The following is a 45,881-nucleotide window of genomic DNA, read 5'->3' as shown; positions in this document are numbered from 1 at the left end:
CCACCGACTACACCGGCATAACACCGGGGGCCCGTTGTACGACGACTAGATGCGTGCGAGCCCGGCGCACGCACACGGACGCGGCCCCTGACCGTCTTGTGTGGTCAGGGGCCGCTTCACGGTGCGGTGGGTGTGGGATTTGAACCCACGGTGACTTGCGCCACGACGGTTTTCAAGACCGTTCCCTTAGGCCGCTCGGGCAACCCACCCTCGCCCCGCCTCACCTGCTGCGGAGCGGGCTACAGACTACCGGCTGGACGCTTTCGGCGGGGATGGCCGACCGGATGATGACCATGGAGTGGTCCGGAGGGCGTCCGGAGGGCGTCCGCAGTGCGCCGCCGCGGCCAACCGCGGGCCCTCCCCGAAGCGTTACGTTCCCTCGGCTTCGCCGTGTCCTGCGTCGGCTAGGTTCGCCGGCAGCCGAGGAGACACTCACCAGGGAGCAGCACATGCGCCGTCGCCGCGCGTTCGTCACCGGCATGGCAGGCGCCGCTCTCCTGGCGGCCGCGTGTACGGGCTGCGGTCCCGACTCCGGTTCCGGCCCAGGTACGCGGACCATGCCGGCCACAGCCCCCGTGGCCTCCACGGCCTCCACCCCCAGCCTCAGCGCCACGCCCACGGCGAGTCCCTCGCCCACCCCGTCGACGCCTGCTCCCCGTCTGCGGCCGACCCGGTCGCGCACCGCACCGGCGCCGTCGAAGCCCAAGGCCGAGCCGCCGGCTCCGACGTACCTCGCGATGCACGCCGCCACGGCCGGCGGGCGGCTCACCCTGCAGGCCGGCGGGGCCGCACAGGAGTTCACCGTCACCCTCCGCAACGGCAATACCCGCGCCTACCGGCATCTCCTGATCGCGTTCCAGATGGAGATCATGCCGGGCGGCTCGGGCGGTCCCGGATACGCCTTGGAGCGCTGGGACGGCGCGGCCGGGACCTGGCGTTCGGCCACACTGCGCCTCGCCAATGACGCGTATCCCTATGCGATGCACACGGGCGGTACGCCTCTGTCCAGGGACGAGGCGTCCACCCGCCGCTACCGTCTCCGCGCCCTCACCGGCGCTGCGCCCGGACCCAACCCGGTCATGATCAGTCTGATCGACACGGACGCCGACACCCGCGCGTCCTACGTCTCTCTGCCCCAGACCACCCTCGGCCGGTAGTGCGCGCCGGTCAGTTGTCGCCCGTGCGCTCGCCGAGGGTGATCGTGACCGTGCTCGGCTTGCCGTCGCGTTCGTAGGTGAGCTTGACCTGGTCGCCCGGCTTGTGGGTCCAGATCTCCGAGATCAGCGTCGGGCCGCTGTCGATCTGCTTGCCGCCGAACTCCGTGATCACGTCGCCCGGACGCAGCCCGGCCTTCGCCGCCGGCCCGTTCGCGGTGACCGCCGGGGTGCCGCCCGCGCCCTCCTCGGCGATGGCCGCGCCCTCGCCCTTGTCCGTCATGTTCACCGTCGCGCCGATCACCGGATACACCGGCTGACCGCTCTTGATCAGCTGCTCCGCGACGTTCTTCGCCTGGTTGATCGGGATCGCGAAGCCGAGTCCGATCGAGCCCGCCTGCGACTGGCCCATGCCGTTACCGGCCGACTGGATCGCCGAGTTGATGCCGATCACCGCACCGCTCGCGTCCAGCAGCGGACCGCCGGAGTTGCCCGGGTTGATCGACGCGTCCGTCTGCAGCGCGCTCATGTACGAGTTGCCGCCGCCCGAACCGTCGCCCGAGGCCACCGGACGGTTCTTCGCGCTGATGATGCCCGTGGTGACCGTGTTCGACAGGCCGAACGGCGCGCCGATCGCGATCGTCGAGTCGCCGACCGCGACCTTGTCCGAGTTGCCCAGCGGCAGCGGCTCCAGTCCCTCCGGCGCCTTCTTCAGCTTCAGGACCGCCACGTCGTAGCCCTGCGCCCGGCCGACGACCTCGGCGTCGTACGTCTTGCCGTCCGAGAACGTCGCCGACAGCGTGCCGCCGTCCGCCGCGGAGGCCACCACGTGGTTGTTCGTGAGGATGTGGCCTTCCTTGTCGTACACGAAGCCCGTGCCCGTGCCGCCCTCGCCTTCCGGGCCCCCGGCCTTCGCCTGGATCGTGACCACGCTCGGCAGTGCCTTGCCCGCCACCGCCGCGACCGTGCCGGGCGCGCGCTTGAAGTCCGCCGGGGAGTTGCCCGAGGAGACCGTGGTCGAGCTGACCCCGTCGTCGTTGCGCTCGGCCGCCCAGTACCCGATGCCGCCGCCGACGCCGCCCGCGAGGAGCGCCGCCGCGAGCACCGCGGCCACCATGCCGCCCGTCCGCCGGCGCGGGGACTGCGGCCCGGGGGCCGCCGGCGTGGGCGCGCCCCAGACCGGGCCACCGCCGCCGGCCGCCCCGTACGCGGGGGTGGCCGGCGGGGGCGGCGGCCATCCCGACTCCTGGTACGCGGAGCCCGCGGCCGGAGCGGGAGCGGAGGCCGGTGCTCCTGCCGGGGCCGGGGCCTGCGTCGGTGCGGGCGGGATCGGCGGCAGCGGCGCCGTGGCGGGCTCGGGCCGGGGGGAGTGCCCGGGCTCGCTCGTCGGCTCCGCCGCCGTCGGAGCAGCGGCGTCCGGCGTCGGTGGAACGGGAGGTGCAGGAGGTGCGGACGGGGCGCTCGAATCCGCCGATACCTTGGCGCCCTCGTTCTCGGTGCTCACAGCTCACTCCTCAGTCACTACACCGGTCGTCGTCTGTCCATGCGCAAGCTTTTCCCACCGGCCGTCAGGCCACTGTAAGCGGGACCTGTGCGTTCACCCAGGATCCTTTATCCCGGGCATAACGGACAGTCGACGGACGGTCGGCAGACAGTCGACGGACAGTCGACGGGCGATCGGAAGAACGGCCGGGCGGACAACCCGCCCCAGCCCACCCCTTGTCGCTCAGCACCCCCTCGCCCATGGGCCTCCCGCCCCGTGGATGACACCATGTCGCGGTGACCCACGCACGGCAGCACACGATCCAGGTCGTCGCCCACCGCGGCGCCTCCGAGGACGCCCCCGAGCACACCCTCGCGGCCTATGTGAAGGCCATCGAGGACGGCGCCGACGCGCTCGAATGCGATGTCCGGCTCACCGCCGACGGCCACCTCGTCTGCGTCCACGACCGCCGCGTCGACCGCACCTCCAACGGCCGCGGCGCCGTCTCCGCGCTCGAGCTCGCCGACCTCGCCGCCCTCGACTTCGGCACCTGGAAGGGCCGCGAAGAGGCGACCGAGAGCCCCGACTGGGGGGACCGCGAGTACACCTCCGTCCTCACGCTCGAGCGGCTGCTCGAACTCGTCGCGGACGCCGGCCGCCGCATCGAGCTGGCCATCGAGACCAAGCACCCCACCCGCTACGCCGGGCAGGTGGAGGACAAGCTCCTCCAGCTCCTGCGGCGGTTCGACCTCGCCGACCCCGAGCCGGACGACTCGCCCGTACGGGTCATGAGCTTCTCCGCGCGCTCCCTGCAGCGGATCGAGCGGGCCGCGCCGACCCTCCCGACCGTCTATCTCACGCAGTGGCTCACCCCGCGCCTCAAGGACGGCCGGCTGCCGGGCACCACCCGCATCGCCGGTCCCTCGATCCGTATCGTGCGCCACCACCCCACCGTGGTGCTCCGGCTCCAGCAGGCCGGACATCAGGTGCACGTGTGGACCGTGGACGAGCCCGAGGACGTCGAACTCTGCGCCCGGCTCGGCGTCGAGGCGATCATCACGAACCGGCCGAAGCAGGTACTGGCTCACCTCGGACGCGCCTGAGCCCGGAGCCCCCGAGCCCCCTGAGTCACGGTCACCTCTCACGTCACATCCCTCACAGGGAGTGCTCCGGCGCGTTCGCAACGTGATCGTTCGTCACGAATGCGTCACCGGAGCCTTACTCACCGGTTTCCGGTACAGGCCCCAGGGGCATTGACACCGTGGCGTGGGGTGAAGGAGGTCTCGGGGGTGGCGTTGGTGGTGGCACAGGAGGTGCCCACGTCGTCGAGCATGGCCGTACCTCATGGCCCTGCGGGCGTGGGGAATGCGCGGCACCGGATGCGGGAGCAGTTGCACCGCAGCGGAGTGGCCGAATCGGTCGTCGACGACGCGGTACTGATCCTTTCCGAACTGCTCAGCAATGCCTGCCGGCACGGCAGACCGCTGGGACATGCCGAGATCGGCGACGGCGATGTGCGTGCGGCCTGGCGGCTGGACGCGGCGGGCGGGCTGACGGTCGAAGTGACGGACGGCGGTGGTCCGACCCGCCCGGTTCCGGCCACGCCCTCGGTCACCGCACGCGGCGGCCGCGGGCTGAACATCATCAGCGCGCTGGCCCAGGACTGGGGCGTACGGGACAGCGCGACCGGCGAGGTGACGGTCTGGGTGCTCGTCGCCGCCGGCCATCGCCGCGAGGACTTCGCGTCGAGCGTCGCCGGCCCGGGCTACGAACTCCTCGACGCGTACGAGGACCTGGACTGAGGACTGACGGGCTGACGGGCTGACGGGCTGAAGGGCTGAGGGGCTGACGAGCCGCGGCCGCTCGCCGCGGGCCGTGCGGCTTCCGCAGGGCCCGCGGACGGCGGGGCCTCGGGCGGGGGCCGGTTCGGGCGGGTGGGGCGACGACGCGGCCTCCGCGCCCGTACACAATCCCTGACCGCGTCCGTACACAATCCTCGACCGCGTCCGCCACCGCCGACGTCGCCCCCGCGCGGGCCCCGGGGGACTAGGCTCGCGGCGGAGAACGCACCGCCGCTATCGGGAGAAAGCCACACCATGGCCAAGAAGCGCCCCCAGACGAAGGCCGTCACGCCGCAGCCGACCGACGGAGAGATCCCCGTCGTCGGGGCACGTGAGCCCTGCCCGTGCGGTTCGGGTCGCCGCTACAAGGCGTGTCACGGGCGGGCGGCCGCGCAGGCCGCCACCCAGCACGTCCAGCGCCCCTTCGAGGGGCTGAACGGCGAGTGCGACTGGGTCGCCCTGCGCGAGCTGGTGCCCGCCGCCACCACGCCGCTCGCCCTGAAGGGCGGACTGCCCGAGGGCGTCCCGTCCGTGACGCTCGCGACCGTGCTGCCCATGGCCTGGCCGGCGTTGCGCCGCGACGACGGCTCGATCCTCCTCGCGCTGCAGAACGAGTCCTCCTCCGGCGACCTCGCCCGCGATCTCGCCGACACCCTCCAGCGCGCCCTGGAGACCGAGCCCGGCACCCCGGTGCCCGCCCGCCGCGTGCCGGCCGAGGGCCCGCGCCTGCAGGATCTGCTCGACGCGGACGTCGATTTTGCGCCGGAGGTGCACGAGGGCTTCGAGTTCTGGGTCCCGGAGTCCGGCGAGAACGCCTCTCCCGAGGTCACCGCCTCCCTGGAGCGCGCCAACGCCGCCGCGATCCCGACGGTCCGGCTGAACGGCGTCGACGCCGCGTACTGGTGCGAGACCCCGGAGAAGAACCACCTGCGCTGGGTCATGCCGCACGCCGAGGAGAAGCTGCTCGACGCGCTGGCCAGGCTGCACGCGGCCGGGACCTCCTCGCTGGGCGAGGGCACCCGCCTCGTCGGCTCCTTCCGGGCGCACGGCCTGATGGTCCCGGTCTGGGATCTGCCCAGCGAGATGGGCGCGGAGGAGTGCGAGAAGCCGGCGGCCGAGCTCGCCGAGCGGCTGGCCTCGGCGCTCGCCGAGGACGCCCCGCTGACCGCGGAGCAGCGGCGCGCCCGCGGCGGCCTCACGAACCGTCAGGTCACGCTGAGCTGAGCCGCCCGGCGGCGGGCGGGACTGACAGACCGACCAGTCGGTGACCTCCGCCACAACACGCCGCCCCGGCTCGGCGAATACCTGACTGAATTACCGAGATCGAATTTGCGAACGGCAGATCTCTTGTTACCGTTCTGGAAGCCCGGTCGCTGGTGCATCCCCCGTCGCCAGCGATCGGGCCTTCTCATGCCCGCGATCGGCCGTACCGGCCCCCGGGCGATCAACTCCCCTACGCCGCAGGCGCGTTGCTTCCCGACCGCAACAGCAGCGGAGTCGTGTCACCCTCACCCGCGCCGGCGAACTCCGCCACCGCGCTGTACTCCGAAACCGGCTCTCTCGTGCGTTCTCGCGGAGTTTCACAGGCGCCCGGCTCGTCGGCCGCGGAAACCGCGCAATGCATCTGCACGGTCCGCCCTCCGGGGGACATCAAAGTGAGCACCGCGGCCAGCTCCTGGCCGGATGCGTTGCGGTAGTACGTGCGCCCCCAGGTCTCCGCGCCCTCCCTCAGGACGCAGGTCTGCGCCTCGATCCCGTCGGGGGAGGTGAGTTCCGGGCCGCAGACGGAGTTACGGGGCGGGGGAGCGGCGGAGGCCGGCGAGGTGGCCGGGGCGGGGGCCGGTGGCTCCGACGCCGGTGGTTCGGACGCCGGTGTCCCCGCGCCCTCGCCCTTCCCTGCGCCTTTCCCCACGACCGACAGGAGTCCCGCCCGCTCGCTGCCGCTCTCCCCCGCGAACGCCACCAGCGGCACCAGTACCGCGCACGCCACGGCGGCTCCGAGTCCGATCACCCGCAGATTCATGGCCCCACCTGTGCCGTCGCGACGCTGCCGCCCCGACGATAGCCACGGGCTGCGCCGCCCCGGGCCGCCGTGCGCCCGATTCCCGTACAACTCGGCCCCGCTCACACCCGTACGGGTGACGGGGCCGCATCCCTGGGCGAGACGCCGCCCCGGACGCCCGCGCCGGACACCGGGGCACCCCGGCAGCCCCGCTCAGTACGCCAGCCGGCTCCCGCCGCCCGGCGCGCTCGCGCTCGCGTCGACCAGGGCGTCCACGACCGCCTCCACGCCCGGCAGCCACGGCCGCGCGGAACCGGGCAGCGGGGCCCGCTCCCAGCGCACCTGCCCGGACCCGACCATCGACGGCGGCAGCATCAGATAGCCGCCCTCGCCGTGGAATCTCAGCGAGCTGGGCACGGAGTCCTTCGCGTACAGCAGCTCACCGAGCTGCTCCATCCCGTACGGCGCGACCAGCAGCGCCAGCCGCGTCGGCGTGGCCACCACCGGGCCGAGCCGCATGCCCCAGCCGTCGAGCACGCTCAGCGCCCGCGCGCCGGCGACCGCCGGCAGGCTCACCGCGCAGGGCGCGCGGCCGCCGGTGGCGAGCACCACCGGGGCGTCCGGGCGGTTGGTCCACCACCAGCGCACCATGCGCTCGTCGGTGGAGGCCGCGAGCAGCCCGGGGTCGAAGGGGTGCGCGCCGGGGACGACGCACTCGGGGTCGGGGCAGGCGCAGCCGCGCCCACGGTCACCGCGGCTCCCGGCCGCCTTGAGTCCCACGCCCGGGAGCACGGGCCACTGCCAGTCGACAGCGCAGGTCAGCGCCGTCCGAAGCTGCTCGGTCCTTCCCGTGCGCCGGAACCGGAGCCTGCGTCGCCTTCCGAGGATCTCGCGCATGAGCGCTCGTTCCTTTCCGTTGAACGCCGAGGTCCACATCACACCACGTGCGGATCTGTTCACTGTGCGTATCAGCGCTTCGCCACCCCTGGAAACCGGGGCCGAGTCGGGCTCGTCGTTCATCTGACGCGTGGCGAGGCTGCGCAAGATCTGCGCCCGCTCTCGCCTGTGGCGGCAAGGGCCATCACCGTGTACGTACCCGACACGGCTTCGACTCAACGCTCTTTCAAACGACGTCAGTCGACCGCAAAAGGTGCGCAGCGGGGTTAATTTTCGGCCAAGTTAGCCCCGAGATCAACACTCACGGACACCACAAGTCCCGCGTGGACAATGCTGGACATCCCTCATCGGGTGCGTGTACATGTGGATGCATTGCTGGCGGCGCAGATTGACATGGGGGTTTGCGATGCTCAGGCACGAAACGCACCCGTCGGAAAGTCGGCGGCCATGAGCGCCCCCCGCCTGCCGAAAGTGGCCGGAATCGACTCCACGGTCCCCGGCCCGGCTCACACTGCGGGCCCCCTTCCCGACGACGTCGTCGCCCCTTCGCCGCCCGGGGCCCTGATCCAGGACCGGCTCGCCGGCTGGGTCTCCGACCTCACCACCCTCCACGAACTCATCGACCGCCTGGTCAGGACCGCCACCCTCGACGACGCCCTCGCCGAGCTGCTGCGCGCCGGCTCCGCGCTCGTCGGCGCCCGCCGCGGCATGGCCGTCCTCGAACCCGCGGACGGACTCGGCCCCGCCACCACCGTCGGCCTCGGCCTCGCCCACGCCGACCTCGGCAGCATCGAGACCGTGCCGCGCAGCGCCACCTCGTACGGGCGCATCCTCGACGGACTGCCGGACCCCGGCGCCCACCCCGACCTGCTCGCCGAGGCCGGGCTCGACCCGCGCCACCGCGAGGTCGCCGCCCGGCTCGGCTACGCGGCCAGCTACGCCCTGCCGCTGGACGGGCAGGGGTCCGCGGCCACGGGGGAGTCCGGTACGGCCGGCCGGCTCGGCGCGGTCGTCTGGCTGTACGACGAGCCCGCCGAACCGGACGAACGCCGGCGCCACCTCATCGGCCACTACGTCACCTACGCCGCCGCCCACCTCGCCCGCCTCGTCGAGCTCCAGCGCGCCCGCGCCCAGATCGCCACCGTCACCGAGGAGCTGCTGCCCAGCCGCCTCCCCCGGGTCCCCGGCGTGCAGCTGGCCGCCCGGCACCGCACCCATCCGCGCGGCGGCGGCGACTGGTACGACGCGCTGCCGCTGCCCGAGGGCGCGCTCGGCCTGGCCGTCGGCTCCGTCTCCGGCAGCGGCCCCAGCGCGCTCGCCGCCATGGGCCGGCTGCGCGCCTCCCTGCGGGCGTACGCGGTCATGGAGGGCGAGGACCCGGTCGCCGTCCTGTCCGACCTGGAGCTGCTGCTCCGGCTCACCGAGCCGGCCCGCACCGCGACCGCGCTCTTCGCCTATGCCGAGCCGGGCCTGCGCAAACTCGTACTGGCCGGAGCCGGACACACCCCGCCGCTGATCGTCGGCGAGCGCCGCACCGAGTACGTGGAGACCTCGCTGTCCGCGCCGCTCGGGATGCTCTCCTGCTGGGAGGCGCCGAGCGTGGAGTTCGCGCCCGAGCCCGGAGAAACGGTGCTGCTCTACACCGACGGGCTGCTCCGCCGTACCGGCGACCCCATGGACCGGGCCTTCGCCCGGCTGCACGCCGCCGCCGCGAGCGTCCCGAAGGCCGACCGCGAGGACCCCGGGGCGGTCGCCGACCACGTGCTGCGGACGATGCTGCCGGAGGAGCTCGACCGGCCGGTGGAGGGCGAGGACGTGGTCCTGCTCGCGGCCCGCTTCGACTGAGCCGGCAGCCGCGCCGGGTGGACCTGCCCAGCCGCGCCGGGTGGGCCGGGCGGCCCGTCGGGTGACAGGCGACTCGTCGGTAACAGGTCCAACGACCCTGGGCCCCCTTCCGCACGACCGTACGATGGGGTTGGTTCAGTGTCGTACCAAAGGAGGCGGACCGTGGCCGAAGAGCTCACCCCGGAGACCCCGGACGAGGCCGAGGAGCCGATCAAGCAGCGCAAGAACGGTCTCTACCAGGGCGTGTCCGACGAGCTGGCCGAGAACATGAAGTCCGGCTGGGCCGACACGGAACTGCACGGCCTGGAGCCGATCCCGCAGGCCGCGCACACCGCCGCCCGCCGTGCCGCGCTCTCCGCGCGCTTCCCCGGCGAGCGTCTGGTGATCCCGGCGGGCAACCTGAAGACCCGGTCCAACGACACCGAGTACTCCTTCCGCGCCTCCACCGAGTACGCGTACCTCACCGGCGACCAGACGCACGACGGCGTCCTCGTCCTCGAGCCCACGGCCGACGGCCACAAGGCGACGGTCTACCTGCTGCCGCGCTCCGACCGCGAGAACGGCGAGTTCTGGCTCGACGGCATGGGCGAGCTGTGGGTCGGCCGCCGGCACTCCCTCACCGAGGCCGAGCAGCTGCTCGGCATCCCGGCGAAGGACGTCCGCGAGCTGGCCGAGGCGCTCAAGGAGGCCACCGGCCCGGTCCGCGCCGTGCGCGGCCACGACGCCGGCATCGAGGCGGCCCTGACCGACAAGGTCACCGCCGAGCGCGACGAGGAGCTGCGGATCTTCCTGTCCGAGGCCCGCCTGGTCAAGGACGCGTTCGAGATCGCCGAACTGCAGAAGGCCTGCGACTCCACCGCCCGCGGCTTCGAGGACGTCGTCAAGGTCCTCGACAAGGCCGAGGCCACCAGCGAGCGCTACATCGAAGGAACCTTCTTCCTGCGCGCCCGCGTCGAGGGCAACGACGTCGGCTACGGCTCCATCTGCGCCGCCGGCCCGCACGCCACCACCCTGCACTGGGTCCGCAACGACGGCGCGGTCCGCTCCGGCGAGCTGCTGCTGCTCGACGCCGGCGTGGAGACCACCGAGCTGTACACCGCCGACGTCACCCGCACCCTGCCGATCAACGGCCGGTACTCGGAGATCCAGCGCAAGATCTACGACGCCGTGTTCGAGGCGCAGGAGGCCGGCATCGCCGCGGTGAAGCCCGGCGCCGCCTACCGTGACTTCCACGACGCCGCGCAGCGCGTGCTCGCCGAGAAGCTCGTCGAGTGGGGCCTCGTCGAGGGCCCGGCCGAGCGCGTCCTGGAGCTCGGTCTGCAGCGCCGCTGGACCCTGCACGGCACCGGCCACATGCTCGGCATGGACGTCCACGACTGCGCCGCCGCGCGCGTCGAGGCGTACGTCGACACGACGCTGGAGCCGGGCATGTGCCTGACCGTCGAGCCGGGCCTGTACTTCCAGGCCGACGACCTGACGGTGCCGGAGGAGTACCGGGGCATCGGCGTCCGGATCGAGGACGACATCCTCGTGACCGAGGACGGCAACCGGAACCTGTCCGCCGCGCTGCCGCGCCGGTCGGACGAGGTCGAGGCGTGGATGGCGGAGCTGAAGGGCTGACGTCTCCGTACGGTCATGAGCCCCTGCCGACTGCGGTCGGCGGGGGCTCTGCCGTAGGACGGCTCAGGTCAGTGCCAAGGGGGCGTCCGCGCGCCACTTGACGATCTTGTCGAAACTGACCAGCGCCCCGCCCCGGCCCGTACGGCCGAAGTGCACGTGGTCGGCGAGCTCCTCGATCAGCCGGAGCCCCCGGCCGTGTTCGGCGTCCGAGGGGGCGGGAGCGAACCGCTCCGGCGGCGCGTCCATGGAGAACCCCGGACCGGAATCGGCCACTTCGATACGGCAGGTCTCGCCGTCGAGATACGCGGTGACCCGGTACGCCTCCGAGCCCCGGCCCCGTCCTTCGGCGCCGCCGTGCTCCACCGCGTTGGCGCAGGCCTCGGTCAATGCGACCGACAGTTCGTAGGACACGTCCGGGTCGACGCCCGCCGTCTCCATCGTGCCGAGCAGGAGTCTCCTGGCCAGCGGCACGCTCGCAGCCTCGCGCCGCAGATGGAGAGACCACCAGATGCTCATGCTCCACCCTCCCGGCCGCGGCTCGACGTACCCCTACGTATTGCCCCCCGCCACGCTTCGTAAGCCCCACCGGTCCGTGAGAGCGCTCATACGGCGGATACCCAGGCCCCCGCACACGGGTGTATGTCGGACCGGTGGCGGCAAAACATGATCTTCCGGACCTGCTGTGAGCGCCGGGGGAGGGGGGTGGAATGATGAGCCCCGCCATGTCTGCCTCCACGCCGGCCGCACACACCGGAGCCGCCCCACGGCTCCTGAGGGCCGCGGTGTTCACCGCGGTCTGCGTCGTGCTGTCCGCGCTGGGCCACGCGCTGGCCGCCTGCGCGGGCATCGCGCTGTGGACCGTCGCCGCCGGCATGCTCGGCGTCTTCGTGCTGATCCTGCCGTTCGCCGGCCGGGAACGCTCGCTGCCCGCGGTCGCGGGGGCGCTGGCGACCGGTCAGCTCGCACTGCACGCCCTGTTCGGGCTCGGTCAGCTCGCGCAGCAACGGCTGGCCGCAGGGGCGGAGTCCGAGGCCGCGCTGATCCGCATGGCCGCCCGGCTCGCCTGCGGGGCGGGCCCGTCCGTGGCCCTCAGCCCCGCCGACGCGGCCCGGATCGTCACCGCGGCCGGGCTCGACCCGGCACGCGTGGCGGCCGGCGGGACCGTCGGCCTGTCCGGCAGCGGGGCCGGGGGCTGGGCCGGAGGCGGGGCCGGCGGTGCGGGGCATCTGCACCACGGGCTCGGCGCGATCGGTGCCACGGGCGCGGACGGCGCCGCCGGCGCGCTGACGGGCGCCGAACTCGTACCGTCCCTGCCGATGCTGCTGGGCCACCTGCTGGCCGCGCTGGCCACGGGCTGGCTGCTGCGCCACGGCGACCTGGCGCTCGGACGGCTCGGCCGCCTCGGACGGCTCTCCGCCGAGGGGGCGACGGGGCTCGCCGAAGCCGCGTTCGTCCGCCACCTGCGGGCCGCGCTGACCCTCGTACGGTCCCTCCTCGCCGGCCTGCCCGGACTGCCGGCCTCCGGGCCCGGCGGCCCCGCGCGCACCGCCGACGACTCCTCGCCGCCGACGACGGCCGAGGCACTCCAGCACACCGTGATCCGGCGCGGCCCGCCGGCCGGCGCCTGCGTTCTCGCGGCCTGACGCGGTCCACCCGACAGAAGGGGGGCCGCGGCGTCCGCGCGCTGCCCCGTGTCCGCGCGCCGGACCTCATCACCGACCGTCGACTTGGAGTGTCACCGTCATGAAGCGTTCCTCGTACCTCTCCCGCGCCGCCCTCGCCGGCGGGCTCGCCCTCACCTCCTCCGTCCTGCTCTCCGGCACGGCCTTCGCGCACGTCGGCGTGCAGCCGCAGGGCGAGGCCGCCAAGGGCGGCTACGCCACCGTCAACGTCAAGGTCCCCAACGAGCGGGACAACGCGTCCACGGTGAAGGTCGAGGTCAACTTCCCCGCCGACCACCCGCTGGCCTCCGTGATGCCGCAGCCGGTGCCCGGCTGGAAGGCCGAGGTCACCCGGACCAAGCTCGCCAAGCCGCTGGACCTGCACGGCAAGAAGATCACCGAGGCCGTCTCCAAGGTCACCTGGACCGCCTCCGGCGACGCGAAGATCGGCCCCGGCCAGTTCCAGCAGTTCCCGCTGTCGCTCGGACGGCTGCCCGAGAACACCGACCGGCTCGTCGTCAAGGCCCTGCAGACGTACGACAACAACGAGGTCGTGCGCTGGATCGAGGAGCCCAAGGAGGGCGCCGCCGAGCCGCAGTACCCCGCGCCGGTGCTGAAGCTGAGCGCCGCCACCGAGGACCACCACGGCGGCGGCGTGGCCAAGGGCGACGGCAAGACCGCCGGCCACTCCGAGACCGCCGACAAGGGCCACAAGGCCGGTGCCGCCGCGCACGCCGAGGCCGCCGACTCCACCGACAACACCGCCCGCGTGCTCGGCGTCGTCGGCATCCTCGTCGGTGCCGCCGGTGTCGCCTTCGGCGTGCTGGCCCGCCGCCGGCCGACCGCCTGACGACCGGACCTCTCACCGAGCCATCCGAAAGAGAACCCGTTACATGAACCAGCACCACCGCGCCGTCGCCGGCACCCGCCCGGCCCGCCGCCGCGGCACCGCCCTGGCCGCCGCCGCCCTCGCGGCGACGGCCGCGCTCACCCTCACCGCCTGCGGCGGCGGGGACGACAAGGGCGCCGGCAGCTCCGTCGCCGAGGTCTCCGGCACCGCCGACAGCGCCAAGGCGGCCACCGTCCTCGACCGGCCGTTCGCCAAGCCCGACCTCGTCCTCACGGACACCAAGGGCAAGCCGTACGACCTCAAGGCCATGACCAAGGGCAAGCCGACGCTCATCTACTTCGGCTACACCCACTGCCCCGACGTCTGCCCCCTGACGATGAGCAACATCGCCATCGCCAAGAAGAAGCTCCCCCAGGCCGACCAGGACAAGCTCCAGGTCGTCTTCGTCACCACCGACCCCGAGCGGGACACCTCCGCCGAACTCGCCAAGTGGCTGCCCGCCGCCGGCGACCCCTCCTTCACCGGCCTCACCGGCGAGTTCGCCGCCATCCAGGCCGGCGCCCGCCAGCTCGGCATCGGCATCGACCCGCCGAAGAAGGAGAAGAACGGCTCGGTCGTCTCCATGCACGGAGCGCAGGTCATCGCCTTCTCGCCCAAGACCGACCAGGGCTACGTCCTGTACGGCGAGGACACCACGGCCGACCAGTACCTCGCCGACCTGCCGAAGCTCATCAAGGGGGAGAACCCGTGACCCGCCGCACCACCGCCCTGTCCGCCGTCGCCCTCGCCGCCGCGCTCGCCCTGTCCGGCTGCTCGACCTCCTCCGCCGACGACGGCCCGAAGCTCGACGTCAGCGGCGCGTTCATGCCCCAGCCCGTGATGAACATGGCCGGCGGCTTCCTGACCATCAAGAACACCGGCGGCGCCGCCGACAAGCTCACCTCCGTCACCAGCCCGCTCTCCGACGACGTCCAGATCCACGAGACGAAGAACCAGAAGATGCAGCAGGTGAAGTCCTTCGACATCCCTGCGAACGGCGAGCTGAACCTCGAACGGGGCGGCAACCACATCATGTTCATGAACATCAAGCAGAAGCCCGTGCAGGGCGACAAGGTGAGCATCCAGCTCCACTTCGAGAAGTCCGAGCCGATCACGGTCGAACTCCCCGTCGAAGCGCCCAACCACAACCCGCAGAAGCACTGAGCTGACTGAGGGACTCACACCATGACGACCACCGCCCCGCGCCTCGGAGCCGCCCTCGCCCGGCTGCTCCTCGTCGCCGCCGCCCTCCTCGGCGCGCTGCTGGCCAGCGCCGCGCCGGCGAGCGCGCACGCCGCTCTGACCGGCAGCGATCCCAAGGACGGGGCGGTGGTCGCCGCCGCCCCCAAGGAGGTCAACCTCACCTTCTCCGAGCAGGTCGCCATGGGCGACGACTCCATCCGCGTCCTCGACCCCTCGGGCAAGCGGATCGACACCGGCGAGATCCGCGACCTGTGCAGCGGCGCCCTCGTCCGGTACGGCGTCGGCCTGCGCGCCGGTCTGCCCGACGGCACGTACACCGTCGCCTGGCACACCGTCTCCGCCGACAGCCATCCCATCTCCGGCGCGTTCACCTTCTCCATCGGCGCCCCCTCCCAGACGTCCGTCTCCCTTCCCGACCGCGAGGCCGGCGGCGGCCCGGTCGGCGTCCTCTACGGCATCGCCCGCTATCTCGCCTACGCCGGCTTCGTCGTCCTCGCCGGCGGCGCGGCCTTCGTCCTGGCCTGCTGGCCCCGCGGCGCGAGCGTCCGCCCCGTCCAGCGGCTCGTCGTCCGGGGCTGGCTGACTCTGACCGCGGCCACGCTGGCGATGCTGCTGCTGCGCGGGCCCTACACCGGCTCCGGCGAACTCGCCGACGTCTTCGACCTCGGTGGTCTCAAGGCCGTCCTGGAGACCAAGACCGGCGCGGCCCTGATCTCCCGGCTGATGCTGCTCGGCGCCGCCGCGCTCTTCGTCGCCGTGCTGTTCGGTGCGTACACCAAGCGCACCGACGAGAAGGAACGCAAGGACCTCACCTTCGGGCTGGCCCTCGGCGGCACCGTCGTCGCCGCCGGCATCGCGGGCACCTGGGCCCTCGCCGAACACGCCTCCACCGGACTCCAGCCGGGCATCGCCATGCCCGTCGACATCCTGCACCTCCTCGCCGTCGCCGCCTGGCTCGGCGGACTCACCGCCCTCCTCGTCGCCCTCTACCGCTCCCCCGACATCGAGCACACCTCCGTCCGGCGCTTCTCCCGCATCGCCTTCGGCTCCGTCGTCGTCCTCGCCGCGACCGGGCTCTACCAGTCCTGGCGTCAGGTCGGCTCCTGGTCCGCCCTGACCGGCACCTCCTACGGCCGGCTGCTGCTGCTCAAGATCGGCCTGGTCGCCCTCCTCGTCGCCGTCGCCTGGCTCTCCCGCAAATGGACCGCCAAGCTCACGCCCCCGACGCCGAGCCAGGAGGAGCCCGTGGACTCCGCGGACTCCGATGAGCCCGCAGAGTCCGAAGAGCCGGCAGAGTCCGAAGAGCCGGCAGAGTCCGCCGACCCCGACTCGGATGTCGACCCCGATCGCGACCCCGACCCCGCCCCCGAGCGCGACCCCGAGCGCGCCGCGCAGCTCGCTCGGCAGCGGGCGGCTGTCGCCACTGCTCGCAAGAAGCGGATCCGGGACGCCGACCCCGTACGGAGCGGGCTGCGGCGCTCCGTGCTCACCGAGGCCGCCGTCGCCGTCGTGCTCCTCGCCGTCACCACCGTGCTCACCTCCACCGAGCCCGCCCGCACCGAGCAGGAGGCCGGCCGCGCGGCGTCCACGTCCGGCTCCACCGCCGTGCCCGACCGGCCGCTCGACGTCCGGCTGCCGTTCGACACCGGTGGCCCCGACGGCAAGGGCACCGTCCGGCTCACCCTCGACCCCGGCCGCTCCGGGGCCAATGCCCTCCATCTCTTCGTCGACCGCCCCGACGGACGGCCGCTCGACGTCCCCGAGATCAAGGTCGCCTTCACCTTGAAGGAAAAGGAGATCGGCCCCCTGCCCATCACCCCGGACCGGGTCCAGACCGGACACTGGAGCGCCGGCAGCGTCCAGATCCCGATGCCCGGCGAGTGGCTGATGCAGGTGACGGTGCGCACCTCCGACATCGACCAGACCACCATCGACAAGACCGTGAAGATCGGCTGACCCGTGACTGCACAATCCGGCCCCGTGTCCCGGGCCACCGACGACAAGCCCGAGCTCTCCCGCCGCCGGCTGCTCGGCACCGCCGGCGCCGCGGGAGCGGCCGGCCTCGCCCTCGGCGCGGCCGGCGGCGCCGGGGTGTACGCGGCCGCCGCCGGCCGGGACTCCGGCTCATCGCCCGCGCTCTCCACGGTCGGCTCGACCGAGGTCGTGTTTCACGGGAAACATCAGGCGGGCATCACCACTCCTCTCCAGTCCCGCGGTCATCTGATCGCCTTCGACCTCGCCCCCGGCGCGGGCCGCAAGGAGGCCGCCGCCCTGCTGCGCCGCTGGTCCGCGACCGCCGCCGAGCTGATGGCGGGCCGCGCCCCTGCCGCCGACACCGGCATCGCCCGCGACGCCGGACCCTCCTCCCTGACCGTCACCTTCGGCTTCGGCCGTACCTTCTTCGACCGCACGGGCCTCACCGCCCGCCGGCCCGTCGAACTCGACCCGCTCCCCTCCTTCTCTTCCGACGCCCTCGACCCCAAGCGCTCCGAGGGCGATCTGTGGGTCCAGATCGGCGCAAACGACGCCCTGGTCGCCTTCCACGCCCTGCGCGCGCTCCAGAAGGACGCCGGTTCGGCGGCCCGGGTCCGCTGGCAGATGAACGGCTTCAACCGCTCCCCCGGCGCCACCGCCGGCCCGATGACCGCGCGCAACCTGATGGGCCAGGTCGACGGCACCAACAACCCCAAGCCCACCGAGCCCGACTTCGACCGGCGGATCTTCGTCCCCGCCGGCGGAGCCCAGCCCTGGATGGCCGGCGGCTCGTACGCGGTCGTCCGCCGGATCCGGATGCTGCTCGACGACTGGGAGCAGCTGCCGCTGAAGAAGCAGGAGCAGGTCATCGGCCGCCGCAAGGCTGACGGCGCCCCGCTCACCGGCGGCACCGAGACGACGAAGCTCGATCTGGACAAGTTCGGCCCCGACGGGAAGCTCGTCATCCCGGACAACGCCCATGCCCGGATCTCCGCCCCCGAACAGAACGGCGGTGCGGCAATGCTGCGGCGCCCGTTCTCCTTCCACGACGGGATCGCCGCGGACGGCGCCCCCGATGCCGGGCTCCTCTTCATCTGCTGGCAGGCCGACCCGCTGCGCGGCTTCGTTCCGGTCCAGCGGAAGCTCGACCGGGGCGACGCCCTGTCTCCTTTCATCCGTCACGAGTCGAGCGGTCTGTTCGCCGTCCCCGGTGGCCCGGACCGGGGCGAGTACGTGGGCCAGCGGCTTCTGGAGTCGTAGCGCCTCTGCCTCCGTCGCCTCCTCGCGCCCATTAGGGTGACCGGTATGTCAGCCACCCGGTTCACGTATCTCGGTCCCGAAGGCACCTTCACGGAGGCCGCGCTGCGGACGCTGCCCGAGGCGGCGACCCGCGAGCTCGTCCCGATGGTCTCCGTGCCCGCCGCGCTGGACGCCGTGCGCAACGGGGAGGCCGCCGCGGCGCTCGTGCCGATCGAGAACTCGGTGGAGGGCGGGGTGACCGCGACCCTCGACGAGCTCGCCTCCGGCCGGCCGCTGATGATCTACCGCGAAGTGGTGCTGCCGATCGCCTTCGCCCTGCTCGTCCGGCCCGGGACCAAGCTGTCCGAGGTGAAGACCGTGACCGGGCACCCGGTGGCCCAGCCGCAGGTCCGCAAGTGGCTGCGGGCGAACCTGCCGGACGCGCTGTGGGAGTCGGCGGCTTCCAACGCGGACGGGGCGCGGCTGGTCCAGGAGGGCCGGTTCGACGCCGCCTTCGCGGGCGAGTTCGCGGCGGCGACGTACGGGCTGGAGGCCCTGGTCACCGAGATCCACGACGCGGAGAACGCCGAGACCCGGTTCGTCCTGGTGGGCCGGCCCGCCCGGCCGGCGGCGCCGACGGGTGCGGACAAGACCTCGGTGGTGCTGTGGCTGGGCGACGACCACCCGGGCGCGCTGCTCGAACTGCTCCAGGAGTTCGCGGTGCGGGGCGTGAACCTGATGCTGATCCAGTCCCGCCCCACGGGCGCGGGCATCGGCAACTACTGCTTCGCGGTGGACGCCGAGGGGCATATCGCGGACCGGCGCGTCGGCGAGGCGCTCATGGGCCTGAAGCGGATCTGCCCGAACGTGCGCTTCCTCGGCTCGTACCCGCGGGCGGGGGTGGCGGTGGAAGATGTGCGGCCGCTGCGGACCGGGACGTCCGACGACGACTTCATGGCTGCCTCCGACTGGCTGGCTCGGGCCCAGGACGGGCGGGCCTGACGCTCGCTGCGTCGACCTGCCCCGATCGTGCCCCGCCGGCAGCGGTGGCGCCTCCCTTCGTCCACAGGTACGGACCACTAGTCCTACCTGCATATTTATCCACCCCGCACAAAGTTATCCACAGGCTCACTGCTCGACCTGGGGACAAGTCGATATGCGAAGCCGCCATCGTCGACAAATCACCCCAGTCACTCCACACCCGCCCACAGCACTGCACTCCGCCCGTGTCAGCCTCATTCCGTCGATCAACTCTTTAGAGCGAGCAATTCCCACTCGAAGGAGTGTCGAAATGGGGTTTGATCTACGAATTACCGGGCCTCGACGAGGAATCTTCAAGATCCGCGCAGCGATCCACAGAAGTTCCGCACAGCCTGTGGATAAGGAAGCGGGTGCCCCGCTTCCTGTGGAGAAGTGAATTGATCACCACCCCCCCCCCGCCGCTAACGGCGAATACGGAGAGTTTCCCAATAGTTGCAATTCGGGCAAAGCGACACGCAAAGCCATATCGGGTGGGGTCGGCCGATCGCGCACCGGTAGCCTGGTGGGGTGATTGACCTTCGCCTGCTCCGTGAGGACCCCGACCGTGTTCGCGCCTCCCAGCGCGCCCGTGGAGAGGACGTCGCACTCGTCGACGCCCTGCTCTCCGCCGACGAGCGGCGCAGGTCGTCCGGCGTCCGCTTCGACGAGCTCCGTTCCGAGCAGAAGTCGCTCGGCAAGCTGATCCCCAAGGCCACCCCGGAGGAGCGCGCCGAGCTCCTGCAGAAGGCCGAGCAGCTCAAGACCGACGTCAAGGCCGCCGAGGCCGAGCAGAACGACGCCGACGACGAGACCCGCCGTCTGCTGCTCCAGCTGGGCAACCTCGTCCACCCCGACGTCCCGGTCGGCGGCGAGGAGGACTTCGTCGTCCTCGAGACCCACGGCACCATCCGCGATTTCGCCGCCGAGGGCTTCGAGCCCAAGGACCACCTGGAGCTCGGCGAGGCGCTCGGTGCCATCGACGTCGAGCGCGGCGCGAAGGTCTCCGGCTCGCGCTTCTACTACCTGACCGGCGTCGGCGCGCTGCTCGAGCTCGCGCTCGTCAACGCGGCGATCGCGCAGGCCACCGAGGCCGGCTTCATCCCGATGCTCACGCCCGCGCTGGTCCGCCCGCGCGCCATGGAGGGCACCGGCTTCCTCGGCCAGGCGTCGGAGAACGTGTACCACCTGGAGAAGGACGACTACTACCTCGTCGGCACGTCCGAGGTCCCGCTCGCGGCGTACCACATGGACGAGATCGTCGACGCCGACAAGCTGCCGCTGCGGTACGCGGGCTTCTCGCCCTGCTTCCGCCGCGAGGCCGGCACGTACGGCAAGGACACCCGCGGCATCTTCCGCGTCCACCAGTTCGACAAGGTCGAGATGTTCTCGTACGTCGCGCCGGAGGACGCCGAGGCCGAGCACAAGCGGCTCCTCGACTGGGAGAAGCAGTGGCTCACGAGCCTGGAGCTGCCGTTCCAGGTCATCGACGTGGCCACCGGCGACCTGGGCGCCTCCGCCTCGCGCAAGTTCGACTGCGAGGCCTGGATCCCGACCCAGGGCAAGTACCGCGAGCTGACCTCCGCCTCGAACTGCGACGGTTTCCAGGCCCGCCGCCTGTCCGTCCGCATGCGCGAGGGCAAGAAGGTGCAGCCGCTCGCGACGCTGAACGGCACGCTGTGCGCCGTGCCGCGCACGATCGTGGCGATCCTGGAGAACCACCAGTTGGCCGACGGCTCGGTGCGCGTGCCGGAGGTCCTCCGGCCGTACCTGGGCGGCCGTGAGGTCCTGGAGCCGATCTCCAAGTGAGTGCCGGCGCCTTCCCGTACCGCCTGATCGCGACGGACCTCGACGGCACGCTGCTGCGCGCAGACGAGTCCGTCTCGGACCGTACGCGTGACGCTCTGGCCGCCGCCACGGCGGCCGGGGCGGCCCACATCGTGGTGACCGGCCGTTCCGTGCCCTGGACCCGGCACATCCTCGACGACCTCGGCTACGAGGGGCTTGCGGTGTGCGGACAGGGCGCGCAGGTCTACCACGCGGGAGAGCACCGGCTGCTGACCTCGCTGACGCTCGACCGGCAGCTGGCCGGCCTGGCGCTGTCGAAGCTGGAGGCCGAGGTCGGCCCGCTGGCGCTGGCCGCGAGCCGGGACGGGCTCGACGGCGAGGTGCTGGTCAGCGCTGACTACCGGGTGCAGGAGGGACCGCTGCCGGTGGTGCCGCTGAAGGACCCGGCGGACCTGTGGGCGGCCCCGCTGAACAAGATGTACGTGCAGCACGCCACGCTCTCCGACGACGAGCTGGCCGCGGCCGCGCGCAGGACCGTCGGCGCTCTGGTCGACGTCGTCGTGGCGGGCGCGGGGATAGTGGAGATCCTGCCGCTGGGCCTGAGCAAGGCGACCGGCCTGTCGCTGGCGGCGCGCCGGCTGGGCGTGAAGGCGGCGGAGACGATCGCCTTCGGCGACATGCCGAACGACATCCCGATGTTCGGCTGGGCGGCGCGCGGCGTGGCGATGGCCAACGCGCACGACGACCTGAAGGCGGTCGCGGACGACATCACGGCCTCCAACGAGGAGGACGGCATCGCGGTCTTCCTGGAGCCGCTGCTCTGAAGGTTTAGGGCGCTGCGCTGCGCGGAGGATGCGCGGATCGAACGCGCGCGGGGAAGACCCCGACTACGGCTTAGCAAGCCGCTGCCTTACCACTCGGCCAATCCTCCGTGAGGGCGGTCCGCGCGGTCTCGGAGAACCGCGCGCTCGAAGCGACCGCCCCGGCGGCGTTCCGAAAGCGCCGGCCTGCGTCGAGTGTGCGCCTCCCGGGTGTTCGGGTGCCAACGAATTACCCGTACAGACATGCGTAAGGGGCGGTGGACCATGTCCACCGCCCCTTACCGCTCCTGACGACGTCAGAAGTTGATCATGTGGCCGGCCAGGCCGTGGATCGCTTCCTTCACGGCCTCGCCCAGCGTCGGGTGCGCGTGCACGTTGCGGGCGACCTCGCTGACCGTCAGGTCCCACTGCTGGGCCAGGGTCAGCTCGGGCAGCAGCTCGGTGACGTCCGGGCCGATCAGGTGGGCGCCGATGATCTCGCCGTACTTCGCGTCGGCAATGATCTTCACGAAGCCGGTGGCGTCGCCCAGTCCGTGCGCCTTGCCGTTCGCGGTGAACGGGAACTTGGCGACCTTGACGTCGTAGCCCTTCTCCCGCGCCTGCGCCTCGGTCCAGCCGAAGCTGGCGATCTGCGGCTGGCAGTAGGTGGCGCGCGGGATCATCGGGTAGTCGAGCTCCATGGTCTCGGCGTTCCCGATGGTCTCGGCGGCGACGACGCCCATGGACTCGGCGGTGTGCGCGAGCATCAGCTTCGCGGTCACGTCGCCGATGGCGTAGATGTGCGGGACGTTGGTGCGGCAGCGGCCGTCCACGTCGATCGCGCCGCGCTCGGTCAGCGCGACACCGGTGTTCTCCAGGCCGTAGCCGGAGACGTTCGGCGCGAAGCCGATGGCCTGCAGGACCTTGTCGGCCTCCAGGACCTTCTGCGCGCCGTCCTTGCCGGATACGGTGACGCGGACCTGCGGGCCGGACTCGTCGATCGCGTCGACGCGGGTCGAGGTGAGGACGTCGATGCCGAGCTTGCGGTACTGCTTCGCCAGCTCCTTGGAGACCTCTTCGTCCTCCAGCGGGGCGATCCGGTCCAGGAACTCGACGATGGTGACCTTCACGCCGTAGTTGTGCAGCACGTACGCGAACTCGATGCCGATGGCGCCGGCGCCGGCGATGATGATCGACTGCGGCACGTCGTCGGCGAGGATCTGCTCCTCGTAGGTGACCACGCGCGGGCTGCGGGCGGTGCCGGGCAGCAGCTTCGGGGTGGCGCCGGTGGCGATGATGCAGTTGTCGAACGTGATCGTCTGCGTGGTGCCGTCCGAGAGGGCGAGCTGCAGGGTGTTCGCGTCGACGAAGGTGCCGCGGCCGTCGAACTCCGTGATGCCGTTCTTCTTCATCAGGTAGTGGACGCCCTTGACGCGGCCGTCCGCGACGGTGCGGCTGCGCCGGTAGGCCTCGCCGTAGTCGAAGGAGACCGTGCCGTCGACCTTGATGCCGAAGGTCTTGGCCTCGTGGTTGAAGATGTGGGCCAGCTCGGCGTTGCGCAGCAGCGCCTTGGTGGGGATGCAGCCGACGTTCAGGCAGACACCGCCCCAGTACTTCTCCTCCACGACCGCGACCCGCTTGCCGAGCTGCGCGGCGCGGATGGCGGCGACGTAGCCGCCGGGGCCTGCTCCGAGTACTACGACGTCGAAGCGGTCTGACATGGCTGACTCCCGAATGGTGTGTTCGTCTCCGCGTACCAGCCCACAGTAATCCCGAGCCGCGCAGGGCGGCCCGGGCGGCGTACGTGGGGCCGATCACCCGCGCGGGACCGGAACCTCCGGGGTCCGGTCCCGCGCGGCCGGGAGTCCGGCCCCTGTGCGCGGCGCGGCCGGCTACTCCTCGCCGGCGAGGGTGAGGGTGCGCAGCTTCTGGCCCGCGTACCAGGTGGCGGCGACGGTGACGCCGGCCAGCAGGGCGGCGGCGACCGGCAGGCCGACGTCGGAGGTGATCAGACCCTCGCCGCTGACCTTCTCGGCCAGGGCCAGCGCCCACTGCTGGACGCTCAGGGTGCGGGCGCCGGCGATCAGCGAGCCGAACAGGGCCTCCCAGATCAGGGCGTAGACCAGGCCGATGACCACCGCGTGCCGACTGATGGTGCCGAGCAGCAGGAACATCGCGCTGTAGGCGATCGAGGCGACAAGCGCGGCCACGGTGTACGCGACCGCCACCTGCTGCCCGTTGCCGTTGAGGATCATTCCGGCGATGAACGTGGGGATGGCCGAGAAGGCCATGGTCACGGCGATGGCGACGGTCAGCTTGGTGAGGATGATCGTCGGCCGCTTCACCGGCTTGGACAGCAGGTAGACGATCGAGCCGTCGTCGATCTCCGGGCCGATCGCGCCGGTGCCGGCGATGACGCCGATCAGCGGCACCATGGTGGCGAGCGCGAAGCCGCCGAGAACGTTGGCGGCGACCTGGTCGTCCGCTCCGGTGAAGAGACGGACGGCCACGGCGATCACGATGAGCAGGACGGGCAGCGCGAACAGGACGAGCGCGCGCCGGCGGCCGAGGAGGGCCCGGTAGGTGAGCCGGGCGACTGTGGGGTCGTACATGCGGGTTCAGGGCTCCTTTCAGGCCGCGACGAGGTACGAGAAGACCGATTCGAGGGACTCGTCGGACGGCGAGACCGTCAGCAGCCGGATCCCGTGGGCGCGGGCGACCTGCGGCAGCAGTTCGGTGAACCGCCCGAAGTCCACGGCCTGGATGCGCAGCGCCCCCTCGGCGACGTCTACCTCGATGCCCGCGGTTGACGGGTCGGCGATCAGCGCGGCGGCCAGCGCCCGGTCGTCGGAGGAGCGGACGAGGTAGCGGTGCGGGCGGTCCGTCATCAGGCGGCGGATCCGGCGGAAGTCGCCGGAGGCGGCGTGCCGGCCGGCCACGATCACCTCGATGTGCGAGGCGAGTTGCTCGACCTCCTCCAGGATGTGCGAGGAGAACAGGACCGTACGGCCCTCCGCGCCCATCCGCCGCAGCAGCTCCATGAGCTGCATGCGCTGGCGCGGGTCCATGCCGTTGAACGGCTCGTCGAGCAGCAGCACCGACGGCTCGTGCACGAGGGCCGAGGCCATCTTGACGCGCTGCCGCATGCCCTTGCTGTACGTGGAGATCTTCCGGTCCTGGGCGTACTCCATCTCGACGGTGGCCAGCGCCTTCTGTGCCTCCGCCTTGCCCAAACCGTGCAACTCGGCGTTGGCGACGACGAATTCGCGGCCGGTGAGGAAGTCGTACATCGCCTCCCGCTCGGGGACGACGCCGATCTCCTTGTAGACGGACTCGTTGCGCCAGATCGGCCGGCCGTCGAGGGTGACGCTGCCGGTGGACGGGTCGAGGAAGCCGCCCATCATGTTGATCAGGGTGGACTTGCCCGCGCCGTTGGGGCCGAGCAGGCCGGTGACGCCGGGGCCGATGGTCATGGTGACGTCGTTGACGGCCACCACGTTGCCGAACCAGCGCGAGGCGTGGTCGATGTTGAGGGTCGTCACAGCCCGACCTTTCGGTAGCGGCGCATCAGCACGGCGTACGAGCCGACGATCAGCGCGAGGACGGCGACCACGTAGACCGCTCCGGCTCCGGCGCCGACGGACACCTCGCCCGGGAAGGCGGGCGGAGCACCGAGGAACGCGGTCTGGACGCCGCTGATGAGGGTGAGGGGCGAGAACAGGCCCATCCAGGCGATGGGGTCGGGGTTGTCGGTGGCGTAGGCGATGCCCTGCAGCGTGGTGACCGCGCCGTAGGAGATCGTCAGCACCGCGATCACCGCGGCGACGCCGAAGCCGCGGCGCGGGGTGAGCGCCGCCATGACCAGGCCGATGCCGCCGAAGAGCAGCGAGAGCAGCGCCACGGAGACCAGCCCCTGTCCGAACAGCGCGGTCTGGTCGGCGAAGTCCAGCTTCGCGAGGAGCGCGCCGACGTAGAGGATCACCAGCGGCACGGCGGTGAGGATGAACAGCGCCGCCGCCATCGCGCCGTACTTGGCGAGCACGTAGTCGGTCCGCTCGATGGGCCGCGAGAAGTACAGCGGCACGGTGCGGAACCGAAGGTCGCGGGAGACGGACTGCGGGGCCTGGGCGGCCACGTAGATGCCGATGACGACCTGGAGGTACAGCGCGTACTGGGTGTACTCGATGGCCAGCTTGGGTGCCTTGGTGACGACCGCGACGGCGACGATGATCAGCGCCGGGATGCACATCACGCCGAACAGGAGCATCGGCAGCACCTTGGACTTGGCGCTGCGGCCCAGGCCGTACGCGCCGCGCAGCGACTGCGAGAACAGCGCCCGGCGGGCGTATCCGCGGCCGAGCCGGGGCCCGTCGTACGTGCGGTAGCCGATGTTGTGGATCTGTGTGGTCTCGGGGGCCTGGGAGCTCATCGCGCCGGCACCTCCTCCTGCTGCTGCTCGGAAGCCTGGGGGCGGAACACCTCGGCGATGTGGTGGCGACGCTGCTCCATCCGCACCAGGCCGAGGCCGAGTCCGGCCACGGTGTCCCTGACCAGGTCGTACGTCTCGTCGCCGGTGGCCTCCAGGAGGAGGATGTGGCCGGCGCCCGGCAGGCCCTCCTCCATGCCCTCGTGGAGGACGACGCCGGAGGCGGAGAGCGCGGCGCGCAGCGCGGCGGTGCCGTCGGGGTGGGTGTCGGAGTCGGTGACCTCGACCGCGAGGGTGGTGGTGGTCCGGGTGAAGTCGCTGGTGGAGCTGGAGCGGAGCAGCCGGCCGCCGTCGATGACGACGACGTGGTCGCAGGTGCGCTCCAGTTCGCCGAGGAGGTGCGAGGTGACGAGGACCGAGATGCCGAAGTCGGTCCAGACCCGGCGGATCAGGCCGAGCATCTCGTCCCGGCCGACCGGGTCCAGGCCGTTGGTCGGCTCGTCGAGGAGGACCAGCTTGGGGTCGTGGACGAGGGCCTGGGCCAGCTTCACGCGCTGCTTCATGCCCGTCGAGTAGCCGCCGATGGGGCGGTAGCGCTCCTCGTACAGGCCGACGTGGCGCAGGGTGTCGGCGGTCCGCTCGCGCGCGGCGGTGGCGGGCAGGCCGGACATCCGGGCCATGTGGACGACCAGCTCGGTCGCCGACACGTCCGGCGGGAGGCAGTCGTGCTCCGGCATGTAGCCGACCCGCTCGCGGATGGCGGCGCCGTGGGTGGCGACGTCGAGTCCGAGGACTTCGGCGCGGCCCTCCGTGGCCGGGGACAGACCAAGAAGAATCTTGATCATCGTGGACTTGCCGGCTCCGTTGGCACCCACCAGTCCGGTCACACCGGGCCCGATGTCCAGGGAGAGCCGGTCGAGAGCGGTCACCCGGGGGAACCGCTTGCTGAGGCTTTCGGTGGCGATCACAGTCACGTATTCGACCGTAGTGGTGTGCGCCACAGCAGTCGTCAGCCCAACGGCTCGATCCGTGTCCGACTCCAGTCGTACATGCCCGTAGGGGAGCGACGACGAAAGTCACCACGGCCGTCCGGGCCGCGACGACGTTCGGGGCGTCGTCCACAGGCCTTGTACACACCCCTTGACGCAGACGCCAGGCATTGTCACATTCATCAGTGTCAAGTTACGCGCACGTAGCGCACACGGCGGGACGGACGGGACGGCGGGTGGCATGACTACAGCAACGAGGGGCGAACTGGCCGCGGAGCTGCGCGGGTTCAGGGAGGTCCAGCGGCTCTCCTACGAGTGCGCGGAGGCCGTCGCGGCCCAGCTGAAGCCGGGCGTGACCGAGCGCGAGGCCGCGCGCATGCAGCGGGAGTGGCTGTACGCGCGCGGGGTGAAGGACTGGTTCCACCGGCCCTTCGCCTGGTTCGGCGACCGCACCGCCTTCGTCGACTTCAAGATCCCGCTGCAGTTCTTCCCCACCAACCGGCGGCTGGAGGCGGGGATGCCGTTCATCCTCGACATGGCGCCCGTCTACCGGGGATACACGGCGGACATCGGCTACTCCGGCTGCCTGGGTCTGAACCCGATGCACGACAAGCTGCTCGCCGATCTGAAGGCGCACCGCGAGCTGATCCTGCGCGAGGTGCGAGAGCGCCGCACGCTGCGGGAGATATACGAGGACGTGGACCGGCTCATGGTCCGCCAGGGCTACGCCAACCGGCACCGCGCCTATCCCTTCGGCGTGATCGCCCACAAGATCGACCGGGTGAAGGAGCGGCGCTGGGCGCCGACGCTGTTCGGCTTCGGCACGCAGTCTCTGAAGGGGCTGGCGAGCGACGCGATCCACGGCCACCGGGACGGCTGGTCGCCGCTGTGGTCGCCGTACAAGTTCTCCGACCACCAGCCGCGGCCGGGGCTTTGGGCCGTCGAGCCGCACCTCGGATTCCGCGGCACGGGCGCGAAGTTCGAGGAGATCCTGGTCGTCACGGACTCCGCGGATCCGGAGGAGAGCGCGTTCTGGCTGGACGACGACCTGCCGCACGTGCGGCGCTGGGCCGAGACCGAAGCGGAAGGGAAGGCGGCGTGATGACGGGGCTGAAGGGGGCGCGGGAGCGCTGGGTCCGCACGGGCGGGATCGAGCTGTGCGTCGCCGAGCTCGGCGACGAGAGCCGGCCGACGGTCCTGCTCGTGCACGGCTATCCGGACTCCAAGGAGGTCTGGACGGAGGTCGCGACCCGGCTCGCCGACCGCTACCACGTGGTGCTGTACGACGTGCGCGGCCACGGCCGGTCGACGGCGCCGACGCCGCTGCGCGGCGGCTTCACGCTGGAGAAGCTGACAGACGACTTCCTCGCGGTCGCCGACGCGGTCAGCCCTGACCGGCCGGTCCACCTGGTCGGGCACGACTGGGGCTCGGTGCAGTCCTGGGAGTTCGTGACGGTCGCCCGCGCCGAGGGCCGGATCGCCTCGTTCACCTCGATGTCCGGCCCCTGCCTGGACCACTTCGGGCACTGGATCAAGCAGCGGATGAGCCGGCCGACCCCGCGCCGCGTGGGCCAGTTGCTCGGACAGGGCGCGAAGTCCTGGTACGTGTACATGCTGCACACGCCGGCGCTGCCGGAGCTGGCCTGGCGCGGGCCGCTGGGCAGGCAGTGGCCGAAGATCCTGGAGCGGTTGGAGAAGGTCCCGGCCGGGGACTACCCGACGTCCTCGCTGCCCTCGGACGCGGCGCACGGCGCCTGGCTGTACCGGGACAACGTGCGGTCCCGGCTGCTGCGGCCGCGCCCCGACCCGTACGCGCACGCCCCGGTCCAGCTGATCACGCCGCTCGGCGACTCCTTCCTGTCGGAGCGGCTCTACGACGACCTGGGCACCTGGGTGCCCGAGCTGACGCGGCGCACCCTGACCGCCAAGCACTGGGTGCCGCGCACCAGGCCCGACCAGCTGTCCGCGTGGATCGCCGACTTCGTCGACACGCACGAGGGCCCGCAGGCCAAGGCGCCGCGGACGGCGGCGAAGAGCGAGGCGGACCCGGCGTACGCGGAGCGGTTCGGCGGCCAGCTGGTGCTGGTGACCGGAGCGACCAGCGGCATTGGCCGGGCGACGGCGTTCGCCTTCGCCGAGGCCGGGGCGCGGGTGGTCGCGGTGGACCGGGACTCGGAGGGCGCGGCCCGCACGGCGGAGATGGCCCGGCTGATCGGCGCCCCGGAGGCCTGGGGCGAGACCGTCGACGTCTCCGACGAGCAGGCGATGGAGAAGCTGGCCGCGAAGGTCGCCGACGAGTACGGCGTGGTGGACGTCCTGGTCAACAATGCCGGGATCGGGCTGAGCGGTTCCTTCCTCGAGACCACCAGCGAGGAGTGGAAGAAGGTCCTCGACGTCAATCTGTGGGGCGTCATCCACGGCTGCAAGGTGTTCGGGGCGCAGATGGCCGCGCGCGGACAGGGCGGCCACATCGTCAACACCGCGTCGGCGGCGGCGTTCCAGCCATCCCGGGCGCTGCCCGCGTACAGCACGTCGAAGGCGGCGGTGCTGATGCTGAGCGAGTGCCTGCGTGCGGAGCTGGCCGGGCAGGGCATCGGCGTCACCGCGATATGCCCGGGCATCGTCAACACCAACATCACGGCGACGGCCCGGTTCGCCGGGGCGGGCGAGGAGGAGCAGTCGCGTCGCCGGAAGCACGCCTCGCGGCTGTACGGGCTGCGCAACTATCCGCCGGAGAAGGTCGCGGACGCGATCCTGCGGTCGGTGCTGCGCAACGAGGCGGTCGTGCCGGTCACGCCGGAGGCGCACGGGCTGCGCTTCATGTCCCGGTTCACGCCGCGGGCGCTGCGCGCGCTGGCCCGGGTGCAACCGCCGGCGTAGCCGCGGGGTCCGCGGAGGGCGACGGCCGGGCCCGGGCTCCGGGACCGGCCGTGGCATCCTTCGGCAGACAGGGCTGGAGGAGCGAGTGGTGGCTGAGCGGGCGGGATCGGAGCGGGCGGAGCCGGAGCGGTCCGGGTCGGAGCGGCCGGGGTCGGAGCGGGCCGGGTCGGAGCGGGCCGGGTCGGAGCGGCCGGAGCCGGCGGCGGAGTACCGGGGGAGCGAGTACCGGGCGGCCGAGTACCGGATCGAGGATCTGGCGCACCACAGCGGCGCCACGGTCCGGACGATCCGTGCCTACCAGGACCGCGGACTGCTGCCGCGGCCGGAGCGCCGGGGCCGGTCCAACGTGTACGGGGACGCGCATCTGTCCCGGCTGCGGCAGATCGCGGACCTGCTGGACCGCGGCTACACCCTGGCCTCGATCAAGGAACTCCTGGAGGCCTGGGACACCGGCCGGGGGCTCCGCGGAGTGCTCGGCCTGGTCGCCGAGGTCGACGGGCCGTGGACGGACGAGGAGGCGGACCGGATCTCGCGCGCCGAGCTGGACGCCCGCTTCGGCGGGAAGCCCGACGAGGACGCGATCCGGGACGCGATAGAGCTGGGCGTGCTGGTGCCGGTCCAGGACCGGGACGAGGAGTTCCTGGTCCCCAGTCCGCAAGAGCTGGCGGTGGCCGCCGAGTTGTACGCGGCTGGGGTTCCGCTGTCCGCAATCACGGGTCATCTGAGGGAACTTCGTGGGCACGTCGAGCACATAGCGTCCCGTTTCCTGGAGTTCACCACGGAGCACGTCTTCGCGCGCTATCTGGAGCACCGGCCGCCGACGGACGCGGACGCGACCGCCGCGGCGACGATGGTGCGACGGCTGCGGCCGCTGGCGCAGCAGACCGTGGACGCGGAACTGGCGCGTGCCATGCGGCTGTTCGCGCACCGGCATCTCCAGCACCATCTGACGGCGAACGAGCTGCTGCTGAAGGGCGAGGAACCGTGTCAGGTGTCCCTGCCGCCGGAGACGATCCGGGCCGTGGAAAGGCTTGTTGGCCAGGGGAACGTCTCGGCGTTCGTCACGGCGGCGGCCGAACGCGAGGTGCAGGCCCGGACATTGGACGCACTCACGGCAAGTCACCCGAAGCAGAACTGATTTGACCAAAACAGTTTAATTAGCTGGCCAGTTGTCCACAGAGTCGCCAATTCCCTTGTGGATAACTCCAGTTCGCTGTGGATCAAACCTCCTCGCCCGAAATCGATGGTGGAGCTTCTCAGACATCGGGCATCCTGACCCGATGGACGAGCGACCCATGGACGAGCGCCGCACCGTGAAGGTGTCGAAGTACCTGTCGAAGCATCTGCGACACCAGCCGGAGCGGATCGGGCTGGCCCTCGACGCGCAGGGCTGGACGGAGATCGACGCACTGCTGCGCGCGGCCGCCGCGCACGGCTTCCCGATCACCCGCGCCGAGCTGGACCATGTGGTCGCCGCCAACGACAAGAAGCGGTTCGCGATCGAGGGGACCCGGATCCGGGCGAGCCAGGGCCACACCGTGGAGATCGACCTGGACCTGCCGGAGGCGGAGCCGCCCGCGTACCTCTACCACGGCACGGTCGCCCGCTTCCTCGACGCGATCCGCGCCGAGGGGCTGCGCCCGATGGCCCGCCACCACGTGCACCTGTCGGTGGACCGGGAGACCGCGACCCGCGTCGGCGCGCGCCGCGGCCGGCCCGTGGTGCTCAGCGTGGACGCGGGCGCCATGCACCGCGACGGCCATGTCTTCCACCTCAGCGCCAACGGCGTCTGGCTGACCGACGCCGTCCCGCCCCGGTACATCCGCTTCCCCGACTGATTCCCAGGCTGATTCCCAGGCGTACGCGCACCCGTGCCCGTACGCCCCCGGGCTGAGGCATGATCGACGGATGGCACATCCGCATCTGCCCACGACCGAGTCGGCCGTGACCGCGATCCGCGAGATCGCCCGGTCCGAGAACCGCGAGCTGACGGTCACCGACGACATCGGCGCGGACCGGACCTCACGCCGCACCTCCGCCGGCGCCTTCGCCGTGCTCGACCCGGACGGCTCACTGCCGCACGAGGCCTTCGTCGAGCTGGGCGGCTCCCCCGCGGTGAGCGTCCAGCTCTACCCCGAGGACGACGCCCGGATCACCGTGGACGGGGTGGAGTTCGCGGACGTGCCGCGCGACTCCGTCCCTGCCTTCCTGCGCTCCGTCTACGCGGGCCTCGCCCATGTGAAGGGCCGGTTCTGGCCCGCGGGCTGGTGGCTGGTGGTGCCGGTGCCCGGCGACGAGACCTACAAGGAACTCGTGCTCGCCGACACCCTCACCCCGTGGCTCAGTTCCCGGGTGCGCTGACGCCCAGCTGGGCCAGGCCCTCCGCGGCGATCTTCTCGTAGACCGCCTCGTCGGCCTCGAACACCGAGTCCGCGATCGGCATGTGGATCACGATCTCGTCGAAGCCCAGCTCGAAGTGGCGCCCGGCGAAGTCCACGAAGGCGTCGAAGGACTCCAGCGGACGGTCCGGGGTGAAGCCCGTGAGCAGGATCTTGTCCATCCCGGCCACGTCCCGGCCGGCCTCGGCGCAGGCCGCGCCGAGCTTCTCGACCTGGCCGCGGATCGCCTCGTACGACTGCTCCGGCGTGCCCTCCTCGAAGAGCTTCGGGTCGCCCGTCGTCACCCACGCCTGGCCGTGCCGCGCCGCCAGTCTCAGACCGCGCGGCCCGGTCGCCGCCACCGCGAACGGCAGCCGCGGCCGCTGCACGCAGCCGGGGATGTTGCGCACCTCGTCCGCCGAGTAGAACGTGCCCCGGTACGAGACGACGTCCTCGCTGAGCAGCCGGTCGAGCAGCGCCACGAACTCGCCGAACCGGTCCGCCCGCTCCCGCGGCGTCCACGGCTCCTGGCCCAGGGCCGTCGCGTCGAAGCCGATACCGCCCGCGCCTATGCCCAGGGTGATCCGGCCCCCGGACACGTCGTCCAGCGTGATCAGCTCCTTGGCGAGGGTGACCGGGTGCCGGAAGTTGGGCGAGGTCACCATCGTGCCCAGCCGGATCCGTTCCGTGGCGCCGGCCGCGGCGGTCAGCGTCGGCACGGCGCCGAACCAGGGTCCGTCCCGGAAGGTGCGCCAGGACAGGTGGTCGTAGGTGTACGCGGCGTGGAAACCGAGCTGCTCGGCACGCAGCCACTGGTCGCGGCCGCCCTCGTGCCAGCGGCGGGTCGGGAGGATCACGGTGCTCAGACGCATACCCCCGACAGTACGCGGCGGCGCCGACACTCGGCACCGGAGCACCGGCCCCATGGGGGCCGGTGGGGCGTGTGCGCCCCCTGCGCCCCGTGTCCCCCCGTGTCCCCCCGCGTCCCTCCCGGCCGCCGCCAAGTGCGCCTCTCAAATGTGCGGGCAACTGCACGCACGTGCATCCGGTGCGTGAGAATGGACGAGTGACCTCACCCCTCCCCGGGCGCGACGCGGCGCCGACTCCGAGACTCATCGCCACCGACCTCGACGGCACGCTGCTCCGCGACGACAAGTCCGTCTCGCCCCGGACCATCGCCGCACTCGCCGCCGCCGAGGCCGCCGGGATCGAGGTCTTCTTCGTCACCGGTCGCCCGGCCCGCTGGATGGACGTCGTCAGCGAGCATGTGCACGGCCATGGCCTCGCGATCTGCGCCAACGGCGCCGCCGTGGTCGACCTCCACTCCGGAGGAACGTTTCTTGAGGTGCGTCCGCTGGCACGGCCGACCGCCCTCGACGTCGTCCACCGGCTGCGCGAGGCCGCGCCCGGCACCTCCTTCGCGGTCGAGCTGACCACCGGCATCCACTACGAGCCGCTGTACCCGCCGTTCTTCCTCGACCCCGGCGCGACGGTCGCCACCGCCGAGAAGCTGCTCTACGAGGAGGCCCCGGACGCGGCGGCCCCCGTGCTGAAGCTGCTCGCCCAGCACCCCGAGCTCGACCCCGACGCTTTCCTGGCACTGGCCCGCGCAGCGGCCGGCGACCGGGCGTCGTTCACCCGGTCCAGCCCGACCGCCCTGCTCGAGGTCAGCGGACTCGGCGTCTCCAAGGCGTCCACGCTCGCGCACTGCTGCGCCGAGCGCGGCATCACGGCCGAGGAGGTCGTCGCCTTCGGCGACATGCCCAACGACATCGAGATGCTGACCTGGGCGGGCCGCTCGTACGCCATGGGCAACGCGCACCCCGAGGTGGTCGCCGCCGCCTCCGGCCGGACGGTCGCCAACAACGAGGACGGCGTCGCCGTCGTCATCGAGGAGATCCTGGCCGGCCTCTGACCGGGTCCGGCACGGCGCCCGGGTCCGGCGCGAGGGCCGACGGCGCGTCCGGCACCGGGACGGGAGCGGGCGCGAAACCAGGAGCGGGCACGCCTCCCGGACCTGGAGCCGGAGCGGGCGCGGCCGGCACGGGAGACAGAGCCGGAGCCGGTTTCGGTACCGGCGCTGGGACGAGCCCGTCCTGACCTGCGGCGTCCGGCAGCGGCGGGCCTCCGGCGCCCGACGCCGAGCCCGGCAGGACGACGGCCCGCAGCCGCACCCCTCGCTCGGCCAGCCAGCGGGCCGGGTCCACGCCCGAGCCCAGCTGGGGCGTCAGCCGCGTCTCGAAGTGCAGGTGGGGGCCGGTGGAGTTGCCGGTCGTCCCGGACTGTCCGATCCACTGCCCCGGCCGCACCCGTTCGCCCGCCTCCACGGCCGCCGACGCCAGGTGCGCGTACTGCGAGTACCAGCCGCCGTCGTGGCCGACGACCACCTCGATCCCGAAGCCCCCGCCGCAGGACACCCGGACCACCCGGCCCGCGCCGACCGCCCGCACGGGCGTGCCGATGGGCACGGCGAAGTCCTGGCCGGTGTGCCGGCGCGCCCAGCGATCGCCCGCGCTGTCGAAGCCCGCGGAGAGCGCGTACGCCTCCACCGGCGCGACCCAGCGGACGCCGGACGGCGGGCCGCCGGGCTGCTCGATCCGCACCGCGCCCCGGCAACTGCCCGCGGCGACGCTGCGGTTCGCCTCCGCCTGGAGGCTCCACGCCGCCTCTTCGAGCCGGGTCTCGATGCCCCGCTTGATCCGGTCGAGCCGGGCCACCCGCAGCTCGAGCTCGTGCCGGGCGCCGCGGGCCGCGCCCTCCGCCGCCGCGAGCCGGGCCTCCGCCCGACGGGAGCCGTCGAGCAGCCGGCTCACGGCCGCCTCAGCCTGGGCGGCGAGCTGCTGACCGCGCATCAGCTGATCGGGGTTCTTCGAGAGCAGCAGCCGGGCGGTGCGGGTGAGCGAGCCGCCCTCGCGATACTGCGCGCGGGCGACGCCGCCCACCTGCTCGTGCAGCACGGCGAGCTCACGGCGGTGCCCGGTCAGCCGCTGCTCCAGGGCCGTGGCCTTGACCCGCTGGACCTCGGCGGCCCGCCGGCCGCGCTCGTACGAGGCGACCGCGCGCGCGGTCTCCTGGTACAGCCGGGCCACCTCGGGACCGAGGCTCGGACCGTCGGAGGCGACGGCCGGACGAGCCCCCATCAGGCACAGCGCGAGCAGCGCGACGAGCAGCGGCACAGGGCGGGGCCACCGGTCGTATGAGTTGCGCATGGTCGGATCGTCACCCCGCGGCGGCCCGGATCGCGGCAGCACACGGGCGTCGTACGGCCGGACGGCCTACGAACATCCGACGATCGGACCGCGGCACCCCGCCACCGAGTCACCGGGTCACCGGTGAAGGAGTCACCCGGCCCCATATCGCCTACAGCGGCGCCTGCCACACCACACTCGTCCCGCCGCCGTCCTCGCCGATGCCCGGCTCGCACCAGCTCGCGCCGCCGAGGGACTCCGCGCGCCGGGCCAGGTTCCGCAGTCCGCTGCGCCGGCCGCCCTCGGGGATGCCCACGCCGTCGTCCGCGACCGACAGCCGTACCCCCGGCGTCCCGTCCTCGAGCCTGGCCTTGGCGTCCACGACGACCTCGATCCGGGTGGCCTCCGCGTGCCGGAACGCGTTGGAGAGCGCCTCCCGCAGGGCGGCGACGAGGTTCTTGCCGGTCAGCTCGCCGACCGTCGCGTCGACCGGGCCGAGGAACCGGTGCGCGGGCTTGAAACCCAGCGGCACCGCGGCCATGTTGATCTCCCGCAGCACGCGGGTGCGCAGCCCCGACGGGGCCTCGGCCGGGCCCTGCTGGAGGGCGAAGATCGCGGTGCGGATCTCCTGGATGGTGACGTCGAGTTCGTCGACCGCCTTGCCGACACCCTCCCGCACGGCCGGCACGACCGATTTGCGCTGGGCGCTCTCCAGCATCATCCCGGTGGCGAACAGCCGCTGGATCACCAGGTCGTGGAGGTCGCGGGCGATACGGTCGCGGTCCTCGTAGACGGCGAGCCGCTCCCGGTCGCGCTGCGCCTCGGCCATCATCAGCGCCAGCGCCGCCTGCGAGGCGAAGTGGGTGGCGAGGGTGCGCTCGGCCTCCGTGAACCGGCGGGCGCCGCGGGCCCGGGGCGTGGCGAGCGCGCCGAGGACCCGCCCACCGCTCTGCAGCGGCAGCAGCATGCTCGGCCCGTACTCGGCGGCGACCCTGCTGAGTACGCGCGCGTCGGCGGAGGCGTCGGTGACGAACACCGGCTCGCCCGCGAGCAGCCGCTCCACGACCGGGCTCTCCGGTGGGATCACGATGCCGAGCACCTTGGCGGGCTGGTCGGCGGAGACGGCGACGATCTCCAGTCCGCCGTCCTCGGCGGGCAGCAGCACGATGCCCGCGGCCGCGTCGGCGAGCCGGCGGGCCTGCTCGGCGACGACGGTGAGGGCGTCGTCGGCGTCGCCGCCGGAGAGCAGCGCGGTGGTGACGGCGACCGAGCCGTCGATCCACCGTTCGCGCTGCCGGGCGGCCTCGTAGAGACGGGCGTTGCCGATGGCGATGCCCGCCTCGGTGGCGAGCACGCGGACCATGTGCACGTCGTCTTCGCTGAACGCGCCGCCGCCCTGCTTCTCTGCGAGGTAGAGATTGCCGAAGATCTCGCCCTGGACGCGGATGGGGACGCCGAGGAAGCTCCGCATCGGCGGGTGGCCGGGAGGGAATCCGGCGGAGCGCGGGTCGGCGGTCAGATCGTCGAGTCGGATCGTCTGCGGCTCCCGGATCAGCGCGCCGAGCAGACCGGCGTGCCCGTCGGGACGGCGGCCGATGAGCCGGGCGGTCTCGTCCGGGACGCCGTGCGTGACGAAGTCGGAGAGCCCCTCGCCCTCCTCGTCGACCACGCCGATCGCCGCGTAGCGGGCGTCGGCGAGCTCGGCGGCCGTCTCGCAGATGCGGTCCAGGGTGGAGTGCAGCTCCAGACCGGTGCCGACGGACCGCATGGCCTCCAGCAGGTGCGGGACGCGTGCCGTCAGCTCGGTGGACAGGCCCTGGAGACTGCGGGTGGCCTGGGTGGCGGCTTCGAGCGGGTCCGGAGCGTCGGGCACGGTCATGCCCCGAGAGTAGTAAGTCCGTTTTGGCGAGAAAAGCCGGAGTGACGGCGCGCCCCGGGTGGGGTAACCGCGCGCCGCCGGCCGTGCGAGGGACCCGCGCGCGCCGTCAGCCACTCGCGCGCCGTCAGCCGCGGCGGGTGAGCAGTTCGGTCGCCCGCTCGCGCTCCAGCATCGTCCGCAGCGGTCCCTCGGCGGCGGCCAGCTCCGCGTACGTGCCGCGCTGCACGGTTCGGCCCTCGTCCAGGACCACGACCTCGTCGACGGCGTCGAGGCCGCGCAGCCGGTGGGTGATGAGGACGGTCGTCCGGCCCTCGGTGACCTGGAGCAGGTCGTCGGTGAGCGCGTCCGCCGTGGCCAGGTCGAGGTGTTCGGCGGGCTCGTCGAGGACGAGGACGGGGAAGTCCGCGAGCAGCGCGCGGGCGAGCGCGAGCCGCTGGCGCTGGCCGCCGGAGAGCCGGGCGCCGTGCTCGCCGACGAGGGTGTCGAGTCCGTCGGGCAGCCCGTCGACCCAGTCGAGCAGCCGGGCCCGGTCGAGCGCGGCCCGCAGTTCGTCGTCGCCGGCGCCGGGGCGGGCGAGCCGCAGGTTCTCCCTCAGCGAGCTGTCGAAGGTGTGGGCGTCCTGGGCGCACAGGCCGACGAGGCGTCGGACGTCGTCGCCGTCGAGGGCGTCCGCGGCGGTCCCGCCGAGCCGGTACGCGCCGGCCCGGACGTCCAGGAACCGCAGCAGCGTCTGGGCGAGGGTGGTCTTTCCGGAGCCGGACGCGCCGACGACGGCGACCCGGCGGCCGGCCTCCAGGGTGAGCGTGAAGTCGGCGAGGGCGTCCCGGTCCTGCCCGGCGTACCGCGCACTCAGCCCGTCGAGGACCAGCGGGAACGGGCTGTCCGGCGCGGCGGCCGGGTGCTCCGGCTCGTGCACCGGGACCGGTGCGTCGAGGACCTCGTGCACCCGCTCCGCACTGCGCTTGACCCGCTGCCGGTACTGGACGGCGAGCGGCAGCCCGTTCACCGCCTCGAAGGCGGCGAGCGGGGTGAGCACGAGGGCCGCGAGCGCGACGCCGTCGAGCCGGCCCTCCCGTACGCCCTGGACGCCGACGACGGCGGCCGCCGCGACGGTCAGACCGCAGGCGAGCGCGGTGAGGCCGGCGCTCAGCGCGGTGGCGGCGGCCTGGCGGGAGGCGATGGAGGTGAGGGTGCGGTCCGCGCGGGCGGCCCGGTCGAGCCGGTCGCGCAGCGCACCGGCGACGGTCAGCTCGGCGCAGCCGCGCAACAGGTCCGCGACGGCCGTCGCGAGCACCCCGCGGGCGGGGGCGAGCCGGTTCTCGGCGCGACGGGAGAGCGTCACGCCGAGGAGCGGTACGGCGACGCCGGCGACCAGCAGGCCGGCCGCGAGCACGGCCCCGGCCTCGGGCAGCAGCCACGCGGTGAACCCGACGGAACCCGCGCCGACCAGCAGCGCGGCCCCGGCCGGGAGCAGCCAGCGCAGCCAGTAGTCCTGGAGCGCGTCGACGTCCTGGACGAGCCGGGACAACAGGTCGCCGTGCCGGGTGCGGCGCAGTCCGGCGGGGGCGATGCGCTCCAGGCGGCGGTAGACGGAGACCCGGAGCTCGGCGAGCATCCGCAGGACGGCATCGTGCGAGACGAGCCGCTCGGCGTACCGGAACACGGCCCGGCCGATGCCGAACGCGCGCGTCGCGGTGACGGCGACCATCAGGTACAGCACGGGAGGCTGCTCGGAGGCGCGCGAGATGAGCCAGCCGGACACCGCCATGAGGCCCACGGCGGAGCCGAGTGCGAGCGTCCCGAGCAGCAGGGCGAGGCTCAGCCGGCCCCGCAGCTCCCCGCCCATGCGGCGCACACGGGCGAGCGGGGACAGCCGCGAACCGGCGGCGGAGGAAAGCTCGGTGACCTCGGGGCCGGCGGTCGACGGCGAGGGCTCGGCGTCCCCCGCCGGCTCCCGGCCGCCCGCACGCGCACCGGCTCCCACAGCCGTACCCGCATCCGCCCCCACGCCTGTACGCGCATCCGCTCCCGCGCCGGACGGCAGTACGCCCGTCCAGGCCGTCTCCACTCCGGTCTGGTTCCCGGTCCGGGCGGCGGCCGGCGCGGCCGCGTCGGCGGCCCACGTTCCGCGCAGCTCGACCACCCGGTCGGCGACCGCGAGCAGCGCCGGGCGGTGTACGACGAGCAGGACCGTACGGCCCTGGGCCAGGCGGCGGACCGAGTCGACGACGGACTCCTCCGTCGCGCCGTCCAGGGCGGCCGTCGGCTCGTCCAGGAGCAGCAGCGGACGGTCGGCGAGGAACGCCCGTGCCAGGGCGAGCCGTTGACGCTGGCCCGCGGAGAGACCCGCGCCGTCCTCGCCGAGCACGGTCTCCTGACCGGCCGGCAGCCCGGCGACGAACTCCCCGGCCCCCGCGTCCCGCAGGGCCCGGTCCACCGCGGCGTCGTCGGCGTCCGGGCGGGCGAGGCGGACGTTCTCGGCGATCGTCCCGGCGAAGAAGTGCGGTCGCTGCGGCACCCATGCGATCCGCTCGCGCCAGGCCGCCAGGTCCAGCGACCCGAGGTCGGCGCCGCCGACGCGCACCGAACCGCCGTCCGGTTCCGGGGCCGTGAAGCCCAGCAGGACGTCGAGCAGCGTGGACTTGCCGGCCCCGCTCGGCCCGACCAGGGCCACCGTCTCCCCGGGTTCGAGGACCAGGGAGGCCGCGTCGAGGGAGGGCTCCGCCCGCCCCTCGTGCCGCACCGTGACGTCGGTCAGCTCGATCCGCGGAACACCGGCGCCGACAGCCTCGCGGCCGCCCGTACGGACCGGGGACTCCAGGACCGCGAAGATCTCCTCCGCGGCCGCGAGCCCCTCCGCCGCCGCGTGGTACTGCGCGCCGACCTGGCGGATCGGCAGGTACGCCTCGGGCGCGAGGACCAGGATGACGAGCCCGGTGTACAGGTCGAGGCCGCCGTGGACCAGGCGCATGCCGATGGTGACGGCGACCAGCGCCACCGACAGCGTGGAGAGCAGTTCGAGCGCGAAGGAGGAGAGGAAGGCGATCCGCAGCGTTCGCAGCGTGGCCTGCCGGTACTCGGAGGTGATCGCGCGGATCGACTCGGCTTGGGCCTTGGCCCGTCCGAACACCTTGAGCGTGGGCAGTCCGGCGACGACGTCGAGGAAGTGGCCGGACAGCCGGGAGAGCAGCTTCCACTGCCGGTCCATCCGGGCCTGCGTGGCCCAGCCGATGAGCACCATGAAGACCGGGATCAGCGGCAGGGTGATCACGATGATCGCCGCCGACACCCAGTCCTCGGTGACGATCCGCGCGAGCACGGCCACCGGCACCACGACGGCAAGGCCGAGCTGCGGGAGGTAGCGCGCGAAGTAGTCGTCGAGGGCGTCCACTCCACGGGTCGCCAGGGCCACCAGCGAACCGGCCCGCTGGCCGCTGAGCCAGCCCGGCCCGAGCGCCGCCGCCCGCTCAAGGAGCCGCCCCCGGAGCTCGGACTTGACCGCCGCGCTGGCGCGGTGGGCGGCGAGCTCGGTCAGCCACGAGACCAGCGCCCGGCCCACCGCCACGCCCGCGAGCAGCAGCAGCGGCTCGGTGAGGGAGGAAACCGACAGGCCCTTCTGGAAGGCCCCCACCACGACCTCGGCGATCAGCATCGCCTGGGCGACGACCAGCGCCGCCCCGACCAGGCCGAGAGCCACCACAGCCGCCAGGAAGAAGCGGGTGGCCTTGGCGTAGCGGAGCAGACGCGGGTCGATCGGTTTCACGTGAAACATCCCTCGCTGGTGGGCGATGCTGAGTGGGCGATGTTCAGTGGGCGATGTGCTGGGTGCCGATCCGCTTGCGGAACACCCAGTACGTCCAGGACTGGTAGAGGAGCACCAGCGGGGTCGCGATCACCGCGCACCACGTCATGATCTTCAGCGTGTACGGGCTCGACGAGGCGTTGGTGACCGTCAGGCTCCAGTCCGGGTTGAGGCTGGACGGCATGACGTTCGGGAAGAGCGTCAGGAACAGCATCGCAACCGCGGCGACGATCGTGATACCCGAGAGCGCGAACGACCAGCCCTCGCGCCCGGCCTTGATCGCCCCGATCGCGCCGAGCAGCGCGACCACGGCCACCGCCATCGCCCCCAGGCTCCAGCCGTCGCCCTTGTCGAGCTGGGTCCACAGCAGGAAGACCACCGCGACCACGGCCGTCACCAGGCCCAGCTTCAGCGCCAGGGCCCGCGCCCGCACCCTTATGTCCCCGACCGTCTTGAGCGAGGCGAACACCGCGCCGTGGAAGGTGAAGAGGGAGAGGGTGACCAGGCCGCCCAGCAGGGCGTACGGGTTGAGCAGGTCCCAGAGGCCGCCGACGTACTCGAACTCGGCGTCGATCTTCACGCCGCGCACGATGTTGCCGAAGGCGACGCCCCACAGGAAGGCCGGGAGCAGCGAGGTCCAGAAGATGGCCTCCTCCCAGTTCCGCTGCCAGTTCTCCTCGGGCCGCTTGGCGCGGTACTCGAAGGCGACGCCGCGCACGATCAGACAGACCAGGATCAGCAGCAGCGGCAGGTAGAAGCCGGAGAACAGCGTCGCGTACCACTCGGGGAACGCGGCGAAGGTCGCTCCGCCGGCCGACAGCAGCCACACCTCGTTGCCGTCCCAGACGGGTCCGATGGTGTTGATCAGAACCCGCTTCTCGGGACGGCCGCGGGCGAGCAGCTTGGTGAGGACGCCGACTCCGAAGTCGAAGCCCTCCAGGAAGAAGTAGCCGGTCCACAGGACGGCGATCAGGACGAACCAGACGTCGTGGAGTTCCATGACTCTCTCTCCTCTGCCTCAGTACGAGAAGGCCATGGGCCGGTCGGGGTCGCGCTTGTCGTGGCCGCCGATGGTGGTGGGCGGGTTGAGGTCGTCCTCGGTGAGCTCCGGGGGACCGGCCTTGACGTACTTCACCATCAGCCGGACCTCGACCACGGCGAGGATCGCGTAGAGCGTGGTGAAGACGATCATCGAGGTGAGCACCTCGGCCTGGGAGACGCCGGGGGAGACCGCGGCCTGGGTGCGCAGCACGCCGTAGACGACCCACGGCTGACGGCCCATCTCGGTGAAGATCCAGCCCCAGGAGTTGGCGATCAGCGGGAAGAGCATGGTCCACAGCGCGAGCACCCAGTACCAGCGGGTGAACCGCGCGCCGAGCGGCTTCCTGAAGAGCACGAGATGCGGCACCTCGTCCTCGCCGGTCCGCAGTGCCTGCGGCAGCATGAACTTCTTCCGGGTCAGCCACAGCCCCAGGACGCCGAGGGCGAGCGAGGCCATGCCGAAACCGATCATCCAGCGGAAGCCCCAGTACGCGACCGGGATGTTGGGCCGGTAGTCGCCGGGACCGTACTTCTCCTGCTCGGCCTTGTTCACGTCGTTGATGCCGGGCACGTACGACTCGAAGTCGTCGTAGGCCAGGAAGGACAGCAGGCCCGGCACCTCTATCGCGACCACGTTGTGGCCCTTGTCCACGTCGCCGACGGCGAAGATGGAGAAGGGGGCCGGGGCCTCGCCGTCCCAGAGCGCCTCGGCTGCGGCCATCTTCATCGGCTGCTGCTGGAACATGACCTTGCCGAGCATGTCGCCGCTGAGGGCGGTGCCGAGGCCGGCGATGACCAGCGTGACCAGGCCGATCCGCAGCGAGGAGCGCATGACCGGCACGTGCTTCTTGCGGGCGAGGTGGAAGGCGGAGATGCCGACCATGAAGGCGCCGCCGACGAGGAACGCCGCGGTCATGGTGTGGGCGAACTGGTTGAGCGCGGTGTTCTGGGTGAGCACCAGCCAGAAGTCGGTGAGCTCGGCCCGGCCCCGCGCCTCGTTGATGCGGTACCCGACGGGGTGCTGCATCCAGGAGTTCGCCGCGAGGATGAAGTAGGCGGAGAGGATCGTGCCGATGGAGACCATCCACATGCAGGCGAGGTGGATCTTCTTCGGCAGCTTGTCCCAGCCGAAGATCCACAGGCCGATGAAGGTGGACTCGAAGAAGAACGCGATCAGCGCCTCGAAGGCGAGCGGGGCGCCGAAGATGTCGCCGACGAAGCGGGAGTAGTCGGACCAGTTCATGCCGAACTGGAACTCCTGCACGATGCCCGTGACGACGCCCATGGCGATGTTGATCAGGAAGAGCTTGCCCCAGAACTTGGTCGCCCTGAGGTACTTCTCCTTGCCCGTGCGGACCCATGCGGTCTGGATGCCGGCCGTGAGGGCCGCCAGCGAGATCGTCAGGGGAACGAACAGGAAGTGGTAGACGGTCGTGATGCCGAACTGCCAACGCGCCAAAGTCTCTGGCGCCAGAGCGAGGTCCACGTCGTCCTCTCCTTACGTCGGCGTGGTCAGACGGCAGTTTGCCCCTTTGATCCCACCCATTACGGGAAGAAAGAGACACGCTTGTGAACGCGTTCACATTCACAAGCATTATGGCTCATACGAAATCCGTACCTTCAGCCGGGGTCCCCCTACCGAAGGCCGCCCCTTCCCAAGATCTTCAACATATTGTTGAATCCGGGCCATGACCCTTCAGATCAGAATCTCCTGGCCCGCCGGCCACACCACGGCCACCATCGACGAAACCCCCACGAGCGCAGCGCTCGTGGGGGCTCTCCCGATCGTCTCCACCGCCCGCACCTGGGGCGAGGAGGTCTACTTCGACACTCCGGTCTCCGCCCCGCTCGAGTCCGGGGCGCGCCAGGTCGTCGAACCCGGCACCGTCGCGTTCTGGACGGAGGGCGACGCGCTCGCCCTCCCCTACGGCCCGACACCGATATCGCGCGGCGAGGAGTGCCGGCTCGCCAGTCCCTGCAACGTACTCGGCGCACTGGACGACGACCCGCGGATCCTGGCCACCGTGCGGGACGGCGACCCGATCCGCGTCGAACTCGTCAGGGGCTGACCAGCCGCCCTCAGCGCTCCTTGCGGAAACCCTCCGCCACCTTGAGGAACAGGTCGTTCGCCTCCTCCTCGCCGATGGTGACGCGCACGCCCTCGCCCGCGAACGGCCGCACCACCACGCCGTGCCGCTCGCACTCCGCCGCGAAGTCCACAGTCCGCTCGCCGAGCCGCAGCCAGACGAAGTTCGCCTGGGTGTCCGGCACGGTCCAGCCCTGGGCCACGAGCCCCGAGTGGACCCGCGCCCGCTCCGTCACCAGCGAGCCCACCCGGCCGAGCAGCTCGTCCTCGGCGCGCAGGGAGGCCACCGCCGCGTCCTGCGCCAGCTGGCTGACGCCGAACGGCACCGCCGTCTTGCGCAGCGCGGCGGCCACCGGCTCGTGGGCGATCGCGAAGCCCACCCGCAGGCCGGCCAGGCCGTACGCCTTGGAGAAGGTGCGCAGCACGGCCACGTTCGGCCGGTCGCGGTAGATCTCGACGCCGTCCGGGATGTCGGCGTCCCGGACGAACTCCCGGTACGCCTCGTCGAGCACGACCAGGACGTCGGAGGGCACCCGGTCCAGGAAGCGCTCCAGCTCCGCCCGCCGCACGGCGGTGCCGGTGGGGTTGTTGGGGTTGCAGACGAAGATCAGCCGGGTGCGGTCGGTGATCGCCTCGGCCATCGCGTCGAGGTCGTGCACATCGCCGTCCGTCAGCGGGACCTGCACCGAGGTCGCGCCGCTGATCTGGGTGATGATCGGGTACGCCTCGAAGGAGCGCCAGGCGTAGATCACCTCGTCGCCGGGGCCGGAGGTGGACTGCAGCAGCGACTGGGCCACGCCGACGGAGCCGGTGCCGGTGGCGAGGTGCGAGACGGGGACGCCGAAGCGGTCGGCGAGCTCGTTCATCAGGCCCGTGCAGGCCATGTCGGGGTAGCGGTTGAAGCTCCCGGCCGCGGCGACGGCGCTCTCCATCACGCCCGGCAGCGGCGGGTACGGGTTCTCGTTGGAGGACAGCTTGAAGGCGACCGGGCCACCCGCGGCGGCCGGCTTGCCCGGCTTGTAGGTGGGGATGGTGTCCAGCTCGGCGCGCAGCCGGGGCCCGCCCGCGTTCGCTCCGCTGGGGCTGGTCTCGCTCACTGTGGTCCTCCTCGACCGTCCGTACCCAATACTCCTCACCTTATGAGGATTCGCCTCCGGTGAGGAGGGGCGACCGAGGGGGAACCTCGGAGCGGCCTTGGCGAAGCCCCCGGACCGACCGCGGCGAGGCCTCCGGACCGACCGCGTCGAAGCCTCCGGACCGACCGCGGCAAGGCCCCCGGACCGGCCGCCGCGGAGCCTCACCGAGGGCGCCCGCGCACCTCCGAAAAACCCGGGGGAGCGCGCGTCAAGGTGGCGTGCGCCGGTGGCGAGCGCCCTGGCGCGCATCGCCCGTAGAGGTGAGTTGAGACCTCTTCGAGACCTGCGCCCCTTACCAGGCACATGCAGGATGACAACCACAGCTCCCATGGCGAAACCCCGAACGCCCTTGGTTTTAACGGGTGTTACCGGCTTCCGGCCATGCAGAAACGTGCCTGTCAATGCTTGCATATGCGACCGGCCCAACCCACTCGCCTCGCCCTACTATCGGCTCGCCATGACAGCAGCAGGGAAGCACCAGGTGAGCCGGGCACAGACCCGGGGAAGCCGGCAGGGCCGGGCAGGCATCCGGGACGTGGCCGCCGCCGCCGGGGTCTCCATCACGACTGTCTCCGACGCGCTCAACGGCAAGGGCCGGCTCCCGGACGCCACCCGCCGCCACGTCCGCGAAGTCGCCGACCGACTGGGCTACCGCCCATCCGC

38 protein-coding genes, 2 tRNA genes and 1 pseudogene are annotated in these 45,881 nt (G+C 72.2%); 23 read left to right on the top strand and 18 right to left on the bottom strand.

Annotated elements, in window-relative coordinates; genetic code table 11:
- Positions 1-124: 124 nt before the first annotated feature.
- Positions 125-209 (bottom strand) — tRNA-Ser (locus ACGFMM_RS28710).
- A 348-nt stretch (positions 210-557) separates the two neighbouring features.
- Between ACGFMM_RS28710 and ACGFMM_RS28705 the strand changes: the two genes are divergently transcribed.
- Positions 558-1,157, top strand: coding sequence for a hypothetical protein (locus ACGFMM_RS28705; protein WP_393649367.1), 600 nt, complete (start codon positions 558-560; stop codon positions 1,155-1,157).
- A gap of 10 nt (positions 1,158-1,167) precedes the next feature.
- On the opposite strand, the gene ACGFMM_RS28700 is transcribed toward ACGFMM_RS28705, so the two are convergent.
- Positions 1,168-2,658 (bottom strand): S1C family serine protease, encoded by a 1,491-nt coding sequence (locus tag ACGFMM_RS28700; RefSeq protein WP_393649366.1) that lies wholly within the window; start codon positions 2,656-2,658, stop codon positions 1,168-1,170.
- A gap of 275 nt (positions 2,659-2,933) precedes the next feature.
- Here ACGFMM_RS28700 and ACGFMM_RS28695 point away from each other — a divergent pair, with 275 nt between their 5' ends.
- The 3 genes from ACGFMM_RS28695 to ACGFMM_RS28685 all read left to right on the top strand — a co-directional run bounded on the left by ACGFMM_RS28695 (position 2,934) and on the right by ACGFMM_RS28685 (position 5,702).
- The gene (locus tag ACGFMM_RS28695) at positions 2,934-3,740 is read left to right on the top strand and encodes a glycerophosphodiester phosphodiesterase (protein ID WP_393649365.1); all 807 of its coding nucleotides are present in this window, start codon (positions 2,934-2,936) and stop codon (positions 3,738-3,740) included.
- A gap of 99 nt (positions 3,741-3,839) precedes the next feature.
- On the top strand, positions 3,840-4,439 hold the full coding sequence (locus ACGFMM_RS28690) for an ATP-binding protein (RefSeq protein ID WP_393649364.1): 600 nt from the start codon (positions 3,840-3,842) through the stop codon (positions 4,437-4,439).
- A gap of 294 nt (positions 4,440-4,733) precedes the next feature.
- Positions 4,734-5,702, top strand: coding sequence for a DUF5926 family protein (locus ACGFMM_RS28685; RefSeq protein ID WP_393649363.1), 969 nt, complete (start codon positions 4,734-4,736; stop codon positions 5,700-5,702).
- Between the two features lie 229 nt (positions 5,703-5,931).
- Here ACGFMM_RS28685 and ACGFMM_RS28680 read toward each other — a convergent pair whose 3' ends face one another.
- Complete coding sequence (locus ACGFMM_RS28680) at positions 5,932-6,501, bottom strand: hypothetical protein (RefSeq protein WP_393649362.1); 570 nt, start codon at positions 6,499-6,501, stop codon at positions 5,932-5,934.
- 192 nt (positions 6,502-6,693) lie between these two features.
- Positions 6,694-7,377 (bottom strand): bifunctional DNA primase/polymerase, encoded by a 684-nt coding sequence (locus ACGFMM_RS28675; RefSeq protein WP_393649361.1) that lies wholly within the window; start codon positions 7,375-7,377, stop codon positions 6,694-6,696.
- Between the two features lie 330 nt (positions 7,378-7,707).
- On the opposite strand from ACGFMM_RS28675, the gene ACGFMM_RS28670 reads away from it, so the two are divergent.
- Positions 7,708-9,222, top strand: a complete 1,515-nt coding sequence (locus ACGFMM_RS28670) for a PP2C family protein-serine/threonine phosphatase (protein ID WP_393649360.1) — start codon at positions 7,708-7,710, stop codon at positions 9,220-9,222.
- A gap of 162 nt (positions 9,223-9,384) precedes the next feature.
- Positions 9,385-10,842, top strand: coding sequence for an aminopeptidase P family protein (locus ACGFMM_RS28665; RefSeq protein WP_393649359.1), 1,458 nt, complete (start codon positions 9,385-9,387; stop codon positions 10,840-10,842).
- 63 nt (positions 10,843-10,905) lie between these two features.
- Here the strand turns inward: ACGFMM_RS28665 and ACGFMM_RS28660 are convergent, their stop codons facing one another.
- On the bottom strand, positions 10,906-11,358 hold the full coding sequence (locus ACGFMM_RS28660) for an ATP-binding protein (RefSeq protein WP_393649358.1): 453 nt from the start codon (positions 11,356-11,358) through the stop codon (positions 10,906-10,908).
- A gap of 206 nt (positions 11,359-11,564) precedes the next feature.
- Between ACGFMM_RS28660 and ACGFMM_RS28655 the strand changes: the two genes are divergently transcribed.
- The 9 genes from ACGFMM_RS28655 to ACGFMM_RS28615 all read left to right on the top strand — a co-directional run bounded on the left by ACGFMM_RS28655 (position 11,565) and on the right by ACGFMM_RS28615 (position 21,437).
- The gene (locus ACGFMM_RS28655) at positions 11,565-12,485 is read left to right on the top strand and encodes a hypothetical protein (RefSeq protein ID WP_393649357.1); all 921 of its coding nucleotides are present in this window, start codon (positions 11,565-11,567) and stop codon (positions 12,483-12,485) included.
- A gap of 100 nt (positions 12,486-12,585) precedes the next feature.
- Positions 12,586-13,353 carry a YcnI family protein gene (locus ACGFMM_RS28650; protein WP_393649356.1) on the top strand — a complete coding sequence of 256 codons (768 nt, stop codon included), beginning with the start codon at positions 12,586-12,588 and terminating at the stop codon, positions 13,351-13,353.
- A 43-nt stretch (positions 13,354-13,396) separates the two neighbouring features.
- Positions 13,397-14,104, top strand: coding sequence for an SCO family protein (locus ACGFMM_RS28645; protein WP_393649355.1), 708 nt, complete (start codon positions 13,397-13,399; stop codon positions 14,102-14,104).
- Positions 14,101-14,556 (top strand): copper chaperone PCu(A)C, encoded by a 456-nt coding sequence (locus ACGFMM_RS28640; protein WP_393649354.1) that lies wholly within the window; start codon positions 14,101-14,103, stop codon positions 14,554-14,556. Before ACGFMM_RS28645 ends, ACGFMM_RS28640 begins: the two co-directional genes overlap by 4 nt.
- A gap of 21 nt (positions 14,557-14,577) precedes the next feature.
- The gene (locus tag ACGFMM_RS28635; protein WP_393649353.1) at positions 14,578-16,551 is read left to right on the top strand and encodes a copper resistance CopC/CopD family protein; all 1,974 of its coding nucleotides are present in this window, start codon (positions 14,578-14,580) and stop codon (positions 16,549-16,551) included.
- Between the two features lie 24 nt (positions 16,552-16,575).
- Positions 16,576-17,829 (top strand): iron uptake transporter deferrochelatase/peroxidase subunit, encoded by a 1,254-nt coding sequence (efeB, locus tag ACGFMM_RS28630; protein ID WP_393649352.1) that lies wholly within the window; start codon positions 16,576-16,578, stop codon positions 17,827-17,829.
- 45 nt (positions 17,830-17,874) lie between these two features.
- Positions 17,875-18,810, top strand: coding sequence for a prephenate dehydratase (gene pheA / locus ACGFMM_RS28625; protein WP_393649351.1), 936 nt, complete (start codon positions 17,875-17,877; stop codon positions 18,808-18,810).
- A gap of 546 nt (positions 18,811-19,356) precedes the next feature.
- Positions 19,357-20,634, top strand: coding sequence for a serine--tRNA ligase (gene serS, locus ACGFMM_RS28620; RefSeq protein WP_393649350.1), 1,278 nt, complete (start codon positions 19,357-19,359; stop codon positions 20,632-20,634).
- The gene (locus tag ACGFMM_RS28615) at positions 20,631-21,437 is read left to right on the top strand and encodes an HAD family hydrolase (protein WP_393649349.1); all 807 of its coding nucleotides are present in this window, start codon (positions 20,631-20,633) and stop codon (positions 21,435-21,437) included. The genes serS and ACGFMM_RS28615 overlap by 4 nt, the downstream gene beginning before the upstream one ends.
- Before the next feature lie 22 nt (positions 21,438-21,459).
- Here the strand turns inward: ACGFMM_RS28615 and ACGFMM_RS28610 are convergent.
- From ACGFMM_RS28610 to ACGFMM_RS28585, 6 genes are all read right to left on the bottom strand, one after another.
- A tRNA-Ser gene (locus ACGFMM_RS28610) sits at positions 21,460-21,544 on the bottom strand.
- Positions 21,545-21,730: 186 nt separating this feature from the next.
- Positions 21,731-23,134: a dihydrolipoyl dehydrogenase gene (gene lpdA / locus ACGFMM_RS28605; protein ID WP_393649348.1), complete on the bottom strand. Its 1,404-nt coding sequence runs from the start codon at positions 23,132-23,134 to the stop codon at positions 21,731-21,733.
- A 171-nt stretch (positions 23,135-23,305) separates the two neighbouring features.
- On the bottom strand, positions 23,306-24,025 hold the full coding sequence (locus ACGFMM_RS28600) for an ABC transporter permease (protein ID WP_393649347.1): 720 nt from the start codon (positions 24,023-24,025) through the stop codon (positions 23,306-23,308).
- 18 nt (positions 24,026-24,043) lie between these two features.
- Positions 24,044-24,955, bottom strand: coding sequence for an ABC transporter ATP-binding protein (locus ACGFMM_RS28595; protein ID WP_393649346.1), 912 nt, complete (start codon positions 24,953-24,955; stop codon positions 24,044-24,046).
- Positions 24,952-25,842 (bottom strand): ABC transporter permease, encoded by an 891-nt coding sequence (locus ACGFMM_RS28590; protein ID WP_393649345.1) that lies wholly within the window; start codon positions 25,840-25,842, stop codon positions 24,952-24,954. Before ACGFMM_RS28590 ends, ACGFMM_RS28595 begins: the two co-directional genes overlap by 4 nt.
- Positions 25,839-26,807 (bottom strand): ABC transporter ATP-binding protein, encoded by a 969-nt coding sequence (locus tag ACGFMM_RS28585; RefSeq protein ID WP_393649465.1) that lies wholly within the window; start codon positions 26,805-26,807, stop codon positions 25,839-25,841. Before ACGFMM_RS28585 ends, ACGFMM_RS28590 begins: the two co-directional genes overlap by 4 nt.
- 262 nt (positions 26,808-27,069) lie before the next feature.
- On the opposite strand from ACGFMM_RS28585, the gene ACGFMM_RS28580 reads away from it, so the two are divergent.
- The 5 genes from ACGFMM_RS28580 (at position 27,070) to ACGFMM_RS28560 (ending at position 32,069) form a co-directional block, all read left to right on the top strand.
- Positions 27,070-27,930, top strand: coding sequence for a M24 family metallopeptidase (locus tag ACGFMM_RS28580; RefSeq protein ID WP_393649344.1), 861 nt, complete (start codon positions 27,070-27,072; stop codon positions 27,928-27,930).
- Complete coding sequence (locus ACGFMM_RS28575; RefSeq protein WP_393649343.1) at positions 27,930-29,708, top strand: SDR family oxidoreductase; 1,779 nt, start codon at positions 27,930-27,932, stop codon at positions 29,706-29,708. Before ACGFMM_RS28580 ends, ACGFMM_RS28575 begins: the two co-directional genes overlap by 1 nt.
- Before the next feature lie 244 nt (positions 29,709-29,952).
- Positions 29,953-30,846, top strand: coding sequence for a MerR family transcriptional regulator (locus ACGFMM_RS28570; RefSeq protein ID WP_393649464.1), 894 nt, complete (start codon positions 29,953-29,955; stop codon positions 30,844-30,846).
- A gap of 157 nt (positions 30,847-31,003) precedes the next feature.
- Complete coding sequence (locus ACGFMM_RS28565) at positions 31,004-31,546, top strand: RNA 2'-phosphotransferase (RefSeq protein WP_393649463.1); 543 nt, start codon at positions 31,004-31,006, stop codon at positions 31,544-31,546.
- Between the two features lie 70 nt (positions 31,547-31,616).
- Positions 31,617-32,069, top strand: coding sequence for a hypothetical protein (locus ACGFMM_RS28560; protein ID WP_393649342.1), 453 nt, complete (start codon positions 31,617-31,619; stop codon positions 32,067-32,069).
- On the opposite strand, the gene ACGFMM_RS28555 is transcribed toward ACGFMM_RS28560, so the two are convergent.
- Positions 32,050-32,958 carry an LLM class flavin-dependent oxidoreductase gene (locus ACGFMM_RS28555; protein ID WP_393649341.1) on the bottom strand — a complete coding sequence of 303 codons (909 nt, stop codon included), beginning with the start codon at positions 32,956-32,958 and terminating at the stop codon, positions 32,050-32,052. The two genes, ACGFMM_RS28560 and ACGFMM_RS28555, sit on opposite strands and share 20 nt — an antisense overlap.
- A gap of 194 nt (positions 32,959-33,152) precedes the next feature.
- Between ACGFMM_RS28555 and ACGFMM_RS28550 the strand changes: the two genes are divergently transcribed.
- On the top strand, positions 33,153-34,001 hold the full coding sequence (locus ACGFMM_RS28550; protein ID WP_393649340.1) for a Cof-type HAD-IIB family hydrolase: 849 nt from the start codon (positions 33,153-33,155) through the stop codon (positions 33,999-34,001).
- Positions 34,002-34,251: 250 nt separating this feature from the next.
- Here ACGFMM_RS28550 and ACGFMM_RS28545 read toward each other — a convergent pair.
- The 5 genes and pseudogenes from ACGFMM_RS28545 to ACGFMM_RS28525 form a co-directional block, all read right to left on the bottom strand.
- Positions 34,252-35,295, bottom strand: a pseudogene (locus ACGFMM_RS28545) (M23 family metallopeptidase); the annotation flags it as partial.
- Positions 35,296-35,446: 151 nt separating this feature from the next.
- On the bottom strand, positions 35,447-37,153 hold the full coding sequence (locus ACGFMM_RS28540; protein WP_393649339.1) for a GAF domain-containing sensor histidine kinase: 1,707 nt from the start codon (positions 37,151-37,153) through the stop codon (positions 35,447-35,449).
- A gap of 124 nt (positions 37,154-37,277) precedes the next feature.
- Complete coding sequence (gene cydD, locus ACGFMM_RS28535; RefSeq protein ID WP_393649338.1) at positions 37,278-40,916, bottom strand: thiol reductant ABC exporter subunit CydD; 3,639 nt, start codon at positions 40,914-40,916, stop codon at positions 37,278-37,280.
- Positions 40,917-40,959: 43 nt separating this feature from the next.
- A complete protein-coding gene (gene cydB, locus ACGFMM_RS28530) occupies positions 40,960-41,955 on the bottom strand; it encodes a cytochrome d ubiquinol oxidase subunit II (protein ID WP_393649337.1) in 996 nt (331 codons plus the stop codon).
- An 18-nt stretch (positions 41,956-41,973) separates the two neighbouring features.
- Positions 41,974-43,482: a cytochrome ubiquinol oxidase subunit I gene (locus ACGFMM_RS28525; RefSeq protein WP_393649336.1), complete on the bottom strand. Its 1,509-nt coding sequence runs from the start codon at positions 43,480-43,482 to the stop codon at positions 41,974-41,976.
- Positions 43,483-43,684: 202 nt separating this feature from the next.
- On the opposite strand from ACGFMM_RS28525, the gene ACGFMM_RS28520 reads away from it, so the two are divergent.
- Positions 43,685-44,065 (top strand): cyclophilin-like fold protein, encoded by a 381-nt coding sequence (locus ACGFMM_RS28520; RefSeq protein WP_393649335.1) that lies wholly within the window; start codon positions 43,685-43,687, stop codon positions 44,063-44,065.
- Positions 44,066-44,075: 10 nt separating this feature from the next.
- On the opposite strand, the gene hisC is transcribed toward ACGFMM_RS28520, so the two are convergent.
- Positions 44,076-45,179, bottom strand: coding sequence for a histidinol-phosphate transaminase (gene hisC / locus ACGFMM_RS28515; protein ID WP_393649334.1), 1,104 nt, complete (start codon positions 45,177-45,179; stop codon positions 44,076-44,078).
- 496 nt (positions 45,180-45,675) lie between these two features.
- Here hisC and ACGFMM_RS28510 point away from each other — a divergent pair.
- Positions 45,676-45,881: LacI family DNA-binding transcriptional regulator (locus ACGFMM_RS28510; protein ID WP_393649333.1), on the top strand; the 206-nt coding region annotated here is incomplete at its 3' end.

The organism is Streptomyces sp. NPDC048604 (assembly GCF_043199435.1).
In the GTDB taxonomy this organism is placed as follows: domain Bacteria; phylum Actinomycetota; class Actinomycetes; order Streptomycetales; family Streptomycetaceae; genus Streptomyces.
The sequence above is the reverse complement of the archived record's forward strand: the minus strand, read 5'-3'. Positions and strand labels throughout refer to the sequence as shown.

Coding starts and splice junctions, on each gene's coding strand:
- ACGFMM_RS28690 (WP_393649364.1), top strand. CDS start 3,840: ATGCGTCACCGGAGCCTTACTCACCGGTTTCCGGTACAGGCCCCAGGG.
- ACGFMM_RS28560 (WP_393649342.1), top strand. CDS start 31,617: ATGGCACATCCGCATCTGCCCACGACCGAGTCGGCCGTGACCGCGATC.
- ACGFMM_RS28635 (WP_393649353.1), top strand. CDS start 14,578: ATGACGACCACCGCCCCGCGCCTCGGAGCCGCCCTCGCCCGGCTGCTC.
- pheA (WP_393649351.1), top strand. CDS start 17,875: ATGTCAGCCACCCGGTTCACGTATCTCGGTCCCGAAGGCACCTTCACG.
- ACGFMM_RS28600 (WP_393649347.1), bottom strand. CDS start 24,025: ATGTACGACCCCACAGTCGCCCGGCTCACCTACCGGGCCCTCCTCGGC.
- ACGFMM_RS28650 (WP_393649356.1), top strand. CDS start 12,586: ATGAAGCGTTCCTCGTACCTCTCCCGCGCCGCCCTCGCCGGCGGGCTC.
- ACGFMM_RS28670 (WP_393649360.1), top strand. CDS start 7,708: ATGCTGGACATCCCTCATCGGGTGCGTGTACATGTGGATGCATTGCTG.
- ACGFMM_RS28555 (WP_393649341.1), bottom strand. CDS start 32,958: ATGCGTCTGAGCACCGTGATCCTCCCGACCCGCCGCTGGCACGAGGGC.
- ACGFMM_RS28590 (WP_393649345.1), bottom strand. CDS start 25,842: ATGAGCTCCCAGGCCCCCGAGACCACACAGATCCACAACATCGGCTAC.
- ACGFMM_RS28580 (WP_393649344.1), top strand. CDS start 27,070: ATGACTACAGCAACGAGGGGCGAACTGGCCGCGGAGCTGCGCGGGTTC.
- ACGFMM_RS28565 (WP_393649463.1), top strand. CDS start 31,004: ATGGACGAGCGCCGCACCGTGAAGGTGTCGAAGTACCTGTCGAAGCAT.
- ACGFMM_RS28540 (WP_393649339.1), bottom strand. CDS start 37,153: ATGACCGTGCCCGACGCTCCGGACCCGCTCGAAGCCGCCACCCAGGCC.
- ACGFMM_RS28520 (WP_393649335.1), top strand. CDS start 43,685: ATGACCCTTCAGATCAGAATCTCCTGGCCCGCCGGCCACACCACGGCC.
- ACGFMM_RS28660 (WP_393649358.1), bottom strand. CDS start 11,358: ATGAGCATCTGGTGGTCTCTCCATCTGCGGCGCGAGGCTGCGAGCGTG.
- ACGFMM_RS28655 (WP_393649357.1), top strand. CDS start 11,565: ATGTCTGCCTCCACGCCGGCCGCACACACCGGAGCCGCCCCACGGCTC.
- ACGFMM_RS28685 (WP_393649363.1), top strand. CDS start 4,734: ATGGCCAAGAAGCGCCCCCAGACGAAGGCCGTCACGCCGCAGCCGACC.
- lpdA (WP_393649348.1), bottom strand. CDS start 23,134: ATGTCAGACCGCTTCGACGTCGTAGTACTCGGAGCAGGCCCCGGCGGC.
- ACGFMM_RS28705 (WP_393649367.1), top strand. CDS start 558: ATGCCGGCCACAGCCCCCGTGGCCTCCACGGCCTCCACCCCCAGCCTC.
- cydB (WP_393649337.1), bottom strand. CDS start 41,955: ATGGAACTCCACGACGTCTGGTTCGTCCTGATCGCCGTCCTGTGGACC.
- ACGFMM_RS28675 (WP_393649361.1), bottom strand. CDS start 7,377: ATGCGCGAGATCCTCGGAAGGCGACGCAGGCTCCGGTTCCGGCGCACG.
- ACGFMM_RS28575 (WP_393649343.1), top strand. CDS start 27,930: ATGACGGGGCTGAAGGGGGCGCGGGAGCGCTGGGTCCGCACGGGCGGG.
- ACGFMM_RS28645 (WP_393649355.1), top strand. CDS start 13,397: ATGAACCAGCACCACCGCGCCGTCGCCGGCACCCGCCCGGCCCGCCGC.
- ACGFMM_RS28680 (WP_393649362.1), bottom strand. CDS start 6,501: ATGAATCTGCGGGTGATCGGACTCGGAGCCGCCGTGGCGTGCGCGGTA.